This is a genomic window from Plantibacter sp. MDV22-iso1 (assembly GCF_058408345.1).
This window is the reverse complement of record NZ_JBZVDY010000002.1, coordinates 597,176-651,376: the sequence shown is the minus strand read 5'-3', so window position 1 is coordinate 651,376 and position 54,201 is coordinate 597,176. Positions and strand designations below refer to the sequence as shown.

Here is a 54,201-nt window from a genome sequence, read left to right as displayed (position 1 = left end):
CGGACGGCCTGCTCACCGTCGTGACACCCCAACCCGGTCACCTGGCCGAGCTGCGCGACCGACTCGGCATGATCGGGATCGCCGAGCGCAAGGACGCCCGCCTCGACGCGCAGCTCGACGGCTTCACGCTCCGCTCCCGCGACACGCTCGACTACGCCGTCGAACTCATGCCGGAGGAGGTGCGCGACGAGGTTCGCATGGGGCCGAGCGCCCACCACCTCGACGACGACGTCTTCGAGCAGGCGATCGCCGACCTGCCCGGCTACACGACGGTCACGGTCGCCGTCACGCTCAGCGTCTTCGCGCCCGCCTGACGCCGGCCAGCCCGACACCGGCACCGCGGGACCGGCGTCGGGGCGTCGGTGGTGCGTCGATACGATGGAGGGCACTCATCGAAAGGCGCTCATGACGATCACCGCTGCCGCAGACGGCTCCGCCCTCGGCAACCCCGGACCCGCCGGCTGGGCCTGGTACGTCGACGACGATTGCTGGGCAGCCGGGGGTTGGCCGCACGGCACGAACAACATGGGCGAGCTTCGCGCCGTCCTCGAACTGTTCCGCGCCACCGAGCACCTCGACGAGGACCTCCACATCCTCTGCGACAGCAAGTACGTCATCGACTCCATCACGAAGTGGATGCCGGGTTGGAAGAAGAAGGGCTGGAAGAAGGGCGACGGCAAGCCCGTCATGAACCTCGAACTCATGCAGGAGATCGACGCCGCCATCGCTGGGCGGCGCTACCGGTTCGAGTGGGTGAAGGGGCACGTCGGTCACCGGCTCAACGAGGCCGCCGACATCCGTGCCCGAACGGCAGCCGAGGCGTTCCAGCGCAAGACGCCGGTCCCTGAGGGACCAGGCTGGACCGGCGCCGGAGCTGCGGAGACCCTGTCCACCCCCGAGGCTGATGCCGACGCTGAAGACGCTCCCGAGACGACCGAGCCGGAGCTCTTCGCCGAGCTCGAGGTCCAGGAGGAACGCACCGCCCCCGTGTTCGACGCGGAGGACGACGGCGCGCTGTTCTCACTCGACGTCGAGCCGACGTGGCACCAGCTCACCCTCGACCTCACGACCGACGAGCACGAGCGCCTGGTCCGTCGCGCCCGCGAGGCCGGGACGAGTGTCCAGGAGTTCCTCCGCGGCCTCATCTGACGTCGCTTCCGAGTTCACAACTCAGGACGAGCGCGGCGTGTCCCGCGTGACACGCCGCGGCGGAGGGCACCGCGCCGAGCGCATCCTGAATTGCGAACCGGACGGCGCGCGCGCAGGGGCAGGCGACCGGGTCAGCGGGCGGCGGACTCCGGAGCGTCGTCGTCGACCGGCACGGCCGCACCGTAGGTGGCGTCCACGAGGATCGGCAGGTGGTCCGAGATACCGCGGCGGAGCGTCTGCACCCGGTCGATCTTCAGGCCCACGGAGGTCGCGAAGTCGAAGTGTCCACGGAACATCTTGTAGCGCGTGTAGGTGCTGCGGTCGCTGAGGCTCAGATCGTAGCCGCTCTCCTGCATCTTGGTGCCGAGGCCCTTCTGGAAGAGCGGGTAGTTGTAGTCACCGACCATGAGCGTCGGGACGTCGCCCATCGCGTGCAGCTGCTCGTGCGCGGCCTTGATCTGGTGCCGACGCAGTGAGTTGAGCGCGGTGAGCGGGGCCGCGTGGAACGAGGCGACGATGAGTTCGCGCCCAGCCTCGACGTCGGTGAGGCGGGTGCCGATGAGCCGCTCGTGCGCCGGCGCGAGCACCATGTCGTGCAGCGACTTCTTCAGCGCGAACGTCTGCGTCGACTCGGCGGTGAACCGGTCGCGGCGGTAGTAGATCGCGAGGCCGAGCCGGTTGCGGTGGGTGCTGTCGGCGAGGTGCAGGCCGCCGAGTTCGGCGGGCAGCTGCAGGGTGTCGGCCTCCTGCAACGCGAGGACGTCCGGGCCGAACTCTTCGGTGAGTGCGACGAGCTCGCCGCTGGCCTTGTTCTTGCGGAGGTTGTAGCTGATGACCTTCATCCCAGCCTCACATTCTGTTGGCAGAGCCCAAGCCTACGGTCCTTCCCGTCGCCCGGTGCTCTGGAGGGGTCCGGACGACGGTGCGTCGCCGGTTGCCGACGGTCAGCTCGACGAGTCGATGACCGTGAGCCGTTGGGTGGCGCGGGTGAGTGCGACGTACCGGAGTGACAGGGCCGCGTGGCCCGTCCCGCCCAGCGCGTCGGGCTGCACGAGGACGACGCTGTCGAACTCGAGGCCCTTGCTCTCGCGCGCGGTGCCGGTCCACACCCGGGCGCGATCGGCTCCGGCCTCGGCGAGGAGGGCGTCGATCTCCGCCAGGAGCGAGCGGGGAGCGATGACGCCCGCGATGCCGGGGTGTGCGGTGATCGCGTCGACGGCGGCGCGGACCGCCGTCGGGGCCAGCGCGGCGGGTTCGACCGTGAGCTGCACGGGCTCCTCCTCGCCGCGTCGGATCGACACGGGCGCCGGGGAGTCGGGGTCGAGTTCGAGCCGGACGGGATCGGCGAGCGCCATGATCTGCTCGGGCGTCCGGTAGTTGACGGTGAGCAGCTCCTCGGTCCAGCGCGGGAGTTGCGGGCCGAGCAGCTGCTGCCAGCTGGAGCGGGTGGCGGAGGTGCTCTGCTGGTTGATGTCGCCGACGAGCGTCATGGAGCGGTTGGGACCGCGTCGCAGGACGGCGCGCAGCAGCATGGGGGTGAGTTCCTGTGCCTCGTCGATGATGACGTGCCCGTAGACCCAGGTGCGGTCGCTCGCGGCGCGTTCGGCGGGGCTGCGGTCGTCCTCCACGGTCTGGCGGTCGGCGAGGTCCTGGGCGGAACGGAGGTAGTCGTCGTCCTGGGCCTCGTCGTCGATGCTGATGTCACCGATCATCTCGAGCACACTGCGCGCGTACTCGACGTCGTGACGGCGTTCGTAGGCGGCGCGGCGCTGCCGTTCCAGCTCGGGGCGCTGATCCTCGCCGATGAGCTCGGCGGCCTCGTCGACGAGGGCGATGTCGCCGGGCGTGAGCCGCGCGGCCCAGTCGACCTCACCCGCGCCGTCCGTTCCGGCGGCGGGTTGACGGAGCAGCAGGCGACGCTCCTCCTCGGTGTGGTCGGGAGCGACGCGAGCCAGCAGCTCGGGATCGGTGAAGAGGCGGTCGATGATCTCGGCCGGCTCGAGGATCGGCCACATCGTGTCGAGCAGCTCTTCGACCTCGGGCTCCTCGCTCAGCTCCTGTCGCCGCTCGTCGGCGTCCTCGCCCGTGCGGGGTTCGAAGCCGTCGCGCTTCGCCTCGAGCCCGATGAGGTGCGTCAGCACGGCGCGGTCGAACCGCAGCTTGGCCTCGTTGTGCGGGGTGCCCGATCGCTCGATCCCGGCCTTGATCCGGCGGAGGACGCCCGGCGTGACGCGGAGCGGGCCGTCGCCGGCGATGCGGATCGTGACCGGCTGGTCGAGCGGCACCTGGCGCTCGCGGACGGCCCGGGCGACGACGTCGGCCATGCGCAGCCGGCCCTTGAGCTCGGCGGCCTCGAGCGAGTCCTCGGCGTGCGCGTCGAGTCCGGGCACGAGGGTCGCCGGTGTGACGAGGACGACGGCGGTCTCGCCGAGTGACGGCAGCACACGGCTGATGTAGTCGAGGAACGTCGAGTTCGGCCCGACGATGAGCACGACGCTGCGCATGAGTCGCTCGCGGTGCTCGTAGAGCAGATAGGCGGCACGGTGGAGGGCGACGGCGGTCTTGCCGGTGCCCGGACCGCCCTGGACGAGGAGCGTGCCGGGGAGGGGCGCCCGGATGATCGCATCCTGTTCGGCCTGGATGGTGTCGACGATGTCCGCCATGTGCTTGGTCCGAGCGCGACCGAGGGCCGCCAGCAGCGCACCGGACTCGCCGATGCCGCTCGGCTCGTCGTCGCTGAGCATGGTCGTGTCGAGGACCTCGTCGTGCACCTCGGTGACGCGGCGACCGGCCGTGCCGATGCGGCGGCGCAGGCGGAGGCCTTCGGGGCGGAGTGGCGTCGCCGTGTAGAACGGGCGCGAGGCCGGTGCGCGCCAGTCCAACAAAAGCTGGTCGCCGCTCTCCGGGTCGCGGAGCCCGATGCGGCCGATGTGGTGCCGTTCGTCGGTCTCGCGTTCGAGGAGGCCGAAGAGGAGTCCGTAGCTGGACGAACGCAGCTCGACCATCCGCTGGCGGTGGTGGGCGACCAGGGCGTCGCGTTCCGAGAAGCTCGAGTCGTCGTCGCCGTCGAAGGCGCGGAGGGCGAGTTCGGAGCGCCGTTCCTCGAGGTCCGACTGCGACCGGATGACGTCGTGCAGCCGATCGAGATGGTCCTGTTCCTCGGCGATCGCGTCGTTCTGCACGGTGCTCCTTCTGGGTGTGGCGCGGTCCGTGTTCCGGGTTCCCTGCGAGGACCGCACGAATACGGTAGTCGCTTTCCGGGCCCCTCATCGCCCTTGAGCGTGAGCTCTCAGAGAGCTGGAGGCTGCCGTCGGGGCGCGGATTCGGGTACCGAGTGCGTGCTCGTCGATAGGCTGACGGGCATGAGCACACCGGACGGATCGAAGCCGCAGCCCTCGGCGCCGCAGCAGGCACACTCGCAGCAGTCGGTTCCGCCGCATCCGTACCCGCAACAGCAGCTCCAGCCGCAGCAGTACGGGGTGCAGCCGTACGCCCAGCAGGCGCCCTACCCGCCGCAGCAGCCCTACCCGCCCCAGTACGGCATGCAGGCGTACGCGCAGCCGTATACGCCCGTGTACCCCGCGCCCTACCCGTACCCGGCGTCGCCGCCGAAGGGGCTCAGCATCTCCAGCATGGTCATCGGCCTGGTGTCGTTGTTCTTCGGGTTCACCTTCGTGCTCCCGGTCGTCGGATTCGTCCTCGGGCTCATGGGGCTCCGCCGCGAGCCCGCCGGTCGGGCGATGGCCATCACGGGCGTCGTGCTCAACGGACTGTTCCTGCTCGTCTGGGCGGCGCTCGTGCTGCTCTGGGTGTTCGTCATCGGCGGGCTGCTCGCCGGCGTCGGCAGTGCGGCCTCCACGGGCATCGCCGCCTGACCGCCGGTCAGTCGTCTGACCGCCGGTCAGTCGCTCGGCCGCCGGTCAGCCGGCCGGGACGACCGTGCTGACCATCGACAGCACCACGGCGCCGTCGACCTCTTCGCGTTCCAGCCAGACGGCGATCGTCGAGAACTCGCCCAACGACGCCACGTGGGTGCCGCCGCAGGCGATGACCGCCGGGCCGCCCGGCAGCTCGCAGTGCCAGCTGCGCCGATTGGTGAGCAGCTCGCCCTCGCGATCGATCCGGACGGCGGCGCCGCTGTCCAGCCAGCCGTCGAGCGTGTTCCTGATGCGTGACCCGAGTGCGTCGAGGTCGTCGAGGGCGGCCGGGTCGAACCCCTTCCGTCGGAGCGACTTGCCGATGCGGTAACGGTCGGTCGACGCGTTCGGAGCGATCCGCGACGACTCGCAGGCGAGCGCGTCGAAATCCGGGGCTCCGAGGGCATCGGGGACGACCTCCTTGCGCCAGGCGTCGGCGAGCGCGGCGTTCAAGGCGAGTGATGCCAGGTGGCACCCGGTGTGCCCGGCGGAGAGTGCGTGTCGGGTGGACGCGTCCACCTCGATGCGGGCCGTCGCGCCCTCGACGGCGCTGCGTGCCGCTTCGATGGAGACCAGGTGGGCGACGAGGAAGGCCCACCCCTCGGTGCCCTTCTTCACGGGGATGTCGGCGCCGAGGTACAGCCGGGTGCCGTCGCTCGCGGCGACGACGCAGTCGGTCACGGCGACCTCCACGGCGCTGGTGCCCTCACCGAAGGTGATGGTCGCCGAGTCGGCGGGCTGGTCGGGCCACGCGGCGTCGACGGGGTGGCAGGCCGTCTCGTCGAGCACGACGGCGAGGTGGTCGCCGACGGGTTCGACGTGCAGCGCCGTGCCCGTCGAGACGAGGGCTCCGGAGGGATAGGTGACGCGCGTGTCCGTGACGGGGAGGCTCATGTCCCCACGCTATCGCGACCGGCCCGGACGCCCGTCGGCGGCTGTCAACCCCGGGAGACCGTGGAGGATCACGTCGTAGAGTCCGAGGACACGGAGCGCGACGCGTTCCGCGGAGAGGAGTGCATCATGACGGATCAGCAGGACCAGCGTTCAGGCGACGACCTCGCGACCGGTGCGGCCGGAGCGGACCAGGAAGCCTGGGAGGGTGCCGACATCGACACCGCAGAGCTCGTGAGCTCCGACCAGACGACCGCCGGACCGGGCTCGGACGGGTCGAGCCAGACCGTCGACGGCACCGGCTCGGAGGACGCGGCTCCCGACGAGGAGCAGGCGACCGAGGAGGCCGTCGAGACCCCGGAGCCCTCGACCGAACTCGACGCACCGCTCGCCGAGGGCGAGGGTGGCGACGCCGACGGTTCGGCCGACCACCAGCCCGACTCCGGGCCGGCCTCCGAGGCCACCGACGACGCCCGCGAGGTCTACGACACCGCACCCGACTGAGTCGGACACCACACGACCGACGGGCCGTCCTCCGATCCATTCGGACGACGGCCCGTCGCGCGTTGCGGGCGTCGTCGGCCTCGGGCTGGGAGGGCGGCTCAGATCGGTAGGAGCGACCAGACCACCGCGAGGGCGATCAGGGCCGCGACGCCGGCGATCGCCAGCGCATTGAGCAGGCGGTGCTCGACCATGATGGCGACGTACTCGCGGAGGAACGCGCTCGGCACGTAGTAGGCGGCCGTCGGGGAGCCGATCACCTGGGCCTCGCTCCCGATCGAACGTGCAAGGAGGGCCGCGCGGAGGACGTGGTAGTTGTTCGTCACCACGATCGTCTCGCCGTCCCGTCCGACCGACTGCTGCAGGTCGCGGGAGAGCAACAGGTTCTCGCGCGTGTTCGTGGACGCGGTCTCGGGCAGCACGTCGGACGGGTCCGCGCCGTTCGCGACGAGGTACTCGGCCATGGCGGTGCCCTCCGGGCGGGGTTCGTCGTCGCCCTGTCCGCCGGACGGGATCAGGAGCGGCCGCGTCGCCCCAGGTGACGTGGCCCGGTAGATGCGGAGCGCCAGGTCCAGGCGACTGCGCAGCAACGGCGGGACCTCACCGTGGATGAGGCCGGACCCGAGGACGATGAGGGCGTCGGGCGTCCGCGTGTGCCGATAGCGGCTGTAGACGAGTGAGTACACGCCGAAGGCCGCGAACGTCGCCGCCGCGTAGAAGCAGGCGAACCCGAGCAGGAGGCCCAGCGCGACGAGGACGATCGTCAGCCACGAGGGCAGGGACTGCGGGTGCGCTCCGAGGACCAGCAGCACGGCCAGCACGGGCAGGACGAGGATCGCGACCCCGGCGAACAGCGAGAGCAGGTTGCCCAGGCTGCGTCCTTCGAGCCGGAGCATCGTGATGCCGTTGCCGATGAGGAGGACCCCGAGCACACCCACCAGTAGGACTGTGCCGAACGCGGCGAGGAGCACGGTGAACGGTGTCGTGCGGGACGCCTCCGAGAGCAGCGCAACCAGCCCGCAGGCGATCGCGGAGACCAGGAAGACCCCGTTGCGCAGGCGGCGGGCGTCGCTGCGTCGACTCACGACGTAGAGCACCGCGAAGACGGCGGCCGGGAACAACATGATCATGCGCCCATCCTGCCCGACCGATCGTTGTGCGCGGGCCTGGTGGACGGGGCGTGCGAGCGGACCGGTCGGGGTGCTATGACCGCGGCGGCTTCGGCGTCATCGCCTTGAGCGTCGCCTCCTCGGCGTCGATCGCGGCCAGAACAGCCGCGACCGCCGGTTCCTGGTAGCGGCCCTCGGCGCGCGCCGAGAGGAGTGCCTCGCGTTCCGCCGCGATCATCTGGCGGCGGAGTCGGGCGAACGCGACCGTCCGGAGCTCCGAGCCGTCACCGGTGTACTGCTCGAGGGCGTTGGCCACGAAGCTCGCATTGGTCCGCAGACGGTTCAGCACCTGTTCCTCGTCCGCCTCGGTCGTCAGCTCGTCGAGGCGGTCCAGGCCGGCCGTCTGGACCTCCGCCATGAGCATCAGTTGCTCGACGCGCTCCTGGCTGTGGTTCGGCGGCGGGAGGTGCAGCGCGCGGATGATCCGGGGGAGCGCGAGCCCCGAGAGGAGTGTGCCGACCACGACGACGAACGCCAGGAACTGCAGGAACTCGCGCGACGGGGTGTCCTCGGGCAGCAGGAACACCGCCGCCAGGGTCACCACGCCACGGACGCCGGCGGCGGAGACGGCGATCCCGTTGCCCCAGGACCAGCTCCGCTCACGGAGCCGTCTGGGTCCGAGCCGGTAGATCGCCGTGACCGTCATCTCCCACACGAATCGCGAGACGATGAGCGCCGCGAGGACCCCGATGCTGATGAACACGGTCGGCCAGAGCCCCGGACCGGTCTGGATCGCCCCCTCGAGGATGCCGGCCAGGTTGAGCCCGATGAACAGGAAGACGGCGTTCTCGAGCAGGAACTGGATGGTGCGCCAGTTGAGGGACTCGGCGATGCGCGCCTCGGCCGACTGCACGATGGGCGCCCGGTAGCCGAGCAGCAGTCCGGCGGTGACGACCGCGAGCACACCCGAACCGTGGATCGCCTGCGCCAGGAGGAACGCGAGGAACGGGGTGATGAGGGAGAGACAGGTGTCGAGGACCGGGGCGCGCAGGCGTCGGCGGACCTCGGACAGCACCCAACCGACCGCGAGACCGACACCGACGCCGGCGACGACCTCGGTGACGAACTCGCCGGCGATCATGACCGGGTTGACGACGCTCGTGATGGCGAGGATCGAGGCGTTGAGTGCCACGAGAGCGGTGGCGTCGTTGAGCAGACTCTCACCCTCGAGGATCGTCAGCACACGGCGGGGGAGCCCGAGTCGTCCGGCGATCGCGCTCACGGCGACGGCGTCGGTCGGCGCGATGACCGCTGCGAACGCGAACGCCGCTGCGAGGGTGATCGACGGGATGAGGAGCCAGCTGGCGAACCCGACCGACACGACGGTGAACGCGACCGCACCCACCGAGAGCAGGATGATGCCGTCGTTACGGGCCCGGATGTCGATGAGGGAGATCCGGATCGCCGATGCGAACAGGAGCGGCGGCAACAGGCCGTAGAGGATCAGGTCGGGTTCGATCTCGACGGTCGGGACGGCGGGGATGAACGACGCGACGCCGCCGACGAGCACCAGGGCCACCGGGGCGGAGACGCCCGCTCGGCCGGACAGGCCCGACACGATGACGGTGACGACGACGAACACGACGATCCACGAGATGAGCGCGACGGGATCCATGTGGGGATTCTCCCACCTGGGAGGCCGTGGTCGTCCGTACGATCGTCCGAACTCCGGACCGGCCGTGAGCGGCGCCGGTCCCGAACGCACGACGCCCCCGCACGGTCAAGCCGTGCGGGGGCGTCGGTTGGAACGGTGAGGCGGCTCAGCCGCGGCGGTTGGCCGCGCTGCTGGAACCGCGCTGCTCCGCGCCGGTCTCGCGGGTGCGGAGACCGAAGCGGTAGGTGAGCTTCTCGGTGGAGTGACCGCGGCCGTGGACGGCGGTGCCCGCGGAACGGTTGGAGGACGCTGGGGTCCGAGTCTGGGTGATGGACATGGTGGTTCTCGATTCTGGTGTTGCGGATGATGGATGGGCCGGTTCCAGAAGGGGAATGCGATGACGATCGGTGCTGGTCGCATGGATGGAGCGACGAGACCGTCCGGAATGCAGCTGCGCCGAGATTCGGCTGCGCTGGTCGGCTGGGGCCGTCCGGTGGATCGTTCTTCGCCGTTCTGGAGGGCGGCTGGTGGTGACGTGTCGGGAGCATCGGCGTATCCGTGGAGGTGTGGACTCTGCACACGGAAGCCGGTTGTGACATCGGCACTCGAGGAACGAACGTACGCGACCAAGCTGAGAAAAACCTGGGAAGAACGGGCTTCAATGCTTGCGCGGGTCGATGCCCGAGGTCAGACCCGAGCATCGACCGGCGGTGTCGCAGAGCTTCGGGCCACCGCACCTAGGGGAGGGGTGGCCGTATCTCCCGCGCACCCGAAGGGATATCGGGCTCGGGAGGCCGGAGGGTGATCGCGGGGGACGATCGGTTACCGGTGGAGGCGCTGGAAGAACTCCAACGCAATATATATTAACAGCTCAGCGTTGCGTGTTGCTGTGGGATTCCTGGGAGTGCTCAGTCGGTGGCGAGGAGGCGCAGGATCCGCGCCGTCTCGGTCGCGACCGCGCTGCGACCGGCCCGGACGTAGGCGCGGGGGTCGACGAGCTTCGGTTGCTCGTCGAGGACGTCGCGCACCGCCCGGGTGAACAATCCGTTGAGGTGCGTCGAGAGGTTGATCTTCGTCATCCCGGAACGCACCGCCGCGCGGAGTTCGTCGTCGGGGAGTCCGGAGGAGCCGTGCAACACGAGCGGAACGGGCACCTCGCTGCGGAGCTGCGCGATCAGCGCGTGGTCGACGGCGGCCTCCCGGCTCGTCATCGCGTGCGAGGTGCCGACGGCGACGGCCAGCGCGTCGACGCCGGTCGCTGCGACGAACGCGACGGCCTCTGCAGGCACCGTGCGCGCGCCCGGAGCGTGGACGCCGTCCTTCCCGCCGACCTCGCCGAGCTCCGCTTCGACGGCCACGCCGCGAGCGTGGCAGAAGTCCACGATCTCCTTCGTCGCGCGGACGTTCTCGTCGTACGGCAGGGTCGAGGCGTCGAACATCACGCTGTCGACGCCGAGATCGACGCCCTCGTGCACGAGCTCGGCCGACTCCACGTGGTCGAGGTGGACGAGGACCGGGACCGTCGCTGCACGGGCGATGGCCAGCGAGGCGAGCGTGATGGGCGCGAGCGACCCGTGGTACCGCACGCAGTTCTCGCTGATCTGCAGGATGACCGGCAGCCCGGCCTCCTCGGCGCCGGCGACGATCGCCTCCGCGTGCTCGAGGAGGACGACGTTGCACGCCGCGATGCCGGCGTTCGAGTCCGAGGCGTTGGCGAGGAGCGCGGTGAAGTCGAGGGCGGTGGTCATTCGGTTGCTCCAATGGGGTCGGATGCGGCGGGTGCGTCGATGAATCGGTGGAAGGCGGCGAGGTCGATCGCGCCGGCGATCGGTTCGAGCACGGCCGCCGCACCTGCAGCCGCCGCTGAGCGGAGTGCCTCGGGAAGTGTGGCTCCCGCGCGGAGTGCTGCGACCAGGCCGGCCGTTGCGGCATCGCCGGCGCCGGTCGGGTTGCCGCTGACGCCGGGGACGGCCGGGACCTCGTGGGCGCCATCGGCGTCGCCGGCGGTGAGGCCGTCGGCACCGCGGGAGATGACGACCGCGCGGGCGCCGAGTGCGAGGAGTGCCGCGCGAGCCGATGCGAGGTCGGCCGCGCCCGTCGCCTCGAGGGCCTCGTCGAGGTTGGGTTTGAGGATCGTCGCACCGGCGCGTGCCGCGGCGAGGAGCGCCGTGCCGCTGACGTCGACGATCACGGGGACGCCGGCGTCGTGCCCGGTTCGGACGAGGGCTTCGACGACGCTGTCGGGCGTGGCCGGCGGGAGCGAGCCCGAGATGACGAGTGCGCTCGCGTCCTGCAGTGAGCGCCTGAGCTCGGTCGTCAGGGCGGCCCACTCCTCGGGCGTCACCGTCGGTCCGGCCTCGGCGTAGAGGGTCGGATGCTGGATGCCGTCGACGACCGCGACCGTCGAGCGTGTCTCGGCGCGGAGCTCCACGACCCGGGCGGGGAGGTCGTCGGCCGCGAGGGCGTCCCCGAGCCAGGTGCCGGAGGCGCCGCCGAGCGGCAGCACCTGCAGGGTCGGGACGTCGAGTGACTCGAGGACGCGAGCGACGTTCACGCCCTTCCCACCGGCACGCCGCACGACGGACTGGACGCGTTGCGTGACCCCGAGCTGCTGCTCGGCGACCGCGTAGGTGATGTCGACGGCCGGGTTCGGCGTCACGACCACGACGCGACGCGGTGCGGGGGTGGTCGTCATCGCGCCGTCACCAGTCGGCGGGCGAGGATCCCCGCACCGACCGTTGCCGCCTCGTCGCCGTGACGAGCGGGCAGGAGCTGCGGGACGCAGACGACGTCGAGCCGCTCGCGGAGTCCGTGCTCGAGCGGCTCGAAGAGGGCGGCTCCGGCCAGGGCGAGCCCACCGCCGATCACGATGGCGGTGGGTGCGGCGACGACGGTGATGCCGGCGAGGGCCTCGGCGAGTGCATCGACGGCGTCGTTCCAGATGGCGCTGGCGGCGGCGTCACCGCTGGCGACCGCGTCGGCGACGGTCTTCGCGTCGCGGGCACCCGCACGACGTGCGATGCCGCCCGCTGAGGCGAGTTCCTCGACCCGGAGTCCGCGGTGCGGGCCGTCCTGGATCACGCGCTGGCCGATCTCGCCGGCCCAGCCGCCGCCGGCGAAGGGGACGCCGTCGATGACGAGCGCCGAGGCCAGGCCGGTTCCGACCGGTACGAACGCGATCGTGCCCGTGACGTCGGCTGCAGCGCCCGAGACCGCTTCCGCCAGCGCCCCGGCGCGGACGTCCTGCCCGAAGGCGAGCGGGACGTCGAGTGCGGGACGGAGGAGCTCGGGGAAGGCGAGGTCGCGCCAACCGAGGTTGACCGCGTGGATGCAGACGCCGTGCTCATCGTCGACGACGCCGGGCACGACCACCCCGACGGCCGCTGGGGCCGCGACGCGGCTCGCGGCGGTGACGAGTCCGAGGACGATGTCGCGAGTCAGGACGCCTGAGGTGTCGCCCGAGGGCGTCGCTTCGCGCCAGCGCCCGAGGACCGTGCCGTCGGCATCCGTCAGTGCGGCTTTGATCCCGGTCCCGCCGACGTCGATGCCGAGGACCGCCCGCTCGGTCACGGCGTCAGGATGACGGAGCGCGTGAGCGAACGGGGGTGGTCGGCGTCGAGGCCGCGGGCCTCGGCCAACGCGACCGCGAAGCGCTGCGCGACGACGAGCCCGGCGATGGGGTCGAGGTCGTGCTGCACGAAGGTCGCTCCGGTGGCCGCGACGTCCTCCGGCAGGCCGGCGGGCGTCGGTCCGAGGGACCACACGAGTCGGCCGGGCTGCGCGATCGCGATGGGGCCGTGGCGGTAGTCCATGGCGGGGTAGGACTCCGCCCAGAACTGTGCCGCCTCCCGGGTCTTGAGCGCGGCCTCGAAGGTGAGGCCCACAGCGTGCCCGAGTCCGATGAAGGACACCTGGTCGGCGCCGAGGTACTCGTCGATCGGGATCTGCAGCGCCCGCTCGGCTTCCGCGGCGAGTGCCTCGACGTCGTGTCCGAGCGAGCCGCGGAGGAGCGCGAGCGTCGTCGTGGCGAAGCGGGTCTGGACCACCGAACGCTCGTCGGCGAAGGGGAGGGCGATCACGTGTGCCGCCGGAACGGTCGCGGGGGAGTCGTCGACCGCGGTGATGAGGACGGTGGTGACCGAGTCGCCCACCGCTTCCAGCAGGTGCACGATCTCCGTGGTCGTGCCGGAGCGTGAGATGGCGACGATGCGGTCGTAGTCGCGGACGCCGGGGAACTCCGAGCCGGCGAACGCGTCCGTGACACCGAGCCCCGCCTGCTCGCGCAACACGGCGTAGCTCATCGCGATGAACCAGCTGGTGCCGCACCCGACCACCGCGACCCGCTCTCCCGGCTGCGGCAGCACGGCGACGGCCTCCGGCACGAGGGCGGCAGCGGTGCGCCAGGATTCGGGCTGCGACGCCAGTTCGGCGGCGACGAAGGTCTCGGGCATGACGTGCCTTTCACGTGAGGGGACGCGATCGCAGCGTGGCGATGCGTTGCCGCAACCATACCGGATCGAATCTGATCGATACCAGTGCAAATCGTCAGAATCAATCAGGCCGGCGCTGGCTGAGCGCCCATATGATGGTCACAGTACGCCCGACCCGACCGGAAAAGCAGGACAGATGACGCAGCAACAGCGACTCAACGCCCTGCTCGAGCTCGTGAGCGAACGCGGCAATGTGACGATCGCGGAGATCGGCGAAGCGCTCGGCATCTCCGCGGCCACCGCCCGTCGCGACCTGACGGCGCTCGCCGAGCAGCGACTCGTCACGCGGACCCACGGCGGTGCCGCCGCCCTCGGCACCGGCTACGAGCTGCCGCTGCAGTACAAGATCGCCCGCCAGGCGGACGCCAAGATGGCCATCGCGAAGGCCACGGCCGCCTTGATCAACGTCGGCGACGCCGTCGGACTGAACGGCGGCACCACCACGAGCGAGGTCGCGCGGGTGATCGGGCGGAGCGAGCACCTCGTCCGTTCGGACGGCGACGCCTCGGTCACGATCGTGACGAACGCGCTCAACATCGCCTTCGAACTGTCCGTGCGCTCGCACGTGAAGATCGTCGTGACGGGAGGCGTCGCACGACGCCAGTCCTACGAACTCGTGGGCTCGCTCGTCGCGGGGGCGCTCGCCGAGATCGCTCTCGACGTCGCGATCCTGGGCGTCGACGGCTTGAGCGCGCAGTTCGGCGCCACCACCCTCCACGAGGGTGAGGCCTCGGTGAGCCAGGAGTTCGTCAAGGTCGCGAAGCGGGTCATCGTGGTCGCCGACAGCACCAAGATGACGAAGGCGACCTTTGCCCGCATCTGCCCACTCGACCGCATCGACGTGCTCGTCACCGACCAGCCGGTGGATCCGGCGTTCGCCGACGCCCTGGCCGCGGCCGGCGTCGAGCTCATCATCGCCGCCTGAGTCCTCCGCTCCCGGTCACTGAGCCACCCCGCTCCTGGCCACTGAGCCGCCCCCTCCCGGTCACTGAACCGCCCCCTCCCGGTCACTGAGCCTGTCGAAGTGCGCTCCCCATGTTTCGGCGCGGTAAAACCTCTCCACATCAGCCACCCCGTGCTTGCGCCAGCGCTGTGATCGCCTATTGTCATTTCATGATCGTTTTGGCATCATATGAATCAACTTCACGCAAGGAAGCGGATGTGATCGAGTGAGCACTGCACCAGCCACCACCCCCGAAGGCCTCCGGGTCGCCGTCATCGGCACCGGCCAGCGGGCCTACATCGCCGAACACGTCGCCACGAGCCCCACGTCCGCCTCGGTCGTCGCGGCGGTCGACACCACCGAGATCGGTCGCGGTCGGGCACGGCAGCTGTTCGGCGACGACATCGAGGTCCTCGACTCCCACGAGGCGCTCATCGCGCGGGGCGGTGTCGACGCGGCGATCGTGACGACGCCCGACTGGACCCACAAGGAGATCGCGGTCGACCTGCTGCGCGCCGGCATCGCGGTCTATCTGGAGAAGCCACTCGCGATCACGCTCGACGACGCAGACGCGGTCCTCCAGGCCGCCTACGAGTCGCGGACGCCGCTCTACGTCGGGCACAACTTCCGGCATGCCGCCGTCGTCCGGCTCATGCACGAGGTCATCGAGCGCGGCGAGATCGGCGCGGTCAAGTCCGTCTGGGTCCGCCACTTCGTCGGCAACGGCGGCGACTACTACTTCAAGGACTGGCACGCCGACCGCTCGCGCGTGAACTCCCTGCTCCTGCAGAAGGCGAGCCACGACATCGACGTCGTCCACTTCCTCGCCGGCGCGTACACGCAGCGCGTCGTCGCGATGGGCGACCTCGCGGTCTACGGCGACATCGACGACCACGAGGACCGCAGCGGCCAGACCATGGCCGACTGGTTCTCCTACGACAACTGGCCGCCCGAGGCGCAGCGCGGTCTGAACCCCGTGGTCGACGTCGAGGACGTCTCGATGATGCTCATGACCCTCGAGCACGGGATCACCGCCAGCTACGAGCAGTGCCACTTCACCCCCGACTACTGGCGGAACTACACCGTCATCGGGACGCACGGCAGGCTCGAGAACATCGGCGACACCGCCGGTGGCACCGTCAAGGTCTGGAACCGTCGTCGTACCTGGAGCACCGAGGGCGACGTGGAGTACCCGATCGCGGGCGTCGAGGAGGGCCATGCCGACGCCGACCTCGACACGATGAACGAGTTCCTCGCCTTCGTCGCCGAGGGCACCCCCACCACGCTGTCGCCGGTCGCCGCGCGACAGGCCGTCGCCGCCGGAGCCCTCGCCGCTCACTCCCTCCGCAACGGTTCGATCCCGCTCGACGTCCCGCCGCTCGACCCCGCACTCGTCGAGTACTTCTCCTCCCTCACCGCCCGCACCGCACCGCACTCCCTCGACGCCGCCACCCGGTAGCGCACCTCGAAAGGACTCCAGTCATGCCTTCGCCGTTCATGAACCGCAACACCGCATCCGGCGGTCGCGCCCGCCGCCGCGCCGTCCTCAGCGGCATCGGCCTCCTCGCCGCCGCCGCGCTCACCGCCGGCTGCAGCACCGGTGGCGGGGGCGCCACCGGTGGCGAGTACGCCGCCGCCCCGAAGGACCTCAAGGCCGAGATCACCTACGGCGTCTGGGACCAGGCCCAGGTCGAGGCGATCGACGCCAACATCGAGGCCTTCAACAAGGTCTACCCCGACATCACGGTCAACGTGAACGTCACACCCTGGGCCTCGTACTGGTCGAAGCTCCAGACGCAGGCCTCGAGCGACACCCTGCCCGACCTCTTCTGGTTGAACGGGCCGAACTTCCAGGTCTACGCGGCGAACGGCAAGATCGAGCCCATCACCGGGGCCGTGAAGGCCGGCGACATCGACCCGAAGAACTACCCGGAGGCCCTGAACGAGCTGTACTCGCTGGACGACACCCAGTACGGCGTGCCGAAGGACTTCGACACGATCGGTGTCTGGGTCAACACGGCGCTCTTCGAGCAGGCCGGCGTCGCGCTGCCCGCCGACGGCTGGACCTGGGACGACTTCGACACCGCCGCGCAGGAGATCTCGACGAAGCTGAAGGACCAGGGCGTCTATGGTGCCGCCGGCGGCATGGACGGCCAGACCACCTACTACAACACGATCCTGCAGGCCGGTGGCGAGGTCATCAACGCCGACCAGACCGAGTCCGAGTACGACAGCCCCGAGGCCCAGGAAGGGCTCCAGTTCTGGACGGACCTCATCGCGGACGGCTCTTCGCCCAGCATCCAGCAGCTGACGGACACGCCGGCCGACCAGTGGTTCACCTCCGGCAAGCTCGCCATGTACTGGGGCGGCAGCTGGCTGCGTCCACTCGTCGGTGAGTCCGACGTCGCCGCCACCGCCCAGGCCTTCCCGCTGCCGACCGGCAAGGAGCAGGCGACGGTCATCCACGGTGTCTCCAACGTCGTCGCGTCGGCGAGCAAGAACAAGCAGGCTGCACAGGCCCTGCAGGTCTTCCTGGCGAGCGAGGAGGCCCAGCAGCAGCAGGGCGACCTCGGCGCCGTCATCCCCGCCTACACCGGTACGCAGCAGTCGTTCGTCGACTCCTACCCGACGATGAACCTGCAGGTCTTCCTCGACGCTCTCGACTACGCCAAGCCGCTGCCGGTGTCGGAGAACACCGCCGCCTGGAACGCCCTCGAGGTCGAGCTCCTGCCCGACGCGTTCAGCGGTGACAAGCCGGTCGCCGACGTGGCGAAGGATCTCGCCGAGCAGATGAACGCCGCGCTGGCCAAGAAGTGACCGGTCAGACCGTGCTGCGCACCCCGTCGGCGCCACGCTCCTCGCGGAGCGTGGCCCGGCGGGGTGCCGCCCGCGGCGACGGCGCCTGGCCGTGGGTCTTCGTCCTCCCGCTCCTCACCGGCATCGGCGTCTTCTTCATCTGGCCGATGATCCAGACCGCCTACTACTCGTTCACCGAGTGGGGCGTCTTCGGCGGAACGACGTTCACGGGCGTCGAGAACTACGTCCGGTTGTTCGCCGACCCGCGGCTCTACGCCTCCCTCGGCAACACGCTGATCTACACGGCGGTGGTGCTCCTCGGCATCCCGATCGCCGTCTACCTCGCGAGCCTGTTGAACCTCCCCGGCCTGCGGTTCGCGAGCTTCTACCGGGTGCTCTTCTTCCTGCCGTACGTCGCGATGCCGACCGCCGTGGCCATCGTCTGGCGCATCATCTTCAACGGTGATTTCGGCATCCTCAACTACACGCTGTCGCTCGTCGGTGTCGACGGCCCCTACTGGATCAGCACGCCGGGCACCGCGATGTTCGCCGTCGCGATCGTCGGTCTCTGGTCGTCGCTCGGCTTCTCGATGATCATCCTGGCGTCCGGACTCAAGAACATCGCGCCGGAGCTCTACGAGGCGGCCGAGCTCGACGGCGCCACCCGGTGGCGGCAGTTCCGTTCGATCACGGTGCCGCTGCTCACCCCGAGCATCTTCTTCGTCACGATCATCACGGTGATCTCGAGCTTCCAGCTCTTCGACCTGCTGTACGCGATCCTCGGCAGCACCAACCCGGTGCTCCCGAAGAGCATGTCGCTCGTCTACTTCTTCTACGACCAGGGCTTCGTCCAGAACGACAAGGGCTACGCGGCGGCGATCGCGATCGTGATCTTCCTGATCATCGGACTCGTCACGCTCCTGCAGTTCCGGCTCCAGAAACGATGGGTGAACAATGACTGAGCAACTCACCGCCACAGCACCGCTCACCACCCGTGCCGTCACCGTTCCGGGATCGGGTCGTCCGTCCGCCGCGTCCGCGCGACGCCGCGAGGTCGGTCGGCCCGGCCAGCGGCGCGGGTCGCACGTCGTCGCCCATATCGTGCTCGGCGTCGGTGGCCTCATCATGGCGTTCCCGTTCATCTGGCAGATCATCATGTCGCTGTCGACGAACGCGGAGGTGCAGAGCGTGGTCCCCACGTTCTGGCCGGCCGAACTGCAGTGGCAGAACTACGCCGCGGTGTTCGAGCGTCTTCCGTTCCTCGATCAGCTGCGCACGTCGATCGTCATCACGGTGATCAGGACGCTCGCGCAGATCGTCCTCTGCACGATGGCGGGGTACGCGTTCGCACGGATGCGGTTCCGCGGACGCGCGGTGCTGCTCGCCGTGACGCTGTCGATCCTCATGGTGCCGTCGCAGGCGTACCTCATCTCGCAGTACCAGATCGTGCAGGGCTTCGGGTGGCTGAACACCACGCTCGGCATCGTCGCACCCGGCCTGTTCAGCGCGTTCGGAACCTTCCTCATGCGGACGGCGTTCCTGAACCTGCCGACGGAGCTCGAGGAGGCGGCGCGGATCGACGGCGCCGGACCCTTCCAGATCTTCTGGAAGATCATGCTGCCGCTCGCCAAGCCCAGCATCAGCGTCCTCGCCATCACGACCGTGCTGTGGTCGTGGAACGAACTGCTCTGGCCGCTCGTGGTGTCCACGTACGCCAACTCCATGCCGCTCGCCGCCGGTCTCGCGACGCTCTCGAGCGACAAGACGACGGACTACCCGGTGATGATGGCGGCGTCGATCCTCGCGATGGCGCCCGTGCTCATCCTGTTCATCGTCCTCCAGCGCCGGGTGATCGACGGGCTGGCGTTCTCCGGGCTGAAGTAGCACTTCGCCCCGGTCTCTGAGCCTGTCGAAGGGCGTGACCGGTGGGGCGTCAGGCCTCGCCGGTGCTCCACCAGGAGGCGATCGGTGTCCCGTTCACGACGTGGTCGCCGATCGCCCTCGCCTTGAAGCGGGACGGGTTGTGCGAGGCGATCGTACGGGCGTTCCGCCAGTGCCGGTCGAGCGCCCGGTGCGTCTCGACGGCACTCGCACCGCCGACGTCGAACAGGGCGGTCGCAGCGTCGAGCACGGCGGGCAGGATCACCAGCTGCGCGCGCGCCGTCGCGAGTTCGACGTCGGCGATCCGTTCCTGGACGAGATCCGGGTCGGCTCCGAGGATCGCCGCGCTCGAACGACCGAGTGCAGTCGTCGCGGCGGCCAGTGCGGCATCGGCGGCGAACGACTTCGCCGACAGCTCGCCGACGACCTCCTGCACGATCGGGTCAGCTTGGGCGGTCGCGGCCGCGCCGTGACTGTAGGTCCTGGTCCGAGTCCGGACGAACGCGCCGGCGTCGTCGACGATCGCGCGGCCGATGCCCGTCACCGCCGCGAGCAGGACCAGCTGTACGAACGCGCCGCCATGCGAGGGGCGCTCCGGCTCGCGCCGGGTCACCGTCGACGGTTCGACGGGGACCTCGGTGAAGACGGTGGTGCCGCTACCCGTCAGTCGCTGGCCGAACCCGGTCCAGTCGTCGATCCGATCGACACCCGCGGCGTCCGTCTCCACGAGCACCGAGACGAACTCGCCGTCCTGCTCAGCGGCGACCCCGACGAGGTCGGCGAACAGCGTCCCCGTGCTGTAGAACTTGGTTCCGTTCAGTCGGAGACCGCCCGGCGTCTCGGTGAGCCGGGTGGCGAGCGAGCCCACCTTCGCGGCCGACCGCTCGTGGCTCGCGTTGCCGACGATGGCTCCGTCGGCCAGTCGGGCCAGACGCGCCTCACGGTCCGCCGACGACGGCGTGTGCAGGGTGCGGTCGATGTAGGAGAAGTGGGAGCGGAACAGCTGCGCGAGGTTCGGGTCGCGCCTGGCCAGCTCGGCGAGGAGCTCGAACAGCTCCCCGTGCGTGGCGTCCTCGCCGCCGTACCGTCGCGGCAGCGTCACGCGGGTGAAGCCCGCCGCTCGGAGCGCCTCCACCTCGGCATACGGCAGCCGGCGCTCTCGCTCCCGTGCGACGGCGTCCCGCCCGAGCTCGTCGAAGAGCGGCGCGAAGCGCTGCGCCAGGTCGCGGTCGACCGTCGCCGTCTCGCTCATGCCCGCTCTCCATCCGCCGGAACGGGCTCGGTCTCGGGCCGCGCCCCCGGAGCCTGCCACTCGGGCAGGGTGCCGTTGAGTTCGAACTGCCCGAGCGCCGCCGACCGCTGGACGGCGGGATTGTGGGAGGCAATCGTCCGGACGTTCCGCCAGTGCCGGTCCAGCGCGGTCGACCGGCCGACAGCGGAGGCACCCCCGACCTCGAACAGGCGGCTGAGCGCGTCGAGGACGAGCGGGAGGACGACCTGCTGGACGCGGAAGACCTCCAGGAGCGCCGAACGCGCGGTGTCGGGATCGGTGGCCGGCCCGTCCAGGGTCCGAGCGGACGCGAGGACGAGCGCGCGTGCCGTGTGCACGACGCCGCTCAGCTGGCCCACGATCGACTGCACGAGCGGATCCTCGCGTGGCAAGTGCTCGCCCGCGTGGCCGACGGTCCGTCGCCTGGCGCGCACGTAGTCGACGGTGTCCTCGAGGGCGCGTTGCGCGATGCCGGCGACGACACCGAGCAGGATGAGCTGTTGGAGTGCGCCCGTCCGGTGCCACGCCGCCGCGTCGCCGCTGTGGACGACGAGGTCGCGCTGGTCCACCGGTACCCGGTCGAAGGTGGTCGTCCCGCTCCCGGTCAACGGCTGTCCGAAGCCGTCCCAGTCGTCCACCGAGCGGGTTCCCGGATCGTGCGCGGACACGGTCACCGCGACGCGGTCGGTTCCGTCGAGCGCGGACAGGTAGATCCAATCGGCGTAGATGCTGCCGGTCGTGTAGTACTTCGTGCCGGTCACCGTGAGCGACTCGCCGTCGCGGTCGAGGACGGTCTCGAGGTGGGCGGTCGCGTGCCGCTCCGACTGCGCGTTCCCGACCAGGTCGCCGGCGTTCAGCCGGGCGAACCAGTGCTCCCGATAGGTGTGGTCGGGGGAGGCGAGCAGCGCCTCGACGAACAGGATGTGCCCTCGCCAGACGTGCCCGAGGCTCGAGTCGGCCGCCGAGAGGTCGATGAGCCGCTCGAAGAGCTGCTCGAGGGTGAGTCCGCCACCCCCGGATGTGATGGGGACCCTGGCTGCTGCGAAGCCCAGGTGCTTCAGTTCGGCGACCTCGTCGAACAGGAGGCGCCGGTCGGTCTCGCGCGCTATGGCGCCGCCGCGGATGGCGGAGAGGAAGGAGTCGAAGTCGTCGGCGCTCATCGGTGCAGCACCCGCTTCGCCAGTACGTTGCCGAGCAACTGGGCGAGCTGCACGAGCAGGACGAGCGTGACGACCACGAGTCCGACGACGATCCAGTCGAACCGCTGGTAGCCGTAGGTCATGGCGAGGTCACCGAGGCCGCCGCCGCCGAGCACCCCGGCCACGGCCGTCGCATCGACGAGAGCGACGAGGATGTACGTCAGGCCGAGGATGAGCGGGCCGAGCGCTTCGGGCACGACGATCGTGAACAGCACCCGCACGGGGCTCGCACCCATGGCCGCGCCGGCCTCGATGGCGCCCGGTGAGACGGCGACGAGGTTCGACTCGGAGACGCGCCCGATGGCGACGCTCGCGACGAGGATGAGCGGGATCGTCGCCGGAAGCGGTCCGAGGCCGGTGCCGAACACGAGCCGTGTGAGCGGGATGAGCGCGATCGCGACGATGAGGAACGGTACCGGTCGGATGACGTTGATGATGACGTTCAGGACGCCGAACACGACGCGGTTCTGCAGGAGGTTGCCGGGCCGGCTCGCGTAGAGCAGGAGGCCCAGCAGGATCCCGATGACCGTCGCGACGGCGAAGGACACGGAGACCATGAGGCCGGTCTCCCCGATGGCCTTGAGGAGACGCGGGAAGAACGCGTCGGGATCGAAGTCACGCATGGGTGTGCTCCTTCAGGGTGTCGGGGTCCTCGGCGAGCGGTTCATACCCTTCGACAGGCTCAGGGACCGGTGTGGGTTCAGGGGCCGGTGCAGGTTCAGGGACCGGTGTGGGTTCAGGGACCGGTGTGGGTTCAGGGACCGGCGAGGTCGACGCCGGATCGATCGCGGTGACCGTCGCCGTGGCGCGGAGCCCCGCGATGGCGGCGTCCACGCGGTCGTCCGGTCCGAGCAGCTCGACCGTGAGACTGCCGAACAGTCGCCCCTGCAGTTCGTCGACGCCGCCGAACACGACGTTGAAGTCGATGTCGTTGTCGCGGGCGACCCGCGAGAGGAACGGGTGGTTGGTGTCGCGGTCCTCGACGTGCAGCTGGACGAGGCGCCCGTGGTGCACGGCTCGGATCTTCGCGAGCACCTCCTCGGAGGGGATGTGGTGGAGCACCGACGAGACGAAGCGTCGCGCTGTCGCGGTGCGTGGCGCCGAGAACACCTCGTACACGCTGCCCTGCTCCACCACCTCGCCGTCCTCCATGACGGCGACCCGATCGGCGAGTTCGCGGATGACGTCGATCTCGTGGGTGACGAGCAGGATCGTGACGCCGTACTCCTCGTTCACCCGCCGAAGGAGTTCGAGGACCTCGCCGGTCGTCTGCGGGTCGAGGGCGCTGGTGGCCTCGTCGGAGATGAGGATCTCCGGGCGGGTGGCGAGGGCGCGGGCGATGCCGACCCGCTGCTTCTGCCCACCGGAGAGCTGCGACGGGTAGGCGAGCGCCTTGTCGCTCAGCCCGACGAACGCGAGCAGTTCTTCGACGCGGTCGAGGATCTCGGCGTCCGGCACCTTCGCGAGTTTGAGCGGGTAGGCGATGTTCTTGTAGACGGTCCGAGATTCCAGGAGGTTGAACTGCTGGAAGATCATGCCGGTCCGTTGACGCGCGGCGTACAGCGCCTGCCCGGCGAGCGCGGAGATCTCGAGGCCCTCGACGACCACCCGCCCGCTCGTCGGCCGCTCGAGGGCGTTGACGGTGCGCAGGAGCGTCGACTTCCCGGCGCCGGAGTACCCGACGATGCCGAAGATCTCGCCCCGGTCGACCGTCAGGTCGACGTTCCGCAGCGCCTCGAAGGCGCGGCCCTTCACCTCGAACGTCTTGCTGACGTCCTCGAAGACGATTGCTGTGTTCATCACCTGCTCCTCTCGCGGGAGGGCCGTCCGGGAGACCCCGGACGGCCACTGCGTGGTGGCGGCCGGTCATCGCGGGAGGCGATGATCGGCCGCCGTCGTCCTACTCGGCTTCGGCTTGGAGTTCGGCGAGCTTGTCGCGGAGGTCCTTCACCGGAACCTTCACGAGGATCGAGTTGCCGGCGAACTCGTCGTCGAGCGCCTCGGCGACGCGCGGGTCGGCGTAGGTGTCCTCGAGGATCTTCCAGGCCGGGTTGTCCTTGTCCTCGTCGCGGGTGGCGATGACGTTGACGTAGGGCAGGTTCTTCTCGGAGAGCGAGTCGTCGAGGAAGAGCGCGTCGTCCTTCGTGATGCCCTGGCTCGGGTCGAAGTAGGAGGTCCCGACGACGACGGCCGCGAGCGACGGGTCGTCGAACTGCTGCGGGATGCTCGTCGCCGGCAGCGGCACGAACTGGAGGTTCTTGTCGTTCGCGGTGACGTCCTCGACCGTCGGGAAGTTCCCCGCGTCCGCTGCGATCTCGATGAGTCCGGCCGCAGCCAGGATGTTCAGGGCACGACCGCCGTTGGACGGGTCGTCCGGGATCGCGATGCGCGCACCGTCGGCGAGGTCCTCGACGTCGGTGAGCGTCTTCGAGAAGATCCCCCACTGCGTGATGACGGTCGAGAACACCGGCGTCAGGTCGGCGTCGTTCTCCGCGTTGAAGGCCGAGAGGTAGAGGATGTGCTGGAAGGCGTTCGCGTCGACGGTGCCGGCGACGAGTTCGGTGTTGGGCAGGACCCAGTCCTTCACGTTCACCCACTCGACGTCGAGGCCCTTCTCGGCGGCGACCTCCTTGACGGCGTCCTGGAACTGCGTGTCCTCGGACACCGCGATCTTCACGCTGAGGCGCTCGGCGGGTGCGCCGGAACCGGTCGCCGCGTCGGCGGTCCCGTTCTGGCCACCGACGACGACCGAGACGACGACGGCGATCGCGGCGACGGCGACGACCGCGACACCGCCGATCAGCAGGTTTCGGCGCTTCCGCTTGCCGGAGGCGATCGACGCCCGCAATTCGCTCGGTTCTGGTCCCGTGTGCTCACTCATGATGGTCCTCGGCTCTGTCTGTGGGTGCACTGGTGCGTGCACGGAGCCAGTCTCCACAGGCAGGCGGAGTGACGCCCGTTGCGTTACCGCGGACCGTCACCGTTCGAGATGAAACGTAAACGCGCAGCACGGACGGGCGATCGTCCCTACACTGCGGCGCTCCGCACCTCCGGTCCCTGGACGCGCCTCTTCCGGTCCCTGAGCTTGTCGAAGGGTGGGGTCAGGCGGGGTGGATGAAGTTGCTGCGGCGGCGGGCGAGGCGACGGCCCGCGAGCTGATCGAAGATCGGGCAGTCGACCGAGGCGAGTGCTGACCCCTGGTCGGTCGCCGTTCCGGCCGAGCGCTGCTCCTCGGAGCCGGTACCCGCCGTCCCGGAATCGAACCCGTGGGTGAGCGTTGTGAAGATCGGGGACGGGGAGAGCGGCTGGCGCGCGGACGAGCTGGGCACGGGGTCCTCTCGGGGGAGTCGACGGCGAGGGCTGCGCGATGCACGGTCGATAGCATGCGGCAGCGGAACTCATATTCTAGAACATGAATTCTGAGTACCGGCCTCGCATCGTCGGAGGCCGAGGGTCACCCGACGTCGTATCGCGCCAGCGCGTCCGCGTCCTGGGCGATCCGAGAGGCCCGACGGGCGGCGTCGAGCGCCTCGACCGGATCGTCGACCGCTGCCGCCTCCGCGAGTGCGAGCTGCCGCTGTGCCTCGGCGAGGCGGGTCCTCGCGTCGGCACCGACCCTGCCTCGGTGCGCGGAGATCACGTCGACGGCGACGCGGATGTTGCTGTCCGCGGTGAACAGCGCCCCGCGCATCGCCTCGCGTGCGTTGTCGAGACGTTGCTGCGTGCTCCGGGCGGTCGCGAGCGCTGCGTCGAGGTCGATGTCGGCTGCACGAACCACCTCGAGACGTCGCATCGGATCGGGCAGGACGCGGTCGCCGTCCGGGGACGTGGTCGACTCCGCCTCCAGAAGTGCGCGGTTCGCCCGCTCGACGGCGGTCGCGATGACGGCGGCCGTCTCCGCGCGTTCCACCGTCGCACCCAACGCCTCCGCTTCGGCGATCACCGTGCGGAGCTCACGCCCCGCTGCGGCGAGTTCGGTCTCCGCCGCGGCGATGCCCGCGAGCGAACGCTCGACGGCGTCCAACCGGTCCTCCGCCTGCTGCAGCTCGCGCCCCAGGGCGTGCAGTGCCGCGGCGGCCGGCCGGCCGGTGTCGATCCGATCCTTCGTCGTCGCCGCATCGTCGGTCGCCTGGTCGACCGTGTCCTGCGCGGTCCGGCGAAGTACCCGGGCGTCCTCGACGGCGCTCGCCGCATAGCGCTCGGCCGCGGAGGCGATCGCGAGGCCGGTGGTGGTGAGTCGTTCGCGCGCGCGGTCGATGCGTCGCTCGAGCTGGTCGAGGAGGTCGGGGGCCGAGCGCTCCGCTCCACGGCGTTCGTCGAAGCCGCGCAGCCGGGCGCTCAGCGTGCGTTCGACGTCCTCGCAGACGCTGATGATCCGCTCGTTCCAGGCGCGGCGCTGCGTCTCCGTGTCGGCGATCTCGTCCTCGAGCGACTGACGGAGCCGGAACGCCTCCCCGAGCGCCGAGCGCGCCGAGGCGACGTCGGCGGCATACCCGCGGGCGGCTTCACGTCCGAACTCCGCTTCGGCGAATCCGACCTCGTCCTCGGCCTCGCGGACGGCGTCGTCGGTGCGGACGAGGGCGATGCCCGCCCGGCGGTGGAGGTCGTCGATGGAGGCGACGGGGGTCTTCGGATGGCGCCGCCGCAGCAGGGTGACGAGCAACCAGACGATGATGCCGACGCCGCCGAACACGATGAGCGAGGGGAGCCACCACAGGTCGTCCATGGGCTCCAGTCTATGAACGCGGAACGGGCGTCGGCTGGGAAGGACGTGGCGTCGGGCGTCGGTCGTCGACGGTGTTCCGACGCCTGTCGAGCTTCCTCGGGATCGCGCTCGACACGTCGGTCCGCGGGGCTACCCTGAACCCATGACCCGCCAGCAGCGCCTCGTGCTCACGATCGCGATCCTCTCCTCGTTCGTGGCGTTCCTCGACGGCTCGGTCGTGAACGTCGCGCTCCCTGCGATGACCGAGGAACTCGGCGGTGGGCTCATCGTGCAGCAGTGGGTGGTCGACGCCTACCTGATCACCCTCGGGTCGCTCATCCTGCTCGCTGGCTCGCTCTCCGACGCGTTCGGGCGCATCCGCATCCTCCGCATCGGGCTCATCGGCTTCGGTGTCACCTCGATCCTGTGCGCGGTCGCACCGACCGCCGAGGTGCTCATCATCGCGCGGCTGCTGCAGGGTGGTGCCGCCGCGTTGCTCGTCCCGAGCTCGCTCGCCATCATCATCTCGACCTTCAGCGGCGTCGCGCAGGGCAAGGCGATCGGCACCTGGACGGCGTGGACGGGAGCCGCGGGCATCACCGGCCCGCTGCTCGGCGGCGTGCTCGTCGACACGCTGTCCTGGCGCCTCATCTTCGCCATCAACATCGTCCCGATCCTCGTGACCCTGTGGCTCATGATGCGCACCGATCGCGTACCCGAGCCGGAGCACCGTCCCCGCATCGACGTGGTCGGCGCGGTGCTCGGCGCCGTCGGGCTCGGCGGCCCTGTCTTCGCGCTCATCGAGCAGGAGCGCTACAGCTGGTCGAGCCCGATGCTGCTCGTGCCGCTCATCGGCGGGGTCGTGTCGTTCGTCGCATTCCTCTGGTGGGAGCGCCGCCACCCCGACCCGATGCTGCCGCTGTCGCTCTTCCGCGTGCGGAACTTCGGCTACGGCAACATCGCGACCGTCTTCATCTACGGTGCCCTCTCGCTCGGCTTCTTCGCCATCGCGGTCTTCATCCAGCAGACGGCGGGCTTCAGTGCCACGCTGGCGGGCATCGCGACGCTGCCGCCGACGCTCGTCATGCTCGCGTTGTCGTCGTGGTTCGGCAAGCTGGCCGGCAAGCACGGACCGCGGCTGTTCATGACGGTCGGACCGATCATCGCCGGCGCCGGCTTCCTCCTGATGATGGGTGCGCAGCAGGATCTGAACTATTGGGTGCAGCTGTTCCCGGGCATCCTGCTCGTCGGTCTCGGCCTCGCGATCACGGTCGCGCCGCTCACCGCGGGCATCCTCGGATCGATCGACCCGGCCCATGCGGGCATCGGATCGGCGGTCAACAACGCGGTGTCGCGCGTCGCGGGCCTCGTGTCGATCGCCCTGGTCGGCATCATCGCCGGTGGCGCGCTCGGCGTCGACGGGTTCCCGCGGGTGGTCCTGGCGACCGCCGTGTTCATGTTCGTCGGAGGCGTGGTGTCGTTCGTCGGCATCCGGAACCCGCGGACCGCGACCGCACCGGAGACGACGACCTCGTCGCAGGCCTGACGACCTCGCCGGGTGCCGGGATCTCGATCAGAGCGGGTCGGCACCCGTGACGGCGGGCGCGGTGGTGGCCGCCCCGATCACCGCGTGGAGCATCTCGCGGAGCTGGGTGAGGTGCTCGGCGTCCATGCGGAGCTCGTTCATGACCCGGTGTGGGATGGCCTCCGCCTGGGTGCGGAGCTCACGGCCGGCGCTGGTGAGCGAGACGTCGAGGACGCGCTCGTCGAGTCGGCTGCGGTCGCGTCGGACGAGCCCTGCGGTCTCGAGGCGCTTGAGGAGCGGGGACAACGTCGCCGGCTCGAGCTGCAGTGCCCCGCCGAGGTCCTTGACCGAGCGCGGGCTGTGCTGCCAGAGCGCGAGCATCACGAGGTACTGCGGATGGGTGAGACCGAGTGGTTCGAGGATCGGTCGGTAGAGCGAGATGACGCTGCGCGACGCGACGGCGAGCGCGAAGCAGACCTGGTTCTCGAGCTGGAGCAGATCGTCGGCCGTGGCGACGGTGGTGGATTTGTTGGCGGTCACGGTCCCATCGTACCCAAATGATTAGTACACTCATCAATATGAGCGAGAAACGATCCTTCCGGGAGTCCGTGCGCGAGGCCGGTGGTCTGTACGGCTGGGTGAACGGCCGCATGTGGAAGGTGCTCGGACCGCCGCCCCTCGGTCCCTACAACGAGGAGCCGTTGCCGCCGGCCGCGCAGTCGGGGTGCCCGATCTGCGGCCACGCCATGTCCGAGCACATCGTCGACCGCACGACCGGCCCGCGCACGCAGCTGCACTGCCCGAAGGCCCCGGCCGCCTGAGGCGATCTCCATCCCGGGTGGCAGGACGTCATCCCGTGGGTGCATGCGGTGCCCCACCACAGCTGCTGAACTGGTGATATATGTCTCAGGTCAACATTTCCTCCGCGCCGCCGATCCCGTCCACCGACGACGCCTCATCGCGTCGGTGGCACCTCATCGACGCCCTCCGTGGGTTCGCGCTCGTCGGGATCCTCTTCGTCAACGTCCCCGACATCACACGGCTCGGCAGCGACATCCCGTTCGACCGACGACAGTCGACGCTCATGGACACCGTGCTCGAGTTCGCGGTGCAGACGCGGTTCGTCCCCATCTTCGCCTTCCTCTTCGGGCTGAGTGCAATGCTGGTGATCCAGTCCGCCCGCCGCCGCGGCACCGGCGCGCTCGTCCCGATGCTGCTGCGTCTCGGAACACTCCTCCTCATCGGGATCGCGCACGGGTTCCTCTACCCGGGGGAGATCCTCCGCGAGTACGCGATCTGCGGGATCCTCATGCTCCCCCTCATGCTGTGGTTGCCGCGCTGGGCGTTGCTCTGGTCCGGCGTCGTGCTCACCGTCGCCGCGTATGCGGTCACCGGTGGTGGCCTCACCACCCTGCCCGGACTGTTCCTCGCCGGTGCGGGGGCGGCGGCGTACGGCTTGCCGAAGGTGCTCGACACCGGCGGACGGCCCGTGTGGATCACCTTCCTCGTGGCGACGGCCCTCGCCGTCCCGGCCATCGTGTGGCAGACCACCGAGCCCGGCGACCCACGGTTCACGAACGCCGGTGGGATCGCGGGCGGGATCCTGGCCGTCGTGTACGTCACCGGATTCGCGTTGCTCTGGCAGACACCGGTGCGTCGAGTCCTCGCAGCCGTCTTCGAACCCCTCGGCCGCATGGCGCTCACCAACTACCTCGCCGCGAGCGCCCTGTTCGTCGTCGTCGGGCTGCTCGTCCCCTTCCGGCAGATCGACGACCTGGCCGCGGTGAGCGTCGGAGCACTCGTGCTCATCGCGGTGCAGTCGGTGCTCAGTCGCCTCTGGCTGCGGCACTACCGCTACGGGCCGGTCGAGTGGGTCTGGCGGATGGCCACCTGGCGTCGCGCCGTCCCGCTGCGGGGTGCTGCGCTGCCAGCCGCCTGAGCGCTGAGTCGCCCGGAACTGCGCGGTTTCGGCTCGGATTCGTGCAGTTCCGGGCGACTCAGCGGGGCGGAAGGGAGGCGGCGGCGACCGCGACCGTGTCCGCCGGTTCGCGTCCGAGCAGGGTTCGGAGGTCGTCGCCCGCGCCGTCGAGGAATCCGTGCCGGACGCCGGTGAAGATCGACATCAGCATGGCGGGCTGGAACGGCTTGAGTGCGGCCTCAGCCAGCTCCGTCCGCTGCTCGGCGAGGGAGACGGTGCGGTGTGGGACGGCCAGTCGGTCGGCCACCTGCGCGGCCGTGATCGGTTCGCCCACGAGGTCGTAGCCGCGACCGACGTGGTCCGACGGGGACATCGCGACGACGGCCGCGGCTTCAGCGAGGTCGGCTCGTGCGACGGCGGCGAGCGCCCCGTCGCCGAACGCCGAGCCGAGCGAGTCGCCCGACCAGGACAGGAGTGACCCGAACAGTTCGGCGTACAGGCCGTTCCGCAGGATCGTCCAGGACAGGCTGCTGCGCTGCAGCCGACGCTCGGTCCACCGGTGCGCGAGCGCGAACGCGAGGTGGTCTCCGGCCGAGGTGAGGCTCGTGTACACGACGTGCTGCACCCCGTCCCGCTCGGCCGCGGTGATCGCCGTCTCGTGTCGGGCGATCACGACGTCGTCCTCGGCTTCGCCCGCCGATACGAGGACGAGCGTGTCGACCCCGACGAAGGAGACGGTGTCGGGGTCGTCGAAGTCGATCCGTCGTGCGCCGCCCTGTCCGCTGCGGTTGCTCGCGAGCGGTGCAGCCCCACGGGTGGTGAGCGCATCGACGATCGCGCCGCCGAGTTGGCCGGTGGTTCCGGTGACGAGGATCATTTCAGGGCCTTTCGGTGTTCGGATTGATGACTCGGACGAGTCTGCGTCCCCTGTTCCGGCCCCACAAGAAGGCACTTCCATGTCACTCACGCACACCGCGGTAACCGCCGACCTCGAACCCTGCGGCACGGAGGACCACCCGGACTGCGGCATCCGGGACGTCCTCGACCGCATCGGAGACACCTGGTCGGTCCTCGTCGTCGTCGAGCTCGTGTCGGGTGACCGCCGGTTCCGCGAGCTCCAGCGGGCGATCGACGGGATCTCCCAGCGCATGCTGACGCTGACCCTCCGCCGCCTCGAACGCGACGGCCTCGTCGACCGGACCGTGTACCCGACGGTGCCCGCGCAGGTGTCCTATGCCCTCACCCCGTCCGGTGCGGGGCTCTCCCACCTGATCAAGACGCTCGCCGACTGGTCGCTCGAGCAACGGCCGGCGATCGCGGCGTCGCGTTCGGCGTACGACGCCGCCCACCCGGGGCACCGCATCCGGTGAGCACTGTCGCGTGACGCCCGTGCGGAGTAGCGTCGGCGCATGGAGCATCCGATCGTGCACGAACCCGACGATCCGTTCGTCGAACGCGTCAGGCGGATCTGCCTCGCCTACCCGGAGTCCGTCGAGACGTTCGGCCACGGACGCCCACGGTTCAAGGCGGGCAAGCGTGTGTTCGTGACCGTCGGGTCGGAGATGCGCATCCCGCACAGCATCACGTTCACGCCGGCCGAGGAGGAGCGCGGCGCCTGGCTCGAGGACGAGCGGTTCTGGTCGCCGAAGTACGACGGCCCGTCGGGCAAGCTCGCGTTCGACGCCGGTCTCGACGGCGAGAGCGCACGCACGCTCGACGACGTCGACTGGGCGCTCATCGCCGAGTTGATCGACACCTCGTACCGGCAGGTCGCCCTGCAGCGCCAGCTCCGCGCACTCGGCGCGCGCTGACCGGGGGCCGGCCCGGCCGCGGCAGCATCTCGGAAGGGCCGTGCGAGACTGGCGACCGGGGGAGCGTCATCGAGACGCATCGGAAGTGGGGAGCCATGAGCGACGGGGGCGCAGCCGGGGCATCGTCGGAGCGCGATGACGCCGAGGTGAGCGACGTCGGACCCGTCGTCGCGACCTCGACCGTGGCGACCTCGTCCGAGCCCGACGACGCGTTAACGGACCCGCAGTACCCCGCCGGCCGATCGCCGCGCGTCGCATTCCTGATCGCGTACCTCACCCGCTCCCTCGACCTCGCCGTCTCGGCCGTCCTGATCGTCGGCGTCGGGGGCGTCATCACTACCCTGTTCAACCTCATCGGCCAGGGTCTGCGTCCCGAAGCGCCCACCGGGTCGTACGGCCCGGACGCACCGATCGTGCTCGGCGGACCGTCGGAAGCGGAGCTCTGGTACCAGATGCTCGGCTCGCTCGGCGGGTGGATCCTCGTCGCCGTCGGCGTCATGCTCGTGATCGTCCAACCCGTGATGGAGGTCATCCGTCGTGTGACGCCCTCTCGCGGGCTCGCCTACCTGGGTGGCCTGACGGCGGTCGTGGGCGCCGGGATCGGCTTCGGCGTCCTCGTGATCTTCGGGATCTCGCCGTGGACGTGGCTGGGTGCCAACCTGGGATCGGCGCTCGCCTTCCTCCTCTTCGGGCTCATCGCCTACGGCATCCCCGTGCTGATGGTCGCCGCGGTCATCATGCTCCTCACGTTCGCCATCGGCCGCCGGCGGGTGCGGGTCGTGACCGCTGGGCTCGCCGGACTCGTCGTCGTCGCCGTGATCGTGGCGTCGACCGGCGCGTTCCGCCCGCCGCCCGCGCAGGAGGTGGCCGCGGCGCAGCGCTCCGAAGCCGTGGACGGCTTCACGCGGGCGCTCGCCGACATCGACGGGATCGCCGACATCGAGGTCGTCGGTCACGGTGCGACGGTGACGATGTCGCTCGACGCCGGCGTCGGGCAGGTGCTCGGCGCGGCAGACGCGGCGAAGCGGGCCGGCGAGGAGCTTGAGGGGATCGCGATCGTCGTGATCCAGCGGGAGGCCGACCCGACCTCGCTGGCCCAGCAACAGGATCCGCCGCGCGGTCCGTGGCGAGTACAGCTCGTGCCGAGCGATCAGAGCATCGACGAGCTCGCCGACGAACTGCAGCGGCTGATGCTGACGGAGCGGCTGCAGGTGTCGATCGCCGTCACGGAGGGGGCACCGCTCATCACCGTCTTCTCCATGGACACCCTTCCCGCTGCGGTCAGGGAACTCCGGGCGATCTACCCGGACGGCGCGCACTACCGCGTACCGGAACGCTTCTCCATGGCGGACGACCCGAGCGAGCTGAGCGTGCCGATGGTCGACGCCATCCTCGCCGTGGTCGAGGCCACCCCCGGCGTCGAGATCGAGGTGACGACGCAACCGAAGCTCTGGATCACCGACGTGACGCCTGAGCAGGGCGCCGCGATCGTCGCCATCCTGCAGGACCCGGCGCTTGCCGGGACGAGTCCCTCCGGATATCCGGTCGACTACTCGATCAACACCTCCGGTACCGACCAGGACGTCGAGGGCACCTTCGGCTGAGCCGCTGCCGGTAGCGTGAGGGGATGACCGCCGATCAGTCCTCCCGCCTCCAGTTCGGTGCCTTCGTGATGAACACAGGCTCCCACATGCAGCACGGCCTCTGGCGCCACCCGGACGCGAAGCAGCACACCTTCGACGACGTGAACCTCTGGGTCGACCTCGCGAAGACGCTCGAGCGGGGTCGGTTCGACACGATCTTCTTCGCCGACGTCGTCGGGGTCTACGGCGGCGCCGGGGCGTCCTTCGACGTGAACGCACGTGAGGGCATGCAGCTGCCGAGCAACGATCCGTCCATGCTGCTGTCGGCGTTGGCGATCAGCACCGAGCACCTGGGCCTCGCGTTCACCTCGTCGATCCTGCAGGAGCACCCGTTCACCTTCGCGCGGAAGATCTCGACGATCGACCACGCGTCCGGTGGGCGGGTCGGCTGGAACATCGTCACGAGCTTCCTCGAGAACGCCGCGCGCAACTACGGGCTCGACCGTCTCGTCGAGCACGACGAGCGGTACGCCTGGGCCGAGGAGTACGTGGCGGTCGTCGGCAAGCTCTGGGAGGGGTCGTGGGACGACGGCGCACTCCTCGCCGACAAGGCCAGCGGTGTCTTCGCCGACCCCACCAAGGTGCACCGGATCGACCACGTCGGCGAACGGTACCGTGTGGAAGGCCCGCACCTGTCGTCGCCGTCGCCGCAGCGCTCGCCGCTCCTGTTCCAGGCCGGCTCGTCCGGTGCGGGGAAGGCGTTCGCCGCGAACTACGCCGAGGTGCAGTTCATGATGGCGCCCAGCATCGAGGCGGCGCGCGCGTCCGCGGAGTCGACACGGGCGCTCGTCGCCGAGACCGGCCGCGACCCGCGCGACGTCAAGTTCTGGCAGGCGATGTCGTTCATCGTCGGCAGCACCGAGGAGGAGGCGAAGCGCATCGAGGCGGAGTACGACGAACTCCTGTCGGCCGACGCGTTCCTCGCGCACTCGAACCTCGGCACCGACCAGGCGACCGGGAAGCCGATCGACCCGGACACCCCGCTGAAGGACGTCGAGACCCAGGGCGGGCACAGCATGCTCGAGGCACTGAAGGCCCTCTCGCCGGATCGCGAGCCGACCGTGCGCGACCTCGCGAAGCTCACCGCGAAGCTGCGAGGCCGTGTGGTCGGCACGCCGGAGCAGATCGCCGACCACCTGGCCGAGTGGCGGGCGGCCGGGATCGACGGGATCAACGTCGCCAACTGGATGATTCCGCACTCCTACGAGGTCTTCGTCGACGAGGTCGTGCCGGTGCTGCAGGAGCGCGGTCTCGCCCAGCGCGAGTACGCGCCTGGCACGCTCCGCGAGAAGCTCTTCGGTGCGGAGCCCACCCTCCCGGAGACGCACCCGCTGCGCGCCTACCGCGGCGCCTTCGCCGGCCGCTGACCCCCGCCCGCTCGGCAGCAGGACATCCGCCCGAGAACCGGACGTTTCGACGTGGAATGTCCTGCTCTCGGGCGGATGTCCTGTTCTCGTGCCGCGGCGGCCTACTCCGGCTTGGCCGTGCCGACGGCCCAGACGAAGGGCGGCGGGGTGCCGTTGATGGACCAGTCGCCGACGATGCGCGTCTTGTAGATCACGGGGTTGTGCGACGCGACCGTGCGGGCGTTGCGCCAGTGGCGGTCGAGGGCGCTCGCGCGGCTGACGGCCGAGGCCCCGAGCGTGTTGAAGAGCAGCGTCGCGGCGCGTGGCACAAGCTCCGAGAGCACCACCTGCGCCTGGGCGGAGCGGATCTCGGCCTCGATGTTCGCCTGCAGGTCGTCCGCGGAATCCCGGTCGGCGGCCGTCTCCGACGCACGCTCGATCGCCGCGGCGACTCCGAGGACGGTCTGCTTCGCGACGAAGGCGATCGACGAGATCTCGCCGACGACCGCCTGGATCTGCCCGTCGTCTTTCACGAGCGGCGCGAGCCCGTGCGTGTAGACGCGGGTGCGCGCACGGATGTGCTCCCCGGCGTCGCGCTCGACCGCCGCCGCGATCCCCGCATGCACGGCGATGAGCACGTGCTGATAGAGCGCCGTCTGGTAGCGGAACCGGTCGGTGAAGGGGTGCAGCTGGTCGGCGTCGACGACGGCGTCCTCGAACACGATCGTCCCCGTGCCCGTGAGCTGCTGGCCGAAGCCGTCCCAGTCGTCGGCGATCGTCACACCCAGCTGGTTCGTGCGGACGAGCACGGTGACCTCGGTGTCGGGCTGCCCGTCGACGACCAGGCGCGCGGTGGCGTCCGTCCAGTCGGCGTAGATGCTGCCCGTCGTGTAGAACTTGCGGCCGTTCACGACGTAGCGGCCGTCGCGCTCGGTGACGACCGTTCCGGAGACGCCGAGTGCGCCGGAGCCGACCTCGCTCCAGGCGTTGCCGACGATCTCACCGGCGACGAAGCGCTCGAGCCAGGCGGTGCGTCGGTCGCTCGGGGCCGCGACCAGCTGGTCCTCGACGAGGGCGATGTGGCCGCGGAAGATCTGCGGGAGGTTCGAGTCCGCCGCCGCGAGCTCGATCAGGAGCTCGGTGAACTCCGGGAAGGTGAGTCCCGAACCGCCGAACTCGGCGGGGACCCGGAGTGCGCCGAATCCGGCGGCGGCGAGCTTCCGCACCTCGTCCCGCGGGAGCCGGTGCTCGAGTTCGCGCTTCACGGCGCCTGCCTGGATCTCGGCGAACAGTGGCAGGAGCAGCTCCCGGGCGGCCGCGAAGCCGACCGGGCGGGCGGTGGTGGAGGAGGTGGTGGCGGAGGTCATGTGGTTCCGTTCCGGAGGCGGCGGTGGGCTGGTCGTGTGGGGCCCTTCGACAAGCTCAGGGACCGGTGGAGGTGCTCAGGGACCAGACGAGCCCCTAGGTGTAGAGCGAGATCGGCTGCAGCTCGCCGTTCAGGTGGTTCGCACCGACCTCGAGCTTCTTGTAGTCGATCGGGTCGTGGAGGGAGTGCGTGCGCACGTTCCGCCAGAACAGGTCGAGTCCCACGGAGGCCTTCGCCGAGCTGGACCCGGTGACCTCGAAGATGCGGTTCGCGACCTCGATGCCGAGCTCGGTGGAGACGACCTTGAGCTTGGCGATCTCGATGGCGATGGCACCACGGTCTTCCGCGGTCACCGCCGCTCCCCGCTCGATGATGCGGTCGAAGCGGGTGTTCGTGCGGTCGGCGAGCGCCTCGACGGCGGCGATCGACGACACGAACTCGCCGATGACGCGCTGCACGAACGGGTCGTCGCGGTACGTCTCGGCGTGGCTGAGGAACCAGGCGTTCTTCCGTGCCCGGACGAGTTCCGTGCCCTGCGCGAGCGCACCCTCCGCGATGCCGAGGTAGAGGTTCCCGAAGGCGAGCTGGATGCCGGGCGTCACGAGTGAGGAGAACGGTTCGTCGCCGACGGTGCCGAGAATGTCCGCCTGCTCGACGAGCACGTCCTCGAACCGCACGGACCCCGAGGCGGAGAGCCGCTGGCCGAGCGCGTCCCAGTCGCCGAGGTAGGTGATTCCCGCTCGGTCGTGGTCGAGGACGAACTGGAAGATCGTGCCGTCGTGGTCGCCGCCGCGGACGACCGCGTTGACGAGGATGACGTCGCCGGCGGAGGCGCCCGTCGAGAACCGCTTGAGCCCCTTGAGGCGGAACGCGTCGCCGTCTTGCGTGAGCGAGAGGTCGGGGTCCGTCGGGTTCACGGAGTCGCCCCAGATCCACCGGCCCTCCACGGTCTTGCGGTGCCACTCGGCCTGCGTGGACGGGTCGGCGGTGAAGCCGATGTTGCCCGCGTTGATGTAGTGGTAGGCGAGCAGCTGGCCGATGGACGCGTCGACGCGCGACAGGATGCGGACGACCCGGAAGGCGCTCTCCCAGTGGCCGCCACCGCCGCCGAACTCGGCGGGGTCGAGCAGGTTGACGAGGCCCGACTCGCGGAGGAGGTCGAGCTCGGTGGTGGGGTCGAGGTTCGCGCGGTCGCGGTCGAGGACGTCGACGGCGAGCTTGGTGGCGACCTCGGTGGCGACGGCGTCCCAGTGTGCGAGCTCGGCGTCGTCGGCGGTGCCGGACCAGTGGGTGCGCCTCTCAAGGACCGGCTGCCCGGTCACTGAGCCGGTCGAAGTGCTGATCGTGTCGGTGCTCATGCGGAGGCTCCTTCGGTGGCGTAGACGTTGTCGTCTGCCGCGTCGGCGTCGGCGTTGTCGGTGTCGAAGAGGGACGGTGCGGTGTCGTCGGCGGCGGACGGCTGCCCGACGTACGCACCGCGGTACCGGTGGGCCGGGTGCCACTCGGGCACGACGGGGGAGCCGGTGCCGTTCAGGCGGCCGCGGAGGGTCCCCTCCGGGTACTCGTCCCAGACCCGACCACGGCGACGCAGCTCGGGCACGAGCAGGTCGACGACGGCCTCGAAGGTGCCGGGCGTGATGACGTAGGCGAGGTTGAAGCCGTCGGTGCCGGCGACGTCGATCCAGCGCTCGATCTCGTCCGCGACCGTTGCGGCACTGCCGACGAACACGGGACCGATGCCGCCGATGCCGATGTAGTGGGCGATGTCGCGCGGTGTCCACTCGCGTTCCGGGTCGGCGAGCGTGAAGATCGCGAGTGCCGAGCGGGCTGCGTCGGTGTCGACGTACTTGAGCGGCTTGTCGGGGTCGAAGGACGAGAGGTCGAGGCCCGACCAGCCGCCGTAGAGGGTGAGGGCGCCGTCGAGCGAGATGTACTGCTGGTACTCCTCGTACTTGGCCTGCGCCTCCTCGTCGGTCTCGGCGACGATCGCCGTGGCGAGGGTGAGGATCTTCACGCTGTCGCGCGGGCGTCCGAGGGCCTCGGCGCGGTCGCGGATGTCGTCGGTCGTCTTGCGCGTCAGCTCCGGGACGAGCCCGTTGATGAACACCGCCTCACCGTGCGTGGCCGCGAACTGGCGACCGCGGGCCGAGGCGCCGGCCTGGAAGATGACGGGCGTGCGCTGCGGCGACGGCTCCGAGAGGTGGATGCCGGGCACCTGGAAGTGCTCGCCCCGGTGGTTGATGGGGTGCACCTTGGTGGGGTCGGTGTAGACGCCGTTCTCCCGGTCGATGACGACCGCGTCGTCCTCCCAGGAGCCCTCCCACAGCTTGTAGGTGACGTCGAGGAACTCCTCGCCGATGCCGTACCGGTCGTCATGCTTGATCTGGGTGGTGAGGCCGAGGTTGCGGGCGGCGGAGTCGAGGTAGGAGGTGACGACGTTCCAGCCAACGCGACCCTTCGTGAAGTGGTCGAGCGTCGAGAAGCGGCGGGCGAGGGCGTACGGCAGCTCGTAGGTGGAGGCGACGGTGACACCGAAGCCGAGGTGCTCGGTCGCCTTCGCCATGGCCGACACCTGGACGATCGGATCGCCGACGGGCAGCTGCGCCGAGTCGATGAGCGCGGGCGCGGAGGAATGACGGTAGACGTCGTAGATGCCGACGACGTCCGCGATGAACAGGGCGTCGAAGGTGCCGCGCTCGAGGAGCTTGGCGAGGTCGATCCAGTAGTCGATGTCGTTGTAGCGGTGCGCCTGATTGTCAGGATGCTTCCACAGGCCGGGTGCCTGATGGGTCACGCAGCTCATGTCGAACGCGTTGAGGATGATGCGCTTGCTCACAGGGATACCACCGGGTCGTCTCGTCGAGGCTGGGTCCGACGGCGATCACGGCGCCGTCCAGCACGACGGTACTCGGGGGCTCGGGTGCTCGCGAGGGGCCCGAAACAGAGCGTCACATGGGCCGCCGAGCCTCCGTTCCTCACGGTTCGTTCCTAGAGTTACTTTACCTCACGTAAGCTAAAGTAACTCGCATGAGACCCAGTGCACGGAACGAGATCCTCGATGCGGCCGTCCGCGTCGTCGACGCCTCCGGAGAGGCCGACATCACCTACGAGGCGGTGGCGCAGGAGGTCGGTCTGACGAAGGCCGGGCTGCGCTACCACTTCCCCTCACGGGACGCGATGATGATCGCGGTGATCGAGCACGTCGTCGCCCGCTGGCAGCGCGAGCTCGTGGAGGAGTTGGGGGCGCCGCTCGAGACGTCGACGCTCGAGGAGCGGGTGCGGGCCTTCGTCGCCTTCGCGGGGGAGGGCGGGGCGAGCCAGGGCGAGTTCGTCGTCTTCGCCGAGGCGGTCAGGCGTCCCGAACTCGCCGCTCCCTGGCTCGAGTACCTTCGCACCTGGTTCGGGTTCGGTGAGGACACCGATTCGACCTCCCTCCTGCTCGTCTGGTTGGCGGCGAACGGTCTCTGGATCGCCGAGGCGACCGGCATCCTCGACGTCGGCCGCGACCAGCGCGCCGACCTCGTCTCGCGACTCCTGGCCCTCGCTGGAGGTGAACCCCGATGAAGAAGTGGCTGATCCTCTCCGCCGCCATCCTGCTGGAGGTCACGGCGACCCTCTCGCTCCGTGGCGCCATCGAGAACCCCTGGTGGTCGATCCTCGCGGTGGCCGGATACGCGGGCGCGTTCGTCGCCCTGTCGCTCCTGCTCCGGATGGGGGTGCCGATCGGGGTGGTCTACGGCATCTGGGCTGCGGCCGGCGTCGCGCTCACCGCGGTGCTCGCGTCGCTCGTGTTCGGCGAGCAGTTCACCTTGATGATCGGGCTCGGCATCGCGATCGTGATCGCCGGCGTCGTGCTCGTGGAGACGGGCCACGCCCCGGAGTCACCGAAGCCGGGCGCGACGAACGAGGAGGTCGGCGCATGACCTGGTTGCTCCTGGCCGGTGCCATCGTCACCGAGGTCGCGGCGACGCTCTCCCTGCGCGCCTCGGAAGGCCTGCGGAAGAAGCGGTGGATCGCTCCCGTCGCCGTGTTCTACGTGACCGCCTTCGGGTTGCTGACCATCGCGCTCGCGAACGGGATGCCCGTCGGGATCGCCTACGGAATCTGGGCCGCCTGCGGGGTCGCCCTCACGGCCATCAGTGCGCGCGTGCTCTTCAAGGAGAAGCTGACGCCGAAGATGATCGTCGGCATCGGCCTGATCGCGGTCGGTGTGCTCGTCATCGAGCTCGGTTCGCAGGCGCACTGACCCACGCGGATCGTCGCCCCACACCCACTCTCCATCCGAAAGGAAACGCGTGTTCACCATTGCTCCCGCCTCGCCCGCCGACCTCGAGGAGGCCGCGGCCGTGCTCGCGACCGCCTTCCGACAGGACACGGTCACCTCGACGCTCGTCTCCGGTTCCGACCGTGAGCGTCGGCTCGCCCTCCTCTTCGAGGCGATGCTGTGCTCTGGTGCGGCGTCGAGTGGCCGCGTCGACCTCGCTCGCCGGGACGCCGACGGCGTCGTCCTCGGTGTCGCCGTCTGGGAGACGCCGGAGGCCCGCCACTCCGTGCTCGACCAGGTGCGGCAGCTGCCGAGGTTCGCCCGTGCGCTGGGACTGCGCGGACTTCCGCGAGCCATGCGCCTACAGCGGACACTCGAGCTGCACCGTCCGGTCGAACCGCACTGGTACCTCGCGCAGATCGGCGTCGGCGACGGCGCTCGCGGGGCCGGTGTCGGGGGTGCGCTCCTCGAGTCACGCCTGCGCGCCATCGACGCCGACGGCCTCCCCGTGTACCTGGAGTCGTCGAACGAGCGCAACCGCGCGCTGTATCGGCGAAGCGGATTCCGGAGTATCGCCTCGATCATGGGGATCCCGGGCGTGACGCCGGCTGCGATGTGGCGGGAGGTCGCACGGTCCGCTCCAACGTCGACCGTCCCGGCTTCGACGGACAGGCGGGCGTCGGCGGTCGTTGACCCTGGACTCCAGTCGCCGGCCTGACCATGGCCTGACGGGGTGGGGACCGGTACCCATTGAACGGATGTCGGCTCTGCGGCATCCTCGTCTTGGGCGATACCGCTCGTGACCGACAGCCTTGGGGGGCTCCTGTGGACAGCAACGTGCTCGCGATCATCGCCATTCTCGTCCTGCTCGCCATCGTCGGGCTGGGGGTGTTGAAGGGACTCGGCCGCCGGAAGCTGCGCGAGACGGCGACGAACCGTCGCGCCACCAAGGTGCCGGAGATGCTGCAGGAGTTCGGGCGCTCGGTCGTCCTCGGCACGGACCCCGCCGGTGCGACCGCGCTCATCGAGGGGCTGCCGAAGCGCAAGGCCAAGTCGTTGCGGCCCGGCGTGTGGGGCATCGACTACGTCGCCAAAGACGACGTCACGATCGAGGTCCAGTCGACAGGCGCAGGTTCCGAGGTGGTGGTGACGTCGCTCACCGAGTACCTCGGCTTCCCGCAGGGCCTCGACGGCTGGCAGCGCTTCGCCACGCAGCTGGAGGAGGCCGCGAAGGCGCAGGGTGTCCCGGTGCAACGTGGTGCTCGGGCGTTCCAGTACCTGCCGGCACCCGCGAACACCCTCGACAAGGCGCGCTGGTTGCTCGCCAAGGTCGTCGCTCAGTGACGACACCTGAGCTCGCCACGGGCGGTCGGACCTCGTCCGGTCCCTGAGCTTGTCGAAGGGCCCGCCGACCGCCCGCTCGCCTACAGGTTCCCGAGATAGGCCAGGCGCTCGCCGCCGAGCTCGATCGCCAGCGCCCGCTGCCGCTTCACCCGTCGCCATCGCACGATGAAGAGCACCGTCCCGATGGCCGTGAGCGCGAGACTGATGCCGAGCATGATCGGTCCGGTCGCGCCCAGCTCCTCCGGGTCGATGGAGAGCAGTGCCCCGGCGAGGACCCCGACGCCACCGACGCAGGTGCCGAAGTATGCTCCGGCCGCGAACAGGCGTGACGCGGGGATCGGGCCGAGGAAGTGCTGCAGCAGCACGGGCGGGAGTCCGCGGCGGCGTTGTTCCGGCCCGCGCCGCTCGAGCCATTCGAGGGAGAACCGCTGGGCGACGTGGATCTCCCTCGCCCGCGCGATGCCGCCGACGATCCACGCGACGAACGCGAGCAGTGCCGAGCCGACCACGGCGACGGCGACGAGCGCGTTCGCATCGGACGGCAGGAGGCTGTCGATGACCCCTTCGGCGATGGCCGCCCCGAAGATCGCGAGCAGGCCGACGCCGGCGAGCCCGATGAGGATCCAGTCGCAGACCTTCCGGAGGGTGCGTGGGCCAACCGTCTCCGGGATCGGTTGCAGGTGGACGACCTCGTCGTCGTCCGCGAGCCAGGAGCGGACCCGCGCCCGATCCTGTGGCGGAATCCACGATGGCAACTCGCGTCCGTCGTCCGGACCGACGCGCTCCGCATCCCGATTGCCGAGCGCCCCATTCCGGTCACCGAGCTTGTCGAGGTGCACCCGGTCGACGATCTGCTCGGCGGCCAGCCGGGCCGGGTCGTCCGGTCGACGGAACCGGTCGTCGTCCGTGTCGTCGTCGACCGCCGTCGCCTCGTCCTCGTCAGCGATGATCGACCCGTACTGCGGCGCAGGCGGCACCAGGGGAGTCGGGTTCGGGGCATCAGGCGCCGCCGGAGCGATGTCCTGATGCGCGCGCACGACGTCCTCCACTGCGCCCTGGGCGGCCCGCATCGCTTCGTCCCGGATGCTCCGGCCGAGCGGCCCTGCGGCCTGGACCACCGCTTCGAGCAGTTTCACGTCGCCGGTGGACTCCGCAGCGGCGATGCAGTCGGCGATGAACCCGCGTCGACCGATCATCACGTCCGAGCCCTTCCCGGCGAGTGAGCGGGAGATGCGTTCCCGGCCGACGTCGAGTGGATCCTGGCCGGTGTCGTCGGGGATGCCGCTGCCGGCGATGAGTGCGACGAGCGGCACGAGATCGGAGGTGGGGAGGCTGCGGAGCCACCCGCCGTTCACGATGATGCGGGCTCGGGCTCCGGTGTCGGTCGTGAGTCGCAGGCTAAGGGCGGGCGTGGTGGCGGCGGGATTGCGGGTGAGGAGTTCGCCGCTCACGATCGAGCGCAACGGGACCGTCTCGCCCCGGAAGAGCGCGGTGCCGCGGCCGACGTCGACGCCGACCGGGCGGAAGGCGGTCCGAAGGTAGGACAGGCAGATGCCGGCGGTGATGACGAAGAAGACCGGGATGACGATGAGTGCTGTGCGCGCGATGTCGAAGATGCCGTCGATGACGCTGCCGGTGATCCAGCCGAGGACGCCGCCGAGGATGCCCGACAGGATCACGATGAGGACGAGGTTCGCCTGCACGGGCGGTCGGCCGATCATCGTGAAGCCGTCGTTCGTCGGTCCTGGTGCTGCGCTCACGTCGTCCTCTCGGCAGGTGGTCGCATCGACTGTTCCACGTCGGCGCCCGTCGTGTCGATGGGGAGCCCCTCCGTGGTCTCCGAGCCGTACTCGCCCCTGAGTCACCTCTTCCGGTCCCTGACCCACCTTCCCCGGTCCCTGAGCCTGTCGAGGGGGCGTGACCCTCCCCGGTCCCTGAGCTTGTCGAAGGGCGATTCGCGTCTTCGGCTTCCGTGTTGTAGGCTCTACTTCGGCCTGCCGAGCCGAAGTTCTCTTCTCTCAGCAAGCAATGCGCCCGTAGCTCAACGGATAGAGCATCTGACTACGGATCAGAAGGTTGGGGGTTCGAATCCCTTCGGGCGCACATTTTGAAAAAGCGGTCCACTTCGGTGGGCCGTTTTTTTGCCTGGTTAGCGGGCATTTCCCCGCTCTCCTCACCTCTCCAACCTGTGATGCCCCTCCTGCACTGGGCCATGGAGGAGTGTCGGGTGAGTCAGGACGCGGCCTAGGTGTTTCTCGAACCGGCGCGAGAGTCCGTCAAGCGTTACCCTTCCGCTGAGGGTGAGCTACTTCTTAAGCGACTTGAAGCTCGGTTCGCAGGATCCTAAGAGATCCGTCGCAGACGATCCGGTTGAACGCAGGGCGCGAAAGTCCCTACAGTTTGTCGGCTGACTTCGAATGCCGGTACTAGGACGCTGAAAGAGTGCATGAGACAGGTTGAGAATAGCGACGGTCAACTCTCGACATCGATACTCCGCCAGCTCTCGATCAGCTTCAAACTGTCATTGACTCGTGTGATCCCGCGGCGCGCTGGTCGAAGCGCTCGTCGGAGGGGAACCGAGATGACCTCTGCGGGCTTCATCTTCGTGAGCAGGTCCTCGAGTTGCACACGTACCGAGCCGATCCCTGCTAGTTGCCTGGTCATCTCGTTGTAGCCAACTGCGATGCCGGTGTTGTCCGGAAGCAAGTCAACAGCAATGCGTCGCAACCGCCGCATGTCGACGTCCAGCGCCTTGGTCGTGTTGAACATATTTTCACCAGACTCGCTCAACTGTTGGGCTGGATCCTCGAAGGCCGCCGCGGTGTGCCGGCCCCACGCCTGCAGCTGTTGCGGCGTCGCATTTGGAGCTTGGTTTGCCGACCTGGCGGCCGTTCCCAGGGACTCGATGGCGGGAGTGATGGATTCTGCGTCCAAGGTGAGCTGAGAGATGTTGAGTTGTATCGACTCCATTAGCTCGGCGAGACCGGGATCGTCGTCATCGTCTCCCGAGTCCTCTTCGTCTGCTCCACCTTTTGTGCCTGAGGCGGCAATATCAGATTCATCGAGGGCGGCAAGCTTCGACTCCGCTGCCGCGTAGGACTTCACGAACCGATCGGCGAGACGCGCCATCGTTCTCTTCCAAGCGGCGGTGCCCGCGTCCGCGAGGACGGCCTCTTCGATGACTTCCCACTGTCGAGCGGCGGCCTCGCGAACAATATCGTCGCTGGAGTGCTTGTTGAAGATGGCAGGCGCGTCGATGAGGAGTACCGGCAGAAGTAGTTCCTTCACGCCCAAGGCGCTCGCGTTAGTTTGAAACTGGTTGAACTCCATGCGACAATTTTCGCTGTCGAGATAACTAGCGCTTAGGAGTGGAATAAATACCGAGGCGCCTAGAATCTTTGTCTCAAGTTTGTCCTCCCAGATATCACCCCATTCGATGTCCTCCTGGTCCAAGAAGGTGCTCACCTTCCTGCCGGATTTGGCATATATGAAGTGGCTGAGTAGGTTCTTGAATGGCCGGACCATCTGGTAAGCGTTGTCGTCCGCACGCGAGTAGCTCAGGAATATCGTGATTTCGCCGTCTCCGGACGGACCGGACGGCATGTCTCGAGGGGGGTGCAGGGGCCGGCCGGCGGATGCAGAAGCAGGCTTCTTGGACTTACTCCGCTTGTTGTTATTGCTCACCGTTCCCCCATACAGATGAATTGAATTCATCTGAGGGTACCTGAGATGGTCCGGGTAATGAAGGTGTGGCACTCGAGCTGTTCGCCGGTTGACGTGAATATGCGCGCGGAGGTGCAGATACTCTTCGAACATCGCGTAAAACAACGCGCAGTTGCTGCGATGGGTTGCCGATGTTGTCTGCACGAGAAGCGAATGGAATCGCGTGAAACGTCCGGTTCTCGGGCGTTCGTCCTGTTCTCGTGCGACGGCCCCGAGCCGCTACGCCCGGCAGCTGCCCAGCGTGCCCGCGAGTGCCCGGCGGTCGGCGTCGTCGACCGTGAGGTCGTACGCCATCAGCACGAGCACGAACCGCGCCGCGTACTCGCAGTGGGAGGCGACCGCGGGCGGCATCCAATCGCCGGGGCCGGAGTCCGACTTCGAGGAGTTCGTCGCGCCGTCGACGGCCTGCAGGTTGATCGGGTCGTTCGCGAACTGCTCCCGCTGCTGCTCCGTCCACGTGTTCCCGCCGTGACGCCAACCCCACGCGAGCGGCACGACGTGGTCGATCTGCACGAGCTGACTCGACCGCTCACCGCGCTGGAAGTCGATCGTCGACCCCGTGTAGAGGTCGTGCAGAACGCCGGTGAGGACGACGCAGTCGCGGGTCCCCGCCTTGAAGGTGACGTCGACGAGGTCGCGCGCCAGCACGTCGTTGCGGGTGTCGCAGCCGTTGCGGTCGATGTCCGCCCAGCGCTGGCCGAACCGGTCCCGGTCGTAGCCGGTGGCCACCTGGGTGGCGGTGTCGACGTCGGCCAGCGCGTCTTCGACTGCGGCGGCCGAGACGACCAACTGCCCGGACGCGTCCACGACGGCGAAGCCGGCGGCCTCGAGCGATGCCCGTGCGCTCGGGCTGACCGCCGCGGGCGTGGGTGCGAGCGACGTCGGCGCTGGTGACCCCGGCTCGCCGAACACGATCCCGCCGTCGACCTGCGTCGCGACAAGCACCACGACGGCTGCAAGGAGCGCGACGAGCAACGCCAAGGGAGTCTTCTTCATGCTGGGTGCTCTCCTCGGGGTCTGCTCCACCAGCGTAGAGGCGGGCGCCGACACGAGGTCGCCGGACGTCAGCCCCGGTAGACGTCGCTCCGATGGCCGAGCGTGATGACGACCACGAGGAGCACACCGTCATCGATCGTGTACACGATCCGATACCTGCCCACCCTGACACGGAAGCCGGGGCGTCCTTGCAACGCCGTGGCACTCGGCGCGCGCGGGTTCTCCCCAAGCAGAGCGATTGCGGCCCGGATGCGTCGCTGGTCCTGATGATCGATCCTGCGGAGCGCCTTGATCGCGGCCGGCCGCAGCTCGATGTCGTATCGACTCATTCCCAGCCGAGGTCGGCCTTCGCCTGCGCCCACGGGATGCTGTCGCCCTCCTCGGCCATCGCCGCGTCGAAGGCACGGGCGTCCTCGGCGTCTTCGAGCGCCTCCATCATCCGGTCGTACTGTTCGGGACTGATGATGACGGCCTCTGCGCGCCCGCGTCGCTCCACGAAGACGGCTTCGGTGTGGGATCGCGCGATGAGTTCGGAGAACTTCGCGCGAGCCTCGGTGACGTTGATCCGGGACATATCGCAAGTGTACGTTTTGGGCCTCCGTCTGTACATGAGGGGGTGGCCGAGGTGTGGTTCGACGGCTTCAGAGGAGCCTAGACAAAGGTGTACCGACGACCGAGCGCGCTCTCCACAGGGGTGCCCTTCGACAAGCTCAGGGACCGGCGGAAGTGATCGGGGAGCGGACGGGGTGGCAGCCCTTCGACAGGCTCAGGGACCGGACTGATGCGGCCACCGAAGGACGTCCGTCCCTGCCGCTTCGGACGAGAGCGGGATAGGGTCGAGCAGACACAGGGTGCCCCACAACGGGCGCCCGCGATCAAGGAGGATCACGTGTCAGGTAACAGAGCTGTCGCCTACAAAGCAGCGGGTGTCGTCGAGGTCATCGACATCGACTACCCCACCTTCGAACTCAAGGACGGACCGGGGGTGAACCCGGCCAACGTCGGCCGGAAAGTCCCGCACGGCGCCATCCTCAAGACCGTCGCGACCAACATCTGCGGCTCCGACCAACACATGGTCCGCGGCCGCACCACGGCACCGCCGAACCTCGTCCTCGGACACGAGATCACCGGCGAGGTGGTCGAGGTCGGACCGGACGTCGAGTTCATCAAGGTCGGCGACATCGTCTCGGTGCCCTTCAACATCGCCTGCGGCCGCTGTCGCAACTGCAAGGAGCGCAAGACCGGCATCTGTCTCAACGTGAACCCCGACCGCCCGGGCAGCGCCTACGGCTACGTCGACATGGGCGGCTGGGTCGGCGGCCAGGCCGAGTACGTCCTCGTGCCCTACGCCGACTGGAACCTCTTGAAGTTCCCGGACCGCGACCAGGCGCTCGAGAAGATCATGGACCTCACGATGCTCTCCGACATCTTCCCGACCGGCTTCCACGGTGCGGTGACGGCGGGCGTCGGCGTCGGCTCCACCGTCTACGTGGCGGGCGCAGGCCCGGTCGGCCTCGCCGCAGCGACCGGGGCCATGCTCCTCGGCGCCGCTGCAGTCATCGTCGGCGACATGAACGCCGACCGGTTGGCGCAGGCGCGGAGCTTCGGTTGCGAGACCGTCGACCTCACCAAGGGTGAGCCGGGGGAGCAGATCGAACAGATCCTCGGCGTCCCGGAGGTCGACTGCGCGGTCGACGCCGTCGGGTTCGAGGCTCGTGGTCACGGTGGCGACGCGGGTCACGAAGCCCCGGCGACGGTGCTCAACTCCCTCATGGACATCACGGCGGCCGGCGGTGCGCTCGGCATCCCGGGACTCTACGTGACGGGTGACCCGGGTGGCATCGACGAGGCAGCGAAGAAGGGTGCGCTCTCGCTGAGTCTCGGCACCGGCTGGGCGAAGTCGCTGTCGTTCACCACCGGTCAGTGCCCGGTGATGAAGTACAACCACGGCCTCATGATGGCGATCCTGCACGACAAGGTGCACATCGCGAAGAACGTCAACGCGACCGCGATCACCCTCGACGACGCCCCGCGCGGGTACGCGGAGTTCGATGCGGGGGCTGCGCAGAAGTTCGTCCTCAACCCGAACGGGTATCTGGACGCCGCGTAGGAGGCACGGGGACATCACCGAGAGCGCCCGTTGCGTCGTCTGGAGAGCTCCAGGACGACGGAACGGGCGCTTTCGGCTGCCCTTCGACAAGCTCAGGGACCGAGAAGAAGTGGCGCAGGGGCCGAGAAGAAGTGGTGCAGGGACCGGGTGGAGTGGCGCAGGGACCGGGGGTTCCGACTACTGAGTTTTCGCCCGAACGCCTGCCGCAGGGCATCCGGAACGGCGTTGTCTGACGAACTGCTGAGTGAACCGTGAGATTCCCTCCTCTCGGTCCGTCTCTCCAATGACGCGGGAAACCGACGGGGCCCTGGGGCCCGTCCCGCGACGAAGAGACCCCCACTCGCACAAGGACGGCCATGCAACACTCCTTCCTCGCATCCGAATCAGATCCGGAGAGCGACTCGGACACCAGCCCGCTGCTCGGCAGCGCGAGCAGTACGGCGTCGACGGTTCCGGTCCGCAAGGTCACGGTCAGTGGCGACGACCCGGCCACCGCCCGGCAGAACTACGAGCGCGCCTACGACGGCAGCCGCTTCACCGTCACCCGTGGCACCGAGCCGTTCTCGTTCCAGTGGGTGTCGATCGGCGACGACCGTGTCTCGCTCCGCACCGCGACGATGACCGGACACGTCACCGGTGAGACCCCGGGCCTCACGGATTACGTGGTCTCGTGGGTCACGACCGGCGGCGGCTGGATCGTGCGTCGCGACGGCCAACGGATGGAGATCCCGCGACACCCGTTCGTCCTCCCGTTCCACCGGCCGTACACGGTGCACCTCACCCCGCACCGGCAAAACTCCGTGCTCTTCTCCGCACCGTACCTCGAAGACATCGCGACCGAGATCCACGCCGGCCCGAGTCAACAGGTGTCCTTCGATCTCGAGGCGACGCCGACACCCGAGGCGATCGAGCGCTGGCGGGTGGCGCTGAACGCCTCCACGCCGGTGCTCACCGACGAGACGGCGCCTCCGCTGCTCCGTATGAACGCCCAACGACCGCTCGCCCTCGCGCTGCTCCAGCTCGCACCGTGGGCGGTGGTCGACCTGCCGGAGCCGCTCCGCGAGCCTTCGATGGCGCGCACGCGCCTCGCGGTCGAGTACCTGCACCATCACGCGGCGGAGCCCATCACGCCCGCCGACGCGGCGAAGGCGGCCGGGCTGCACACGAGGACGCTGCAGCTCCACTGCCGTCGCGAACTCGGCATGTCGCCCACCGCCTACCTGCGCGACATCCGCCTCGACCGCACCCGTCGCGAGCTCGCCGAGAGCTCGCCGCAGGAGACGACGGTCGGTGAGGTCGCGAAGCGGTGGGGCTTCGTCCACCTCGGACGCTTCGCCTCGGCCTACCGGAACCGCTTCGGCGAGGGCCCGAGCCAGACCCTGCGCGGCTGACGCCCGTCGCCGGATATCCAAAAAATGAGTGCTTCCGGAAAAGTTCGAGACGGACCGTGAGATTCGGGCGTGACGCGCAGTCTCATAGATGTCGCCCGCAACACGGGCACCGCCGCCGGACACCCGGAGCGTGAACCAGCACCACCAGACACCGAAGGAGCAACACCATGTCGAACACCACCGACACCGCGAACCACGCCGCAACGACCTCCACGGGCAAGAACGTCATCGCCGATGGCGTCGTCCAGAAGGTCGCCGGCATCGCAGCCCGCGAGGTCCCCGGCGTGCACGACCTCGGTGGCGGAGCGGCTCGCGCCATCGGCGCCATCCGCAACGCCATCAACGCTCAGGACCGCGGTCAGGGCGTCTCGGTCGAGGTCGGCGAGAAGCAGGTCGCCGCTGACATCGTGATCGTCGCCGAGTATCCCGTCGACCTCCAGCGCGTCGCAGACGACGTCCGTCGCAGCGTCACCGACGCGATCTCGAACGTCGTCGGCATGGACGTCACCGAGGTCAACGTGACCGTCGCCGACGTCCACATCCCGTCGGACGACGACAACGACGCTGACGAGAGCCGCGTCCAGTGACCACGACCGATCGCGGCATCCTCGTCGGTGCCGTCCTGGCGCTGGCGGCCGTCGCCTTCGGGTTCTGGAGCATGATCCTCGTCGCGCTGTTCATGCTGATCGGATTCGGCATCGGACGCGTGCTCGAGGGCAAGCTCGACCTGCGCGGTGTCGCCGACGCGCTCCGCGGGCGGCGGTCGTCGTGACCGCGGCGGTGACGGCCGAACAGGCCGTGCATGGTCGCAACACGATCAGCTCCCGCGCCGTGCGTCGCGTCGTGTCTGCCGTCACCGCGGAGGAACTCGGTGTGCGGGCGTCGGAGGTCTCGGTCGAGCTCTCCGACGCCCAGGGGGCCCTCACGGTCACCGCGAGCACGCCCATCCACGTGTCGCCGCTCGGCGCCGGATCCCGGACCTCGGGAACCGTCCTCGAACGCCTGGCACGCGCACAGACCAGCATCCGAGAGCGGTGCCTGGACCTGACCGGGTCGACGATCGGACGCGTCGACCTCCATATCACGGGCGCGAAGCTCGAAGAACGAAGGAGGGTGTTGTGAGCACCCCAGCCCTGTACCGCCGCGCGGTGCGTCGCGAGACCCACTCGCCGCGGTCGACGCTCGCGATCACGATCGCGATCATCCTCGCGCTCGTGCTCGCCTGGCTCGGCACCGAGTCGGTCCTGGCCGCGATCGGGCAGCCGGCGCTCCTCGTCGCACCGAAGGACATCGTCACCGCGGTGCTGACCGCGGCGACCGCCCCGGCCCCACTCCTCGTCGCCATCGGCGCGGTCGCGGCGATCGTCGGCCTCGTGCTGATCGTCCTGTCGCTGGCTCCCGCCCGCCAAGGGCGTCGCGGGTCGATCGCCGAGCGCACGGCGGCGGTCGTGGACGACCGGGTGATCGCGCAGTCGCTCGCCCGCGTCGCCTCGTACGCCGGTGACATCGACCCCTCGCAGGTGAGTGTCAGCGTCGGCGCCAGGAGCGCCCGCGTCGACGTCACGCCGACGAGCGGCCGACGCGTCGACCAGCGCGAGATCCAGCAGGCCGTGGACGCGGAGGTCGCGTCATACGACTACCGGCCGGCGCTCCGCGCCAAGGTCCGCGTGAGCAGCAAGGGAACGGTGGCCTGATGAACTCCACGAATCGCTTCCTCAACCGGTTCTTCATCTTCGTGGTCGGACTCGTCGTCCTCGCGGCCGGCGCGGCCCTGTCCGTGGGTGCGCTCCTGCCTGACGTGCAGCGGACGATCAGCGAGAACGCCGAGCGGGCCGTCGGACCGACGAACGACACCATCGACGCCCAGCCGTGGATCCTGTGGGTCGCGGCGGTCGTCGCCCTGCTGCTCATCCTCGTCATCCTCTGGTTCGTGTTCCGGCAGGGCCGCGGGCACACCGGAACGCTGCTGCAGGTCGACGAGCAACGGACGAAGGACACGCCGACCGGTGGTCGCGTCGTGCTCGACGTGAAGGTCGCAGAGCAGGTCCTCGAAGAGGCGATCGGGCGCAACCCCGACGTGGTCTCCGTCGACATCACCGGCTTCCGGATCCGCAAGCAGTCCACGCTGCGACTCACCGCACACGCTCGTCGCGGCGCCTCGCCCGTCCAGTTGCGGCGCGATATCGAGGCGGCCGTCCACGAGTGGGACGGCGTCCTCGGGACCTCCACCCCGGTGGTCATCCAGATCGTCAGCGGGCTGCGCACACGGCTCGCCAGCACGAACCGGGTCGTCTGACCCGACACCCCGCGGTGCCGCCGCGGCACCCGAACCGACAGCAGTAGGACCGATGCACCGCCGACGCGGTGCGAGGAGGATCGCATGAGCGACGACACGAAGCACCCGGACCAGCACCACATCCCCACCCCGGCCGAGGTCCGGGCGGAGCACCCGACGGTGCTCGTGCCCGCGCATCCCGATGACGAGGTCCGTCGCATCGAGTCGCACGACGGCGAGCACGCGGGTGGGACCGCGGCCGCTCCTGTGGTCGCGCCGGCGAACGGGGCTGTCGCTGGTCCGGAGACCGCTGAACCGGCCGTGGCCGACTCGGTCTCCGCCGAGACGCCGACGGTGTCGGTGTCGGAGTCGGCGGCTCCGCCGGAAGCGGCGGACGTACCGGTGGTCGAGCTCGACTCCGGCCGGCGACGTGAGCAGGAGGCCGACGAACTCGCCCAGGTCATCGCCACGACGGCCGAGACGGTCCCCGGCGTGCACGCCCTCGGTTCCCCGACGGCCCGCGCCATCGACAGCGCCCGCACCCGCCTGCTCGGTCGCACCGCCGTCCCCGGCGTCAACGTCCTGGCCGACGAGGACGTGCTGAACGTCGACGTCTCACTGGTGGCCGAGTACCCGGCCAGCATCGACGAGCTCGCGGACACGGTCCGGGCCGACGTCGCGGCCGCGCTGGAGGCCCGCCACCCGGGACCGGTCGACATCGACATCACGGTGACGGACATCCACGGCCCCTTCGACCCGATCGAGCCCGATCCGGGCGAGGCGATCGACGACGCGAAGGCCGCCATCGGCAATGCGACGTCCGCGGCGGGTGCCGCGATCGGCGATGCGGCAGAGGCTGCCGGGGATGCCCTCGGCACGGCGAAGGCTGCTGCATCGGACGCGGTGGACTCGGCGCGAGCCGGAGCGGCCGACCTGGCCGACGCCGCTGGTGACGCGGTCGAGCAGCGGACCGGCCGGTCCGAGGGCGACGGCGGCCGGTCGCTGGGAGACGGGCAGCCGGGCGCGGCCGCGGGTGCCGACGGCGAGCTCGTGACTGACGGCGACGTCGGCGGCGAACCGACCGATGCGGTGGTGTCGGAGGAACTCGCCGAGGCCGCCCGTCAGCTTGCCACCGCGGCCGACTCGCTCGCGACCGTCGCCGAGGAGGTGACGCACGGCGCCGACCCGAACCTCGCCGATGCTGAGCCCGCCGGGGCGGCTGACGCGATCCAGGACGCTCCGGCGGAAGAGCCCGTCGCGACGGGCCCGGATGCCGACCCGGTTTCGGCCCCCGAGCTGGACGGCGACACCGCTGGGTCCGCTGGCGGCGACGCGCCCGAGCAGTCTGCCCCGAAGGTCGCCGACGTCGACGAGGTGACGGACGCTCCCGCCGAGGTCACGGCCACCCAAGCCGCGGCGCCGACGAAGGAGCAGTGACATGCCGCTCTTCAGCCGGACCACGTCGTACGGTGCACGTCCGCGTCCGCGTGCCGTGTGGGCCGCTGCGATCACGGGTGTCGTCCTGCTCGTGCTCATCGTCGTCGGCGTGCTCATCCCGATCCTCGGGCTCATCGGCGCCGCCGACGGCGCGACGGTCGGTGCGCTCGACGTCCCGGTCGGCGGCATCGTGGTCGCGCTCCTCATCGGGTACGTCCTCGCGCTGCTGTTCCTGCTCGGGTGCGTCCGCAGTCGCAACGGCGCACTCTCCTGGGTGCTCGCCGTCGCCGCGGTAATCTCGGCGCTCCTCGTGTCGCTGTGGCCGCTGCTGGCGGTCGCCTTCGCGGGCGTCGACCAGGCATCGGACGTGGTGCCGTTCATCCAGGACCTCATCCGCCAGGTCACGGGCGGCTGAGCACAGGAGATCCGCGCGGCAGCAGGAGGTTCTCCCTCAGGATCTCCTGCTGTCGCGCGGATCTCCTGTGCTCAGCTCAGGCGGCGGGTGAGGTGGACGTCGACGGTGTCGCCGATGTCCTTGCCGAGGCGC

General features: G+C 69.6%; 57 protein-coding genes and 1 tRNA gene (1 of these 58 running past the window's edge). 31 read left to right on the top strand and 27 right to left on the bottom strand.

Going from position 1 to position 54,201, the window contains the following annotated elements:
* Positions 1–314 carry the final stretch of a putative RNA methyltransferase gene (locus AC4PMY_RS13755; protein ID WP_139205373.1) on the top strand. Its footprint begins 655 nt before the window's first position, so the window shows 314 of its 969 coding nt (coding positions 656–969); the start codon falls outside the window, past its left edge; it ends in the stop codon at positions 312–314.
* Positions 315–405: 91 nt separating this feature from the next.
* Positions 406–1,149 (top strand): RNase H family protein, encoded by a 744-nt coding sequence (locus tag AC4PMY_RS13750; protein ID WP_064296863.1) that lies wholly within the window; start codon positions 406–408, stop codon positions 1,147–1,149.
* Positions 1,150–1,280: 131 nt separating this feature from the next.
* Here AC4PMY_RS13750 and AC4PMY_RS13745 read toward each other — a convergent pair whose 3' ends face one another.
* The gene (locus tag AC4PMY_RS13745) at positions 1,281–1,991 is read right to left on the bottom strand and encodes an endonuclease/exonuclease/phosphatase family protein (RefSeq protein WP_064296862.1); all 711 of its coding nucleotides are present in this window, start codon (positions 1,989–1,991) and stop codon (positions 1,281–1,283) included.
* Between the two features lie 102 nt (positions 1,992–2,093).
* Positions 2,094–4,331, bottom strand: coding sequence for a HelD family protein (locus AC4PMY_RS13740; protein ID WP_491622993.1), 2,238 nt, complete (start codon positions 4,329–4,331; stop codon positions 2,094–2,096).
* Positions 4,332–4,511: 180 nt separating this feature from the next.
* Between AC4PMY_RS13740 and AC4PMY_RS13735 the strand changes: the two genes are divergently transcribed.
* Positions 4,512–5,024, top strand: a complete 513-nt coding sequence (locus AC4PMY_RS13735) for a DUF4190 domain-containing protein (protein WP_064296860.1) — start codon at positions 4,512–4,514, stop codon at positions 5,022–5,024.
* Between the two features lie 45 nt (positions 5,025–5,069).
* On the opposite strand, the gene AC4PMY_RS13730 is transcribed toward AC4PMY_RS13735, so the two are convergent.
* Positions 5,070–5,960, bottom strand: a complete 891-nt coding sequence (locus tag AC4PMY_RS13730) for an alanyl-tRNA editing protein (protein ID WP_491622992.1) — start codon at positions 5,958–5,960, stop codon at positions 5,070–5,072.
* A 126-nt stretch (positions 5,961–6,086) separates the two neighbouring features.
* Between AC4PMY_RS13730 and AC4PMY_RS13725 the strand changes: the two genes are divergently transcribed.
* A complete protein-coding gene (locus AC4PMY_RS13725) occupies positions 6,087–6,461 on the top strand; it encodes a hypothetical protein (protein WP_139205372.1) in 375 nt (124 codons plus the stop codon).
* 98 nt (positions 6,462–6,559) lie between these two features.
* Here the strand turns inward: AC4PMY_RS13725 and AC4PMY_RS13720 are convergent, their stop codons facing one another.
* From AC4PMY_RS13720 to AC4PMY_RS13690, 7 genes are all read right to left on the bottom strand, one after another.
* The gene (locus tag AC4PMY_RS13720; RefSeq protein WP_491622991.1) at positions 6,560–7,588 is read right to left on the bottom strand and encodes a YdcF family protein; all 1,029 of its coding nucleotides are present in this window, start codon (positions 7,586–7,588) and stop codon (positions 6,560–6,562) included.
* Positions 7,589–7,661: 73 nt separating this feature from the next.
* Complete coding sequence (locus AC4PMY_RS13715) at positions 7,662–9,242, bottom strand: cation:proton antiporter (RefSeq protein WP_491622990.1); 1,581 nt, start codon at positions 9,240–9,242, stop codon at positions 7,662–7,664.
* 145 nt (positions 9,243–9,387) lie between these two features.
* Positions 9,388–9,558, bottom strand: coding sequence for a hypothetical protein (locus AC4PMY_RS13710; protein WP_153303529.1), 171 nt, complete (start codon positions 9,556–9,558; stop codon positions 9,388–9,390).
* A gap of 571 nt (positions 9,559–10,129) precedes the next feature.
* A complete protein-coding gene (locus tag AC4PMY_RS13705) occupies positions 10,130–10,969 on the bottom strand; it encodes a class II fructose-bisphosphate aldolase (protein WP_491622989.1) in 840 nt (279 codons plus the stop codon).
* Positions 10,966–11,916 (bottom strand): 1-phosphofructokinase family hexose kinase, encoded by a 951-nt coding sequence (locus tag AC4PMY_RS13700; protein WP_071260573.1) that lies wholly within the window; start codon positions 11,914–11,916, stop codon positions 10,966–10,968. Before AC4PMY_RS13700 ends, AC4PMY_RS13705 begins: the two co-directional genes overlap by 4 nt.
* Positions 11,913–12,791 (bottom strand): ROK family protein, encoded by an 879-nt coding sequence (locus AC4PMY_RS13695; RefSeq protein WP_491622988.1) that lies wholly within the window; start codon positions 12,789–12,791, stop codon positions 11,913–11,915. Before AC4PMY_RS13695 ends, AC4PMY_RS13700 begins: the two co-directional genes overlap by 4 nt.
* Positions 12,788–13,672, bottom strand: coding sequence for an SIS domain-containing protein (locus AC4PMY_RS13690; protein ID WP_071260570.1), 885 nt, complete (start codon positions 13,670–13,672; stop codon positions 12,788–12,790). Before AC4PMY_RS13690 ends, AC4PMY_RS13695 begins: the two co-directional genes overlap by 4 nt.
* A gap of 175 nt (positions 13,673–13,847) precedes the next feature.
* Between AC4PMY_RS13690 and AC4PMY_RS13685 the strand changes: the two genes are divergently transcribed.
* From AC4PMY_RS13685 to AC4PMY_RS13665, 5 genes are all read left to right on the top strand, one after another.
* Positions 13,848–14,636: a DeoR/GlpR family DNA-binding transcription regulator gene (locus AC4PMY_RS13685; protein ID WP_064296851.1), complete on the top strand. Its 789-nt coding sequence runs from the start codon at positions 13,848–13,850 to the stop codon at positions 14,634–14,636.
* A 244-nt stretch (positions 14,637–14,880) separates the two neighbouring features.
* A complete protein-coding gene (locus AC4PMY_RS13680; protein WP_071260569.1) occupies positions 14,881–16,113 on the top strand; it encodes a Gfo/Idh/MocA family protein in 1,233 nt (410 codons plus the stop codon).
* Positions 16,114–16,136: 23 nt separating this feature from the next.
* Positions 16,137–17,471 carry an ABC transporter substrate-binding protein gene (locus AC4PMY_RS13675; protein WP_254628459.1) on the top strand — a complete coding sequence of 445 codons (1,335 nt, stop codon included), beginning with the start codon at positions 16,137–16,139 and terminating at the stop codon, positions 17,469–17,471.
* Complete coding sequence (locus tag AC4PMY_RS13670; protein ID WP_079003469.1) at positions 17,468–18,412, top strand: carbohydrate ABC transporter permease; 945 nt, start codon at positions 17,468–17,470, stop codon at positions 18,410–18,412. Before AC4PMY_RS13675 ends, AC4PMY_RS13670 begins: the two co-directional genes overlap by 4 nt.
* Positions 18,405–19,334 (top strand): carbohydrate ABC transporter permease, encoded by a 930-nt coding sequence (locus AC4PMY_RS13665; RefSeq protein WP_079003468.1) that lies wholly within the window; start codon positions 18,405–18,407, stop codon positions 19,332–19,334. Before AC4PMY_RS13670 ends, AC4PMY_RS13665 begins: the two co-directional genes overlap by 8 nt.
* Before the next feature lie 49 nt (positions 19,335–19,383).
* On the opposite strand, the gene AC4PMY_RS13660 is transcribed toward AC4PMY_RS13665, so the two are convergent.
* The 7 genes from AC4PMY_RS13660 to AC4PMY_RS13630 all read right to left on the bottom strand — a co-directional run bounded on the left by AC4PMY_RS13660 (position 19,384) and on the right by AC4PMY_RS13630 (position 26,526).
* Positions 19,384–20,583 (bottom strand): acyl-CoA dehydrogenase family protein, encoded by a 1,200-nt coding sequence (locus AC4PMY_RS13660; protein WP_121292327.1) that lies wholly within the window; start codon positions 20,581–20,583, stop codon positions 19,384–19,386.
* Positions 20,580–21,761: an acyl-CoA dehydrogenase family protein gene (locus AC4PMY_RS13655; protein ID WP_491622987.1), complete on the bottom strand. Its 1,182-nt coding sequence runs from the start codon at positions 21,759–21,761 to the stop codon at positions 20,580–20,582. Before AC4PMY_RS13655 ends, AC4PMY_RS13660 begins: the two co-directional genes overlap by 4 nt.
* Positions 21,758–22,423: a methionine ABC transporter permease gene (locus AC4PMY_RS13650; protein WP_079003465.1), complete on the bottom strand. Its 666-nt coding sequence runs from the start codon at positions 22,421–22,423 to the stop codon at positions 21,758–21,760. Before AC4PMY_RS13650 ends, AC4PMY_RS13655 begins: the two co-directional genes overlap by 4 nt.
* Positions 22,416–23,600, bottom strand: coding sequence for a methionine ABC transporter ATP-binding protein (locus AC4PMY_RS13645; RefSeq protein ID WP_491622986.1), 1,185 nt, complete (start codon positions 23,598–23,600; stop codon positions 22,416–22,418). The genes AC4PMY_RS13650 and AC4PMY_RS13645 overlap by 8 nt, the downstream gene beginning before the upstream one ends.
* A gap of 100 nt (positions 23,601–23,700) precedes the next feature.
* Positions 23,701–24,681: a MetQ/NlpA family ABC transporter substrate-binding protein gene (locus AC4PMY_RS13640; protein ID WP_079003463.1), complete on the bottom strand. Its 981-nt coding sequence runs from the start codon at positions 24,679–24,681 to the stop codon at positions 23,701–23,703.
* A 220-nt stretch (positions 24,682–24,901) separates the two neighbouring features.
* Positions 24,902–25,129 carry a hypothetical protein gene (locus AC4PMY_RS13635; RefSeq protein WP_491622985.1) on the bottom strand — a complete coding sequence of 76 codons (228 nt, stop codon included), beginning with the start codon at positions 25,127–25,129 and terminating at the stop codon, positions 24,902–24,904.
* 125 nt (positions 25,130–25,254) lie between these two features.
* Positions 25,255–26,526, bottom strand: coding sequence for a coiled-coil domain-containing protein (locus AC4PMY_RS13630; protein WP_491622984.1), 1,272 nt, complete (start codon positions 26,524–26,526; stop codon positions 25,255–25,257).
* 142 nt (positions 26,527–26,668) lie between these two features.
* Here AC4PMY_RS13630 and AC4PMY_RS13625 point away from each other — a divergent pair, with 142 nt between their 5' ends.
* Positions 26,669–28,051: an MFS transporter gene (locus AC4PMY_RS13625; protein WP_491622983.1), complete on the top strand. Its 1,383-nt coding sequence runs from the start codon at positions 26,669–26,671 to the stop codon at positions 28,049–28,051.
* 27 nt (positions 28,052–28,078) lie between these two features.
* On the opposite strand, the gene AC4PMY_RS13620 is transcribed toward AC4PMY_RS13625, so the two are convergent.
* Positions 28,079–28,570 (bottom strand): MarR family winged helix-turn-helix transcriptional regulator, encoded by a 492-nt coding sequence (locus tag AC4PMY_RS13620; RefSeq protein ID WP_079003460.1) that lies wholly within the window; start codon positions 28,568–28,570, stop codon positions 28,079–28,081.
* A gap of 38 nt (positions 28,571–28,608) precedes the next feature.
* Between AC4PMY_RS13620 and AC4PMY_RS13615 the strand changes: the two genes are divergently transcribed.
* Entirely contained in the window at positions 28,609–28,851 is a 243-nt protein-coding gene (locus tag AC4PMY_RS13615) for a hypothetical protein (RefSeq protein ID WP_064296841.1), read from the top strand.
* Positions 28,852–28,931: 80 nt separating this feature from the next.
* A complete protein-coding gene (locus AC4PMY_RS13610; RefSeq protein WP_491622982.1) occupies positions 28,932–29,969 on the top strand; it encodes a DUF418 domain-containing protein in 1,038 nt (345 codons plus the stop codon).
* A gap of 58 nt (positions 29,970–30,027) precedes the next feature.
* Here the strand turns inward: AC4PMY_RS13610 and AC4PMY_RS13605 are convergent, their stop codons facing one another.
* Positions 30,028–30,825: a Rossmann-fold NAD(P)-binding domain-containing protein gene (locus tag AC4PMY_RS13605; RefSeq protein ID WP_079003458.1), complete on the bottom strand. Its 798-nt coding sequence runs from the start codon at positions 30,823–30,825 to the stop codon at positions 30,028–30,030.
* 79 nt (positions 30,826–30,904) lie between these two features.
* Between AC4PMY_RS13605 and AC4PMY_RS13600 the strand changes: the two genes are divergently transcribed.
* From AC4PMY_RS13600 to AC4PMY_RS13585, 4 genes are all read left to right on the top strand, one after another.
* Positions 30,905–31,318 carry a winged helix-turn-helix transcriptional regulator gene (locus AC4PMY_RS13600; RefSeq protein WP_079003457.1) on the top strand — a complete coding sequence of 138 codons (414 nt, stop codon included), beginning with the start codon at positions 30,905–30,907 and terminating at the stop codon, positions 31,316–31,318.
* 39 nt (positions 31,319–31,357) lie between these two features.
* Positions 31,358–31,759 carry an MmcQ/YjbR family DNA-binding protein gene (locus tag AC4PMY_RS13595; RefSeq protein WP_079003456.1) on the top strand — a complete coding sequence of 134 codons (402 nt, stop codon included), beginning with the start codon at positions 31,358–31,360 and terminating at the stop codon, positions 31,757–31,759.
* A 95-nt stretch (positions 31,760–31,854) separates the two neighbouring features.
* On the top strand, positions 31,855–33,363 hold the full coding sequence (locus AC4PMY_RS13590; protein ID WP_079003455.1) for a hypothetical protein: 1,509 nt from the start codon (positions 31,855–31,857) through the stop codon (positions 33,361–33,363).
* Between the two features lie 23 nt (positions 33,364–33,386).
* A complete protein-coding gene (locus AC4PMY_RS13585; protein ID WP_079003454.1) occupies positions 33,387–34,769 on the top strand; it encodes an LLM class flavin-dependent oxidoreductase in 1,383 nt (460 codons plus the stop codon).
* 101 nt (positions 34,770–34,870) lie between these two features.
* On the opposite strand, the gene AC4PMY_RS13580 is transcribed toward AC4PMY_RS13585, so the two are convergent.
* The 3 genes from AC4PMY_RS13580 to AC4PMY_RS13570 form a co-directional block, all read right to left on the bottom strand.
* Positions 34,871–36,115, bottom strand: a complete 1,245-nt coding sequence (locus AC4PMY_RS13580) for an acyl-CoA dehydrogenase family protein (RefSeq protein ID WP_491622981.1) — start codon at positions 36,113–36,115, stop codon at positions 34,871–34,873.
* A gap of 94 nt (positions 36,116–36,209) precedes the next feature.
* The gene (locus tag AC4PMY_RS13575) at positions 36,210–37,472 is read right to left on the bottom strand and encodes an acyl-CoA dehydrogenase family protein (protein WP_079003452.1); all 1,263 of its coding nucleotides are present in this window, start codon (positions 37,470–37,472) and stop codon (positions 36,210–36,212) included.
* Positions 37,469–38,950 (bottom strand): LLM class flavin-dependent oxidoreductase, encoded by a 1,482-nt coding sequence (locus AC4PMY_RS13570; protein ID WP_491622980.1) that lies wholly within the window; start codon positions 38,948–38,950, stop codon positions 37,469–37,471. The genes AC4PMY_RS13575 and AC4PMY_RS13570 overlap by 4 nt, the downstream gene beginning before the upstream one ends.
* A 191-nt stretch (positions 38,951–39,141) precedes the next feature.
* Here AC4PMY_RS13570 and AC4PMY_RS13565 point away from each other — a divergent pair, with 191 nt between their 5' ends.
* From AC4PMY_RS13565 to AC4PMY_RS13545, 5 genes are all read left to right on the top strand, one after another.
* Entirely contained in the window at positions 39,142–39,678 is a 537-nt protein-coding gene (locus AC4PMY_RS13565; RefSeq protein WP_121292360.1) for a TetR/AcrR family transcriptional regulator, read from the top strand.
* Positions 39,675–40,037, top strand: coding sequence for a DMT family transporter (locus AC4PMY_RS13560; RefSeq protein WP_079003449.1), 363 nt, complete (start codon positions 39,675–39,677; stop codon positions 40,035–40,037). The genes AC4PMY_RS13565 and AC4PMY_RS13560 overlap by 4 nt, the downstream gene beginning before the upstream one ends.
* A complete protein-coding gene (locus AC4PMY_RS13555) occupies positions 40,034–40,360 on the top strand; it encodes a DMT family transporter (protein WP_491622979.1) in 327 nt (108 codons plus the stop codon). Before AC4PMY_RS13560 ends, AC4PMY_RS13555 begins: the two co-directional genes overlap by 4 nt.
* Positions 40,361–40,409: 49 nt before the next feature.
* On the top strand, positions 40,410–41,096 hold the full coding sequence (locus AC4PMY_RS13550) for a GNAT family N-acetyltransferase (protein WP_491622978.1): 687 nt from the start codon (positions 40,410–40,412) through the stop codon (positions 41,094–41,096).
* A 107-nt stretch (positions 41,097–41,203) separates the two neighbouring features.
* A complete protein-coding gene (locus tag AC4PMY_RS13545; RefSeq protein WP_491622977.1) occupies positions 41,204–41,722 on the top strand; it encodes a hypothetical protein in 519 nt (172 codons plus the stop codon).
* 80 nt (positions 41,723–41,802) lie between these two features.
* Here the strand turns inward: AC4PMY_RS13545 and AC4PMY_RS13540 are convergent, their stop codons facing one another.
* Complete coding sequence (locus AC4PMY_RS13540) at positions 41,803–43,482, bottom strand: hypothetical protein (protein ID WP_491622976.1); 1,680 nt, start codon at positions 43,480–43,482, stop codon at positions 41,803–41,805.
* 270 nt (positions 43,483–43,752) lie between these two features.
* Here AC4PMY_RS13540 and AC4PMY_RS13535 point away from each other — a divergent pair.
* Positions 43,753–43,825, top strand: a tRNA-Arg gene (locus AC4PMY_RS13535).
* A gap of 369 nt (positions 43,826–44,194) precedes the next feature.
* Here the strand turns inward: AC4PMY_RS13535 and AC4PMY_RS13530 are convergent.
* The 4 genes from AC4PMY_RS13530 to AC4PMY_RS13515 form a co-directional block, all read right to left on the bottom strand.
* Positions 44,195–45,406, bottom strand: coding sequence for a toll/interleukin-1 receptor domain-containing protein (locus tag AC4PMY_RS13530; RefSeq protein ID WP_491622975.1), 1,212 nt, complete (start codon positions 45,404–45,406; stop codon positions 44,195–44,197).
* A gap of 258 nt (positions 45,407–45,664) precedes the next feature.
* Positions 45,665–46,441, bottom strand: a complete 777-nt coding sequence (locus tag AC4PMY_RS13525; RefSeq protein WP_491622974.1) for an HNH endonuclease family protein — start codon at positions 46,439–46,441, stop codon at positions 45,665–45,667.
* A 68-nt stretch (positions 46,442–46,509) separates the two neighbouring features.
* Positions 46,510–46,770, bottom strand: a complete 261-nt coding sequence (locus AC4PMY_RS13520) for a type II toxin-antitoxin system RelE family toxin (protein ID WP_491622973.1) — start codon at positions 46,768–46,770, stop codon at positions 46,510–46,512.
* A complete protein-coding gene (locus AC4PMY_RS13515) occupies positions 46,767–47,015 on the bottom strand; it encodes a type II toxin-antitoxin system Phd/YefM family antitoxin (RefSeq protein ID WP_064296825.1) in 249 nt (82 codons plus the stop codon). The genes AC4PMY_RS13520 and AC4PMY_RS13515 overlap by 4 nt, the downstream gene beginning before the upstream one ends.
* A 315-nt stretch (positions 47,016–47,330) precedes the next feature.
* Between AC4PMY_RS13515 and fdhA the strand changes: the two genes are divergently transcribed.
* The 9 genes from fdhA (at position 47,331) to AC4PMY_RS13470 (ending at position 54,069) form a co-directional block, all read left to right on the top strand.
* Positions 47,331–48,551, top strand: coding sequence for a formaldehyde dehydrogenase, glutathione-independent (gene fdhA / locus AC4PMY_RS13510; RefSeq protein ID WP_071260517.1), 1,221 nt, complete (start codon positions 47,331–47,333; stop codon positions 48,549–48,551).
* Between the two features lie 356 nt (positions 48,552–48,907).
* Positions 48,908–49,942 carry a helix-turn-helix transcriptional regulator gene (locus AC4PMY_RS13505; protein ID WP_354295819.1) on the top strand — a complete coding sequence of 345 codons (1,035 nt, stop codon included), beginning with the start codon at positions 48,908–48,910 and terminating at the stop codon, positions 49,940–49,942.
* Between the two features lie 167 nt (positions 49,943–50,109).
* Positions 50,110–50,529, top strand: coding sequence for an Asp23/Gls24 family envelope stress response protein (locus AC4PMY_RS13500; RefSeq protein ID WP_064296822.1), 420 nt, complete (start codon positions 50,110–50,112; stop codon positions 50,527–50,529).
* Entirely contained in the window at positions 50,526–50,714 is a 189-nt protein-coding gene (locus AC4PMY_RS13495; RefSeq protein ID WP_064296821.1) for a DUF2273 domain-containing protein, read from the top strand. The genes AC4PMY_RS13500 and AC4PMY_RS13495 overlap by 4 nt, the downstream gene beginning before the upstream one ends.
* Positions 50,711–51,064 (top strand): hypothetical protein, encoded by a 354-nt coding sequence (locus AC4PMY_RS13490; protein ID WP_064296820.1) that lies wholly within the window; start codon positions 50,711–50,713, stop codon positions 51,062–51,064. Before AC4PMY_RS13495 ends, AC4PMY_RS13490 begins: the two co-directional genes overlap by 4 nt.
* On the top strand, positions 51,061–51,636 hold the full coding sequence (locus tag AC4PMY_RS13485; RefSeq protein ID WP_064296819.1) for a hypothetical protein: 576 nt from the start codon (positions 51,061–51,063) through the stop codon (positions 51,634–51,636). Before AC4PMY_RS13490 ends, AC4PMY_RS13485 begins: the two co-directional genes overlap by 4 nt.
* Entirely contained in the window at positions 51,636–52,238 is a 603-nt protein-coding gene (locus AC4PMY_RS13480; RefSeq protein ID WP_314140600.1) for a hypothetical protein, read from the top strand. Before AC4PMY_RS13485 ends, AC4PMY_RS13480 begins: the two co-directional genes overlap by 1 nt.
* Positions 52,239–52,322: 84 nt before the next feature.
* Positions 52,323–53,654 (top strand): Asp23/Gls24 family envelope stress response protein, encoded by a 1,332-nt coding sequence (locus AC4PMY_RS13475; RefSeq protein ID WP_314140601.1) that lies wholly within the window; start codon positions 52,323–52,325, stop codon positions 53,652–53,654.
* A 1-nt stretch (position 53,655) separates the two neighbouring features.
* Positions 53,656–54,069: a hypothetical protein gene (locus tag AC4PMY_RS13470; protein ID WP_071260509.1), complete on the top strand. Its 414-nt coding sequence runs from the start codon at positions 53,656–53,658 to the stop codon at positions 54,067–54,069.
* Positions 54,070–54,201 lie beyond the last annotated feature (132 nt).

What these genes read in the sequence shown, in the direction of transcription:
- AC4PMY_RS13730 (WP_491622992.1), bottom strand. Translation starts at nt 5,960, where the DNA reads ATGAGCCTCCCCGTCACGGACACGCGCGTCACCTATCCCTCCGGAGCC.
- AC4PMY_RS13690 (WP_071260570.1), bottom strand. Translation starts at nt 13,672, where the DNA reads ATGCCCGAGACCTTCGTCGCCGCCGAACTGGCGTCGCAGCCCGAATCC.
- AC4PMY_RS13605 (WP_079003458.1), bottom strand. Translation starts at nt 30,825, where the DNA reads ATGATCCTCGTCACCGGAACCACCGGCCAACTCGGCGGCGCGATCGTC.
- AC4PMY_RS13720 (WP_491622991.1), bottom strand. Translation starts at nt 7,588, where the DNA reads ATGATCATGTTGTTCCCGGCCGCCGTCTTCGCGGTGCTCTACGTCGTG.
- AC4PMY_RS13645 (WP_491622986.1), bottom strand. Translation starts at nt 23,600, where the DNA reads ATGAACACAGCAATCGTCTTCGAGGACGTCAGCAAGACGTTCGAGGTG.
- AC4PMY_RS13725 (WP_139205372.1), top strand. Translation starts at nt 6,087, where the DNA reads ATGACGGATCAGCAGGACCAGCGTTCAGGCGACGACCTCGCGACCGGT.
- AC4PMY_RS13750 (WP_064296863.1), top strand. Translation starts at nt 406, where the DNA reads ATGACGATCACCGCTGCCGCAGACGGCTCCGCCCTCGGCAACCCCGGA.
- AC4PMY_RS13580 (WP_491622981.1), bottom strand. Translation starts at nt 36,115, where the DNA reads ATGACCTCCGCCACCACCTCCTCCACCACCGCCCGCCCGGTCGGCTTC.
- AC4PMY_RS13745 (WP_064296862.1), bottom strand. Translation starts at nt 1,991, where the DNA reads ATGAAGGTCATCAGCTACAACCTCCGCAAGAACAAGGCCAGCGGCGAG.
- AC4PMY_RS13500 (WP_064296822.1), top strand. Translation starts at nt 50,110, where the DNA reads ATGTCGAACACCACCGACACCGCGAACCACGCCGCAACGACCTCCACG.
- AC4PMY_RS13625 (WP_491622983.1), top strand. Translation starts at nt 26,669, where the DNA reads ATGACCCGCCAGCAGCGCCTCGTGCTCACGATCGCGATCCTCTCCTCG.
- AC4PMY_RS13525 (WP_491622974.1), bottom strand. Translation starts at nt 46,441, where the DNA reads ATGAAGAAGACTCCCTTGGCGTTGCTCGTCGCGCTCCTTGCAGCCGTC.
- AC4PMY_RS13575 (WP_079003452.1), bottom strand. Translation starts at nt 37,472, where the DNA reads ATGAGCACCGACACGATCAGCACTTCGACCGGCTCAGTGACCGGGCAG.
- AC4PMY_RS13565 (WP_121292360.1), top strand. Translation starts at nt 39,142, where the DNA reads ATGAGACCCAGTGCACGGAACGAGATCCTCGATGCGGCCGTCCGCGTC.
- AC4PMY_RS13640 (WP_079003463.1), bottom strand. Translation starts at nt 24,681, where the DNA reads ATGAGTGAGCACACGGGACCAGAACCGAGCGAATTGCGGGCGTCGATC.
- AC4PMY_RS13480 (WP_314140600.1), top strand. Translation starts at nt 51,636, where the DNA reads ATGAACTCCACGAATCGCTTCCTCAACCGGTTCTTCATCTTCGTGGTC.
- AC4PMY_RS13650 (WP_079003465.1), bottom strand. Translation starts at nt 22,423, where the DNA reads ATGCGTGACTTCGATCCCGACGCGTTCTTCCCGCGTCTCCTCAAGGCC.
- AC4PMY_RS13520 (WP_491622973.1), bottom strand. Translation starts at nt 46,770, where the DNA reads ATGAGTCGATACGACATCGAGCTGCGGCCGGCCGCGATCAAGGCGCTC.
- AC4PMY_RS13555 (WP_491622979.1), top strand. Translation starts at nt 40,034, where the DNA reads ATGACCTGGTTGCTCCTGGCCGGTGCCATCGTCACCGAGGTCGCGGCG.
- AC4PMY_RS13685 (WP_064296851.1), top strand. Translation starts at nt 13,848, where the DNA reads ATGACGCAGCAACAGCGACTCAACGCCCTGCTCGAGCTCGTGAGCGAA.
- AC4PMY_RS13560 (WP_079003449.1), top strand. Translation starts at nt 39,675, where the DNA reads ATGAAGAAGTGGCTGATCCTCTCCGCCGCCATCCTGCTGGAGGTCACG.
- AC4PMY_RS13665 (WP_079003468.1), top strand. Translation starts at nt 18,405, where the DNA reads ATGACTGAGCAACTCACCGCCACAGCACCGCTCACCACCCGTGCCGTC.
- AC4PMY_RS13710 (WP_153303529.1), bottom strand. Translation starts at nt 9,558, where the DNA reads ATGTCCATCACCCAGACTCGGACCCCAGCGTCCTCCAACCGTTCCGCG.
- AC4PMY_RS13630 (WP_491622984.1), bottom strand. Translation starts at nt 26,526, where the DNA reads ATGGACGACCTGTGGTGGCTCCCCTCGCTCATCGTGTTCGGCGGCGTC.
- AC4PMY_RS13715 (WP_491622990.1), bottom strand. Translation starts at nt 9,242, where the DNA reads ATGGATCCCGTCGCGCTCATCTCGTGGATCGTCGTGTTCGTCGTCGTC.
- AC4PMY_RS13470 (WP_071260509.1), top strand. Translation starts at nt 53,656, where the DNA reads ATGCCGCTCTTCAGCCGGACCACGTCGTACGGTGCACGTCCGCGTCCG.
- AC4PMY_RS13585 (WP_079003454.1), top strand. Translation starts at nt 33,387, where the DNA reads ATGACCGCCGATCAGTCCTCCCGCCTCCAGTTCGGTGCCTTCGTGATG.
- AC4PMY_RS13590 (WP_079003455.1), top strand. Translation starts at nt 31,855, where the DNA reads ATGAGCGACGGGGGCGCAGCCGGGGCATCGTCGGAGCGCGATGACGCC.
- AC4PMY_RS13675 (WP_254628459.1), top strand. Translation starts at nt 16,137, where the DNA reads ATGCCTTCGCCGTTCATGAACCGCAACACCGCATCCGGCGGTCGCGCC.
- AC4PMY_RS13475 (WP_314140601.1), top strand. Translation starts at nt 52,323, where the DNA reads ATGAGCGACGACACGAAGCACCCGGACCAGCACCACATCCCCACCCCG.
- AC4PMY_RS13505 (WP_354295819.1), top strand. Translation starts at nt 48,908, where the DNA reads ATGCAACACTCCTTCCTCGCATCCGAATCAGATCCGGAGAGCGACTCG.
- AC4PMY_RS13660 (WP_121292327.1), bottom strand. Translation starts at nt 20,583, where the DNA reads ATGAGCGAGACGGCGACGGTCGACCGCGACCTGGCGCAGCGCTTCGCG.
- AC4PMY_RS13700 (WP_071260573.1), bottom strand. Translation starts at nt 11,916, where the DNA reads ATGACGACCACCCCCGCACCGCGTCGCGTCGTGGTCGTGACGCCGAAC.
- AC4PMY_RS13595 (WP_079003456.1), top strand. Translation starts at nt 31,358, where the DNA reads ATGGAGCATCCGATCGTGCACGAACCCGACGATCCGTTCGTCGAACGC.
- AC4PMY_RS13515 (WP_064296825.1), bottom strand. Translation starts at nt 47,015, where the DNA reads ATGTCCCGGATCAACGTCACCGAGGCTCGCGCGAAGTTCTCCGAACTC.
- AC4PMY_RS13705 (WP_491622989.1), bottom strand. Translation starts at nt 10,969, where the DNA reads ATGACCACCGCCCTCGACTTCACCGCGCTCCTCGCCAACGCCTCGGAC.
- AC4PMY_RS13600 (WP_079003457.1), top strand. Translation starts at nt 30,905, where the DNA reads ATGTCACTCACGCACACCGCGGTAACCGCCGACCTCGAACCCTGCGGC.
- AC4PMY_RS13610 (WP_491622982.1), top strand. Translation starts at nt 28,932, where the DNA reads ATGTCTCAGGTCAACATTTCCTCCGCGCCGCCGATCCCGTCCACCGAC.
- AC4PMY_RS13615 (WP_064296841.1), top strand. Translation starts at nt 28,609, where the DNA reads ATGAGCGAGAAACGATCCTTCCGGGAGTCCGTGCGCGAGGCCGGTGGT.
- AC4PMY_RS13735 (WP_064296860.1), top strand. Translation starts at nt 4,512, where the DNA reads ATGAGCACACCGGACGGATCGAAGCCGCAGCCCTCGGCGCCGCAGCAG.
- AC4PMY_RS13655 (WP_491622987.1), bottom strand. Translation starts at nt 21,761, where the DNA reads ATGAGCGCCGACGACTTCGACTCCTTCCTCTCCGCCATCCGCGGCGGC.